The following is a 57,671-nucleotide window of genomic DNA, read 5'->3' as shown; positions in this document are numbered from 1 at the left end:
CCGTAACGGCTGATCCCGCGCCCGATCACCCCACCCGCGGGATCGGTCAGGGTGAGGGTGGCGCCACGGATAAAGTCCCCCTCCACCGCGCAGATCCCCTTGGCCAGTAGGCTGGAGCCGGACTGACACAACGCCTTCACCGCACCGGGATCCAGTCGCAAGGTGCCGCATGGTGGCGGGCCCGCTAAGATCCAGCGTTTACGGCTATCCAGCGCATCGCCCTGGGGTAAAAAGCGCGTCCCGAGCGCCTCACCGCGGCAGACGCGTTCGATCACGCCTTCGGTCTGACCTGAGGTGACCACCACCTCGATGCCAGCGCGCATGGCCACATCGGCAGCCTGCAGCTTGGTGGCCATGCCACCGGTGCCCAGAGTGGAGCCGCTACCGCCGGCCAGCGCCCGCAGAGAGTCGTCGATCAGGGCCACTTGCGGGATAAGTTGCGCGTCCGGGTTATTGCGCGGATCGGCGCTGTACAACCCCTGCTGATCGGTCAGCAACAGCAAGCTATCGGCCTGTGCCAACAGCGCGGCTAGGGCAGACAAGTTATCATTGTCTCCCACCTTGATCTCGGCGATCGCCACCGCATCATTTTCATTGATCACCGGGATAATGCGGTGATCCAGCAACGCCTGCAGGGTATCGCGCGCATTGAGATAGCGTTCACGATCGTCCAGATCGGCCCGGGTCAGCAAGATCTGCCCCACATGCAAACCGTAGAGATTAAACAGCTGCTCCCACACCTGGATCAGTTGACTCTGGCCCACCGCCGCCAACATCTGCTTGCTGGCCATCGAATCGGCCAGGGTAGGAAAGCCCAAGTGCTCACGCCCCGCGGCGATCGCGCCCGAGGTCACCAGGATGATCTCCACCCCAGCTTGGTGCAATCGGGCCATCTGCCGGACCAGCTCCACCATGTGGCTGCGATCCAACTTAGGACTGCCACAGGTGAGCACACTGGTTCCCAGTTTGACCACGACCCGTTTCGGCAGATCTTTATCCATAACAACACGCTCTTTGACTTGAATGGCCTAAAGTTACCCGCAACGCCCCAAAAAGCATAGGGCAATGCGCTGAAAATGGCCGAAGATCGCCATAACCATTCATTCTCATACCCGCTCAAAAGCGGATGATGCTGCGAGTCGATACGCCAAACCCAAAGAAAAACGCCGTAGCGCAAAGCGCTACGGCGTTATAAGCAAAAATCAACGCTTTACCTGGCGGGCTCAGCCCTTACAGGAAGGCAAACTTAAGGACAAACAGCACCGCCAGAACCGCCACAGGCAGGCTCACTTCCTTATAGCGGCCGCTGAGCAACTTCACCGCCGCAAAGGTAATAAAGCCAATGGCAATACCGTGGGCGATGGAGAACGTCAGCGGCATCATGATCGCGGTCAACACCACAGGCGCCGCCTCGGTCAGATCGTCCCATTCGACGTGCACCAGCCCCGACATCATCAGGATAGCGACATACACCAGCGCCCCCGTGGTGGCGTAAGCCGGCACCATGCCCGCCAGCGGCGAGATAAACAGACAGCCCAAGAACAGCAGCCCGACCACCACAGCGGTCAGACCGGTTCGACCGCCGGCAGACACACCCGCAGTGCTCTCCACATAGCTGGTGGTGGTAGAGGTGCCCATCATCGCCCCCGCCAGCGTCGCGCTCGAATCCGCCAACATGGCACGATTGGCGCGGGGCAGACGGCCCTGCTCATCCAGCAAACCGCCTCGCTGAGCCACGGCGACCATGGTGCCAGAGGTATCAAACAGATCGACAAACAAGAAGGCGAAGATCACCGCGACCATCGACACCTCAAGCGCGCCCATGATATCCAGCGCGGCAAAGGTCGGCGCCACCGATGGCGGCATGGAGACTAGGCCGTTGTAGTCGATCTGACCGAACAGCAGCGACAGGGCGGTGATCGCCAAGATAGAGAGCATTACCGCACCACGGCGACCGAAGCTCACCAGCGCGATGATCAAGACAAACCCTAAGGCGGCCATCACGGCAGAGAAGGTGGTGACGTCACCCAGCCCTACCAAGGTGGCTTGGTTGGCCACGATGATCCCAGCGTTCTTCAGGCCGATCAGCGCCAGAAACAGACCGATACCGGCGGCGATCCCCAAACGCAAAGACATCGGGATGGCGTTCATCAGCCACTCGCGCACCTTAAACACCGACAGCAACAGGAACAGGATCCCGGACAGGAATACCGCCCCCAGAGCCGTTTCCCAACTGTGCTGCATGTCCAGCACCACGGTGTAGGTGAAGAAGGCATTCAGCCCCATGCCTGGGGCCAGGGCGATCGGGTAATTGGCGACTAGGCCCATCACCATACAACCAATAAACGCGGCAACACAGGTGGCGACAAACACGGCGCCGTGATCCATCCCGGCGTCCGCCAGCATCGCTGGGTTGACGAAGATGATGTACGCCATGGTCAAAAAGGTGGTTACGCCGGCGATCACTTCCTGTCGGACGCTGGAGCGGTTCTCGGTGAGCTGAAACAGCTTCTCTAGCATTTTGAGACCTATCAAATCGGGGAGGTTAAGAGAGTTTTGGGCTCTGTTGGCGCTTGAGTAAGAACGGACAAGCGAATTTGCGCGGCATTATGCGTTGTTTACTCCAACCAAGCCAGCAACCACCTCGAATAGAGCAAAAACACTTTGGTTATGTGACAGAACAATGGCAACCCATTGTTAAAATGAAGTTTTATCGAATTTAAGACAAAAAAAACGCCGGCAAAAAGCCAGCGTAAGGAAGAGAATATTGTCTCAAATGGGACAACCAATTCGGTTTATCCCAAAGGTTGATAGCGCAATTTACGACTTCGCCTTTAAAGCAAACATCCCGCCAGTGGTCCAAGAGGAGCAATACCAAGTGTTATAAAGGGTTACGTCGTAGGAAAACGGATAATTCATGCGTCACTCCAGAAAAAGGTAATTAATGACAAGATCCGAAGGTGCGGTTCCCTGGCGCAAACTCGGTTCCGTGGAGTCATCGATACTCAGTTCCTTGGAGAAGCAACGTCTTCCTGACAAGCACAGCATCGGCAGCGGGTTAACCGCCGACGGTCACTAATGTACCAAAATGTAGTTTTATTACAAGCCGGATTGACGAAAATTTGCATAATTGCCACTTATACCGCCATATCCTCACGACATATTGTAGTTTTATTACAGTCAGGCGCATTACAACCAAACATCCAAGTGACTGATTGTGAATGCAATTTACTTCATCATACCGAGCCAGAGGCTCGACGGCCGAGCGGCAACCCATCCACCCGGCCCCCAGCATCAGTGATCGAGCAATTGCGCCAACAGGGTCGCCACCGGCACCGCCGTCGGCTTACCATACAGCGGATCTCGCTGCTCAACCGCCGCACCGGCGATATCCAGATGCAGATAGGCGATCGGCTTATCACTGCCCAACTGGTGCTGATCTAAACCGCCCGCCTGCAACAGAAACGCCATCGGGAACTGATGGCCCCGCGCGATCGCCACCGAGGGACCGTTATTGGATGACAACAGATCCTCCGACGGGCTGCGCGGCGCCACCTGAGCCAGATCCTCCCGCCGTAAACGGGACAACTCAAACGGTTCGCCCCACTGCTCCGAGATCGCCTGTAACTCACCGCCCAATGCCTGTGCCCGAGCCACGGAGTTCTCCACCACCGCGCTGTAGGGCCCATAGCTGCGCACCACGTGCCCGGTCAGGGTGGCGACGGAAAACATCACCGGCTCCTCCGTGAGCACGGCACGCTCACGCAGATGAGAGAGCAAGTCTGCCAGCACCAAGCGCCCTTCGGCGTCGGTATTGCCGATCCGCACCCGCTTGCCCGAATGGCCGGTGATGATCTCATCCGGTACGATCGCCTCTTTCCCCAGGCTGTTGCGCACCAGCCCCAGCTCAGCCACCACCCGCACGCCTTTGGGCTGCAACTGCGCCAGCGCCACCATCAAACCGGCCACCGCCGCCGCACCGCCTTTATCCCGGCTCATCCCCGCCATGGCGCCGCCGATCTTCAGATCGGCCCCACCGGTATCGAAGGTTACGCCCTTGCCCGCTAAGAACCAGTTGCGGCCGATCACCCCGGCACCAACGTACTCCAGCCGCACCACGCGCGGCTCATGCCGCTCGACCCCAAAAGAGGCGCGCGCCACGCCCGACAGCAAGGGATAATCCCGCTCTAAGGTGGCGCGATCGCTCAGCACCTCAACCGACACCGCACTGCCCTCAAACAGGCTCTGACAATACTCGGCAAACGCCGGCGGTGCCATCTGCTCCGGATCGCCACCACACAGATCCCGCGCCGCGATCCGCCCCAGCTCCAGCGCGTTGGCGCGCTGGCTCTGCTCCAATCCCAGCACACCCAAGATCACGTCCAGTCCCGGCGCATCGAAGGGCCGATACAGCTCATGGCCCGCCCCCATCATCGCCACCGCCATCGCCTCGCTGTAGCGCAGCGCCGCCGTGGGCTCATCGATCAACAGCAGCGGGCGACGCGCACCGGCCCGGATCGCTAAGCCCACCCCGCTTTGCGCCGCTTCGGCAAAGCGGCGCACATCCTCATAATCGCCCTCCAGCGAGCCAGTAGGCGCCAACACCAATCGGCCGCCCGCCAAGCCCGGCGCCAGCAACATGGCCGGCTCCTGCCCCAGACGCAGATCCACCGCCTTGGCGTGCTGGATCAGATGACTGATCGCTGGGTACTGCGCCAACTCAAATCGGTCGCTGATCACCACCACGGCATCCCAATCGCCCAGCCCCAATACCGCATCCGGCTCTGCCACCGCTTGCCACACTAACTTGCCCATCGCCACGCTCCCTGCCCTACATTTTGGTTGATAACTCACCATAACAGCTTCATCACCCCCTTGCGTACACTCAAGGACAACCAGCTTGTATTCAAACGGTTACAACTTGCTTCCATTGGACAGTGTGGCCTAACCGGCTCAGCCAATGGGCTGTGCTACACTGGCGCGCACATATTCGCGCACCGCAAAAGGAGCCTGCTATGGCGTCGTTACACTCCCTGTCTCCTCAGGGCCTCTGGAGCTGGTTTGAGACCATCTGCTCCATTCCACACCCATCCAAACGTGAACTGGCCCTGCGTGACCACATTCAGCAGTGGGCCGAGCAGCAGAGTATCGACCACCGGCTTGACCGCGTCGGCAACCTGATCCTCAGCAAGCCCGCCAGCCCCGGCATGGCCGATCGCAAAGGCGTGATCCTACAAGCCCACCTGGACATGGTGCCGCAAAAGAACGCCGGAACCGCGCACCGATTCGATCGGGATCCCATTCGCCCCTATATCGTCAGCGAGGCGGACGGCGACTGGGTCACGGCCACCGATACCACCTTGGGCGCCGACAATGGCATCGGTATGGCATCGGCACTGGCGGTGCTGGCCGACAACACCATCGAGCATGGCCCGTTGGAGGTGTTGCTGACCATCGATGAGGAAGCCGGCATGACCGGCGCCTTCGGCTTGGAGGCTGGCCTGCTGCAAGGGGAGATCCTGATCAACACCGACTCGGAGGAGGAGGGCGAGATCTACATGGGCTGTGCCGGGGGGATCGACGTGCAACTGGAGCTGCCCGTCACGCGCGAGGCGCTCCCTGCGGGTTATCAAACCGTCGAGCTGGCGCTGACCGGCCTGAAAGGGGGCCACTCAGGTGTCGATATCCACACCGGCCGGGGCAATGCCAACAAACTGCTGGCCCGTTTCCTGTTTGGTCACGCCTTTGAGCTGGGCCTGCGCCTGATCCACCTCAAGGGCGGCTCATTACGCAACGCCATCACCCGTGAAGCCTACGCCACGGTTGCCGTCGCCCCAGAGCAGCGGGCCGAGCTGGAACGTCTGGTGAGCCATTACCAAGGGTTGCTGCGAGGCGAACTGGCCGCCATTGAAACCGAGCTGTGCTTCACCCTGAGTGACGTTGCAGCGGCAGAGCAGGTGTTTGAGGCTGAGGCGCAACGCCGCCTGCTGGCGCTGCTGCACGCGGCGCCGCACGGCGTGATCCGCATGAGCGATGCCTTCCCCGGTGTGGTGGAAACCTCGCTCAATATGGGCGTGGTCAAGACGGGATCCGACAGCGTTCAAGTGCTGTGCCTGATCCGCTCCACAGTCGATTCCGGCCGCGCCATGGTGGTCAATATGCTGCAGGCGCTGGCACAACTCGCCGGTGCCCACTGCAGCGACTCCGGCGCCTATCCGGGCTGGAACCCAGATCCCAGCTCGCCGATCATGGCCGTCGTACGGGAAACCTACCAAGGGCTGTTTGGCTCCCTGCCCAGCATTCAGGTGATCCACGCGGGTCTGGAGTGCGGCCTGTTCAAGGAGCCCTATCCGGCTCTGGATATGGTGTCCATCGGGCCCACTATCCGCTTCCCCCATTCACCGGATGAGAAGGTGCACATCGACTCGGTGGCCAAATACTGGCAATTGCTGCTGGCCGTTCTCAAGGCGATCCCTGCCCGATAATCGGCCCCAACACGGCGGTCCAGACGGGCCGCCCCTCCCCGGGCTCTGTAACAGACTCACTCAGCTCGATACTCGTACAACAGGTAGCTGCCCGAACGATCCTGCAATTGGGTTCGACATGCCATCCCCGCCTTTTCCAACATACGGCAACTGGCACCATGACCGGGCTCGACCGTGGAGATCACCCGGCGGCAACCGTGCCCCACCAATGCCAACTCCAGCAAGCGCCGAACGGCCTCGGTGCCATAACCCTGCCCCCACATCTCAGGCGTGAGCACCAGCCCAAGCTCGGCTTCACTGCCCGGACTCAGGTGGCGCAGATAGCCGTGGCCGATGGCACGTCCATCGGGCCCCAGCAACAAGCCCGCGGCCATCTGTCCCCGCTCGGCCAAGAGCCGATCAAATAGGGCATGGGCCTGCGCTTGGGGTTTGGCCCCCTCGAGCCACGCCATGGCTTGCGGCGACGCCATCAGCGCAACAAAAAAGGCCCGGTCATCGGGCCGGTAGGAGCGTAACCGGATCACTCTCTATCCCAAACAGACACTAATACAGGTTTGATCCTAAGTCACTTCCAATACAGTTTCAGTAACTTAATCAACCATCACTCAGATTACTGAGCCAGACACACTGATAAGGGGCCAACTCGATCTGGCCCTGGTGATCCTCATACGACTGATCGCTGAGCAGATCAGTCCAAGGATCCAGTGCGGCCAGATTCAGCGAGGATAACGCCAGCGCCTGCGGCTGCGCCGTCAGATTGTGCAAGGCAAAGATACTCTGACGCCGGCACAGACTCTGACGCCAAAAGCCCACCACCGCATCCCCCAACTGCAAGGTGTACTGGGTGGCGTTGGGATGAAACGCCCGTTGCCGGCGCCGAATGGCCAAGCGCAACTTCATCGCTGCCAACACTTGATGGTGATGACTGCCGTCGTCCTGTAATAAGGCCTGGAGCTGCGGATAGTCCCACTTATGCCGATTGATGTGGCGATTGTGATTGCTGTGCGCCACCCGCGCATGGTCATTGCCCGTTGCCAACAGCGAATGGATATAGAGCGCCGGGATCCCCTCTATTCCCAACATCAAGGTATGGGCACACAAAAACCGCGCCAACTGCCAATGATCCTCACCGGCTAGGGTGCCCTTCATCGCCTCCCACAGGGCAATGTTGATCTCGTACGCCGCGCGACTGCCGTCGGGCTTATCGCGCCAGGAGATCCGCCCACCAAACCGCTCCATTGCCCCGATCAGCCGATCCGTCTCGGCGCGATCCAGGATCCCCTCGACCGGGCGCAGCCCGATCCCATCGTGTGAGGCGATAAAGTTGAAATAGGCGGTGCCACTGCGCGCCGGCGGCAGGGTCATCAACCAATTGCGCAGATGGCGGCCGTTGCCGGTGAGCAGCGCGTTGAGCAACAACGGTGGCAGGGCAAAGTTGTAGATCGCGTGCGCCTCATTGCCATTGCCAAAATAGGCCAGGTTTTCCTGGTTAGGAATATTGGTCTCAGTGATGATGATCGCATCCGGGCGCTGATGCTCGATCAGCAGCCGCAGCAGCCGAACCAAGGTGTGGGTCTGGGCCAGATTGATGCACGAAGTGCCGGGGATCTTCCACACGAACGCCACCGCATCCAAGCGAAACACCCTTATCCCCTGCTCCAGATAGAACCGCAAAATGGCGACAAATTCGCACAACACCTCAGGGTTGGAAAAGTCGAGATCGACCTGATCGGCGCTAAAGGTACACCAGACATGGCGCTCACCATCGAGCGTCTGCACCTTGGTCAACAGTGGCGAGGTGCGCGGCCGCACCACCTGGCTCAGATCAGCCTGCGGATCCCCTTCAAAGAAGTAGCCCTTGCCCGGCGACTTGCCCTGCCGGTAGTTCTCAAACCAGCCGCTGCGACTGGAGCAGTGGTTGATCACCACATCGGCCATCAGATCAAACTGCGCCGCGATCTCACGGATCTGCGGCCAGTCCCCCACGCTCTGATTGACCTGATAGTAATCGATCACCGCAAAGCCATCGTCTGAGCTATAGGGAAAGAAGGGCAGGATATGAACACCGCTGATCGACTCGGCCAGATAGTGACCGAGAAAGTGTTGCAGATTCTCCAGCGGCAGGTGGGTCTCGCTCAGCAGGCTGTCAGCGTAGCTGATCACATAGACGTCCCCCTCATCCCAGTGGTTGCAGTAGGGCTCCGGCTCCGGCCCGCCCGGGATGATCCGCATAATCGTGCACAAGCGTTGCGCCAGCGCAGCACTCTCCGACTGCGGATACAACGCCGCTAGATGACCGCAAAGAGTCTCAAGTAATACCGTCATGCGCCCAGCTCCTGATGATCCGCCTCCACCGCAGCGACCAGCTGCTCAAACACATCCGGGATCGCCGCCAACACCCGGTTCCAGCTCGGCACAAAGGGGGTTTCCATTGGGTTATCGAGGAAGTGGTTGCCGGCTTTAATGATGTTTTCGGCAAACAGTTCGACCGCTTCCTCCTCGCGGTGAATGTCTAAGGTCAAACCATTGATCATCGCGTCGTTGCGGTAGGTATCGATAAAATCCAGCGCAATGCGGTAGTAGGTAGCCTTGATGGTGCGCAACACGCCGGGACTGAACACCACCCCCTGCGTCGCCAGCTTGCGGATCATCGCTTTGGTGATATCGATGGACATGCGCGATAACCCGGTCGTCGCGTCGTCCGCAGACAACGCCTGATGCTTGTGATCGTAGACATCGGCAATGTCGACCTGACACAAGCGGTTGGTGGCATAGTTGCGCTGCATCTCCGCCAGCACCCCGATCTCCAAGCCCCAGTCGCTGGGTATACGCAGATCCTTTAACACGTCGAGCCGAAACGAGAACTCCCCGGCCAACGGGTAACGAAAACTATCAAGAAAGGCCAGATAATCCGATCCCGGCACCACCTTCTTAAGAGCCCGGATCAGCGGCGTCACCAATAACCGGGTCACCCGACCGTTCAGCGTGCCCCCCGCCACCCGAGCGTAGTACCCCTTCGCGAATTCGTAGCTAAATCGGGGATTGGCCACCGGGTAGATCAAACGCGCTAACAGGCTGCGATCATAGGTCAGGATGTCGCAATCATGCAGCGCCACGGCCTCCACCCGGCGGGTCGCCTGCACATAACCAAAACAGTACCAGACGTTGCGCCCCTTGCCGGGCTGATCCGGCGCCAGCCCCTTGGCTTGCAGTTGCGCATCCAGTGCCCGCAGCCTCGGCCCGTCATGCCACAGCACCCGATGCGGCTGCGGCAATTGATCGAAGAACTTCAGCGCCTGGACGTATTCGTCCCGATCGGCCCGATCCAACCCCACGACGATCTGGGACAGGTAGGGCACCTGAACCAGCTCCTCGATGATCTTAGGCAGAGCATCGATCTGCAGCTCAGAATAGAGCGACGGCAACACCAAGCCTAAGGGCCGGTGTTGACTGAATTGCAGCAGTTCACGCTCCAACTCGGCCACCGGTCGGTTGGACAGGTTGTGCAAAGTGGTGATGATCCCGTTCTGATAATAGTCCGCCATGCTTACGCTCCTAATGTGCCGCTGCTGGCTGTGGATCCAACAGGCTCAACAGGGCTTGCGCCCAACCTGCCGGGCCACACAGCTCGGTTTGGATCACCCGCTTGGCCGCGGGCTTGGGCGGGAAGGGATGTACCGGCGAGCGGATCTGAACCGCGACGTCGGCCGCCGCGAGCATGGCGCTGTCATTGTGCCCATCCCCCAAGGCGATGATCTGCACCGGCTGACCCGACCGCGTGTGATAGTGCTGGCGCAGCCAAGTGGTGGCCCGCCCCTTGTCGGTCTGGCCCAACAGATGAAAGAAGCGCCCGCCTTTGAGCAAGGTAAAGCCCTGCGCCCGGGCCGATGCCTGAAATGTCAGGAACGCATGCTCCGTGTCCTGCCATAACAGCGGCTCAGAGTATTCTCGCTGCTGCGCCAGCTCGGCCTGAGCCAGACTGAGACCGGTGTGCGCCGCTAGCTCGGCAACAGACCAATCGGAGAAACCTTGCACACTGAAACCGGCGCGTTGCCGCTCCCGCTGGAGCCACGCCACCAGTTGCTGTCGCGGCTGCCCCAGGATCACGGCGCGCGGCTCGCCCTCCAGCGGCTCAGGCAGATGAATGGCTGAACCATTCTCCACCACCATGGGCCAATGCAGCGACAGGGCCGACGCCAACGCCTGGCTCTCGGCCAAGGTTTTGCTGGTGTTAAAGATCAGCGGGATCCGACGCTGTCGGCACAGCGCTAGTGCGGCCTGCGCCGCATCGTATTGGTAGGTGTGGTGATCCAGTAAGGTGCCGTCCAGATCGGTGACGACGAGGGTGCCAACTGCGCTCATGGGCTTATCACTCCTTGGTTGTCTACTTCTACAGCAAGGAGCGGGCCAACACCGATCTGTCATTGCCAGCGACGCCGGCGCGGCGACTCGCGCCGCCAGCGCACCAACGGCAGGCCCCCATATGGCGCATTGCACCAATAAGGGGCATACTCAGGGCTCTTCGCCGGGAGCCGATGGTGGAGTCGGGTTAAATCAGTCCCTTCTGCTTGATCCGTTCACGGTTATATTCCAACACCACTTGCTCAACCGACAGCTCCTCAGCCCCCGCACAACGCTCGATGATATGCGCCCGCCGGGCTTTCTCGCAGGTACTGACCATGTCCCTGCCCTTCTCCTTGCCAAACCGCCACATTAGGTAGTCCATGGCATTGTTGTCGGCATAGGACACCAGTCGGGCCAGTTTCGCTTCATCGTTGGCATAGTGGTTGATGGTGCGGCAGTAGGTTTTTTCACCGCTGTAATTATCAAAATAATCCACGTCCCTTAGGGGTTGTGCCTGGGTAAACATCCCTCCCAACACAAACAAGACGGCGCCAACCAATATCAACATACCACTGGCGGTGATGATCTGACGGTAACGGCTTCGGATCCTCATAACGGCCTCCTCAACGAAGGTTTCCGATGTGAATGGGCCACGTTTTCGCACCCACGCTTTCAGCCTAGAAGGATCCGCCCCAGGCCGGCTTGATGGGGATCAACTAGTGAGTTATTACCCCGCACGACTGAACGCTTATCGCCTCGAAATGGGCTTATAACAGGCTCAACTGAGGACTGCTGTGCGATGCCAAGGTCACGCTGATCCCCACCAGTCGCACCCCCTTGCCCTCCCCACGCAGGTAGCCGGTATGCAACAAGGCAGCCAGCTGTGACGGTGCCAGCTCATTGCCCTGACAGGCCACCGTGGTCTGCTGGAAATCGCTAAATTTCAATTTGACGTTCAACCCCTTAAACGGCTTTTCCCCCAATCGGCGGGCCAATTCCGGCAACAGGCTCATCAGTTTATCCAGGCACGCCTGCTCGCTGCGCAGATCCTCGGCCACCGTGGTTTCAACCCCAACAGATTTGCGCTCCCGATGGGGTTGCACCTCACGCGGATCGATCCCCTGAGCCCTCTGATACAACACAGGCCCAAACTTGCCCAACCACTCGTGCAGGCGCTCCGGGCTGTGCTTGAGCACATCCGCGCCGTTTTGCAGGCCATGCTCGGCCAGACGCTCTGCGGTGCGGGGGCCGACTCCTGGGATCTTACGCAGCGGCAGCGCCGCAGCAAACGCCGCGCATTGCTCAGGCAGCACCACGCACTGACCATTGGGCTTATTCTCGTCCGAGGCGATCTTGGCGATGAACTTATTGGGCGCGATCCCGGCGGAGGCGGTCAGGCCGGTTTCGGCCTGGATCTCGGCGCGGATCCGCTGGGCGATCAGGGTCGCGCTACCACGGCACTGGTGACAGTCAGTGACATCCAAATAGGCTTCATCGAGTGACAAGGGCTCGATCAGTTCGGTATAGCGCGCAAAGATCGCCCGGATCTGCTGGCTGACCGCTTTATAGACCGACATCCGGCCCGGCACCAGGATCAAGCCGGGACAGCGGCGCAGCGCCTCGCTGCTGGGCATGGCGCTGCGCACCCCATACTGGCGGGCCTCATAGTTGCAGGTGGAGATCACCCCGCGGCTGTTGGCCGGGCCGCCGACCGCGATCGGTTTGTCCCGCAACTCGGGAAAATCCCGCATCTCCACGGCAGCAAAGAAGCAATCCATATCCACATGGATGATCTTGCGCTGTCTGATCGGCTCAACCATAAGTCAGGATCTCACTGCAACCGATGGCCTTGTGCACCATCAAACTGTATAAACATACAGTTATCATATCACAGTCTTATCGGCGCTCAATCCCTGTGGCAGCAAATGGCCCCACAGGGCCGTTGCCGGTTGTTGCTTTCGGTGGGTTTGGCACAGAGCTGGCGGCGCTGCGAAACGATCATAACAACGTGATTGCGCCGCTGAGGCCATGCCCAACGGCGGACAGACTCAGAACTTAATCTGAGCGGCATCACACCTTAAACCGACTGAGCTGCCGCTCGATGCCGTCACTGGCTTGCGACACATTGCCGATACTGTGCGCCAGCGAACGCGAGCGCTGACCGGTTTCCTGGATCAGCTCCTGCACGGCCACCACCTTCTCATCGATATCCCCCGCGGCCGTCGCCTGCTGGCTGATCGCCGTGCTGATCGACTGGATCTCGCTTTGGATCCCCTGCACCGCATCCTGCGCCTGAGCCAGTGCCGCGCGCAGCTGCTCAGAGACCGCCGCCGACGCCGCCGCTTCCTCACAGCTTTGGACCATGACCTGCTGCGCGGTCTCGCTGCTTTGTTGCAGCTGCTCAATGATCCGCTGGATGTTGGCGGTGGAGTCTTGCGTTCGCGACGCCAGGGTGCGCACCTCGTCGGCCACCACGGCAAAGCCGCGGCCCTGCTCGCCAGCCCGGGCGGCCTCGATGGCGGCATTGAGTGCCAGCAGATTGGTTTGCTCGGCGATGGTTCGGATCACCTCCAGTACCTCGCCGATCTGCGACGCGTTATTCCCCAGCACCGCCACCACACTGGCGGCCTCTTGCACCTTGCCGTTGAGCAATCCGAGGCGGTCCTCCGCCTGGACCACCACCTCATTGGCCTGGCCAACCTGGCTCTGCGCCGCATTGGCGTGACCGAAGACATGCTGCGCCCGATCGGCCATCTCCTGACTGGTCTGCGCCATCTCCGTGGTCGCCGTACTGATCTGCTCGATCCGCCCCTGCTGGTGTTCGATCGCCGCCAGCGTGTCGGTGCAGGCCACCTGCGCCTGTTCGCTGGCCTCCTTCACCTCGCAGGTCATGGCCGACGAACGGCTAATCAAGCCATGCACCTTCTCCGCAAACCGGTTAAAGGCGCGGGCCAGCTTGCCCATCTCGTCGATGCGATTGATGTCAATACGACGTCGCAGATCCGCATCGCCATCGCCGATCTCCTCCATCGCCGCCAGCAGCCGCTTCAATTGACGGCGCAGCGGCAGTAACAACGCCCACACCAGCAAGGAGATCAGCAAGGTAAATCCAACCCCCTTGACCGTGGTATCCAAACGAACGGACAGGATCTGTTCAGTCAGGTAAGCCTTGGGGATCATCAGACCGAGGCGCCAATTGACCTGCGGGTAGTCGCTGTGGATCGGCTGCCAACGCACCACCATGGTCTCGCCCTGATACTCAACCTCGCTGTGGCCCTGCTCTTGGCGCTCCATCGCCGTTTGCAGTTGAGCAAAGTGCGCGTAGTTATCGTCTCCGTCCAATTGGCCGATCCGATCCCCCGGCTTAAACTGCTCATCAAACGCCGGGAAGAACACCGCCTTGCCCTCATCGGTCAGCATGAACGCCTGACCCTGGCCTTCGTATTGCACCTGAGACAGCAGTTGCTCACCGATGGTGCTGACCAGGATATCCATCCCGCCGATCCCGAGAAATCGCCCGGACAGATCATACACGGTGCGCTTGATCGTGGCTGACACCGAGCCGTCGTTGGCATCCACCGCCGGATCCGACACATAGAGGCGATCCTTGCCCTTAGCTTCGCCCCACCAAGGCCGCTTGCTGGTGTAGTAGTTGGGATCGCCCTCATAGCGCCCTTCGAGATCGAAATACTCGTGGGTATTTTCCGAGCCAAAGAAGACCGACTTGATGGCCGGATCCTGCGCAGAGAAAAAGCGGAAATACTGCACCAGATCGGCGTAGTCGGGATCGCCGCTGAGCGTTCCGCCGCGTCGGTCGTACTCGGCGAAGAAACGTTGCACCTGCGGGCTGGCAAACACACTGTGGATCACCTGTCCCCTGGCCTCGAAGAAACCGGTGATCTGAGCACTCTTGAAGCTCAATAAGCGGTCAATGCCGATATCAAGCTGGGCTCGGGCGACATTGGCCGTCTTATTCACCAGCAGTACACTACCGAACAATAGAATGATAAAGACGGATCCGGCAATGGCGGCCACCAACTGCCGAGTAATAGAGCGACGCAAGAAATCCATTTCTCTCCCCTTGTGCGATCTTGACCGACAAGCCTGTCAGCCTTGTTGTTATTGGTTTGCTGTCTCAATATACAGCTATTTACAACATACGCATTAAGAAGAAAAACGCAATGGAATGATTTAAAACAAAAAAACGGCCTGTACAGGCCGCTTTTCATTATAGGATCCGGTCGCGATCCAATCGCTGACGCCGGGCCTCTTCGGCCATCTTGGCCTTACGTTTATCGCATGGCTCGGGGCAATCGCAGGCTTTATCGATCCCAATGGCGCCGAGCCCGCCGCAGGACCCACTGAGCGTGCGCCGTTTGATCAAATAGCCTACGGACATCAGCCCGATCACCATCAACATAATGACAAAGGTCGCCAGAAATGTGCTCATGGTTACTTCTCCATCAGATAGGGTTGATACGCGCTGGAATAGCGTACCTCAAAATCGCCGTTGGCGTGCTTCTCGATCAGCATCACCGCCAGATCCTCGCGCTCGGCCAAAGCCAGCGACGCCTCCGCCCCCAGCACGATCATCGCCATCGCTAATCCGTCCGCGGTCATCGCCGAGGGATCCAACACGGTGGCCGACGCCACCCGACTGGTGGCCGGACGACCGCTGCGCGGATCGATGATGTGAGAAAAGCGCTCGCCGTTCTCCTCAAAGAAGATCCGGTAATCCCCTGACGTCGCCACCGCCATATCGCCGGGCTCGATGATCTGGGCGATCTCCCGGCCATAACTGTCTGGCTGCTCGACCGCGATCCGCCAGCGCGCGCCGTCGGGCTTCACCCCCTTCACCCGTAATTCCCCACCGATCTCAACCAGATAGTTATCCAAGCCGCGCAGCTCCAATAACTCAGCCACCACATCCACGCCGTAGCCCTTGGCCACCGAAGAGAGATTGAGGGTCAAGCCGGGCAGCGTCTTGGTCAGGTTCAGACCTTCAAACTGCAGATGATCCAAGCCGGTGAGCGCCCGCGCCGCGGCGATGGCCTCGTCATTCGGTGCGGTCTCGATCCGGCCATCCGGACCAAAGCCCCACAGATCCACCAGCGGCGACACCGTGATATCGAGCGTACCCTGGGTCAGCGCATGCAAGCGAACCGATTCGCGGATCACCGCCATAAAATCCGCATCCACCAACAGCGGCGTATCGGCAGGCTGCCGGTTAAACTGGCTGATCAGCGACTCTTGGCGCCAATTCGACATGGAGTCGTTCACCTGCTCTAGCCGGTGATCGATCGCCGCCTGGATCTGACTGGTCGACTCGCTGGTCGGCTGAGCGACCCAGGAGATGTGATACGTGGTGCCCATGGTGTGACCCGTGATGCTTTCGATCACCGGCGCACGACCACAGCCAGAGAGAAGAAGGGCCAGCCCCAATGGGGCCAGCCACTTGATAACGTTAGGATACGACATAAACGCTCTTTGTTCGTGGGGACGGCTTAACCGCCGAAATCATCCAACAGAATGTTCTCGTCTTCAACCCCTAGATCTTTCAGCATATTGATCACCGCAGAGTTCATCATTGGTGGTCCACACATGTAGAACTCACAATCTTCCGGCGCCTCATGATCCTTGAGATAATTCTCATACAGCACGTTGTGGATGAAGCCAGTGTAACCGTCCCAGTTGTCCTCCGGCTGCGGGTCGGACAAGGCCACGTGCCAGGCAAAGTTATCATTGCCATCGGCCAAGCCGTCGAAATCGTCCTCATAGAACATCTCACGCTTCGACCGTGCACCATACCAGAAGCTGATCTTACGCTTGGAATTTAAGCGCTTGAGCTGATCGAAGATATGGGAGCGCATCGGTGCCATGCCCGCACCACCGCCAATAAACACCATCTCAGCCGCGGTATCCTTGGCAAAGAACTCACCAAACGGCCCGGAGATGGTGACCTTATCACCGGCTTTCAGACTCCAGATATAGGAAGACATCTTGCCGGCGGGCAGCGACAGGTTATTGGGTGGCGGCGAGGCGATCCGCACGTTAAGCATGATGATCCCATGCTCTTCCGGGTAGTTCGCCATGGAGTACGCACGGATGGTTTCTTCATCCACCTTCGACTCAATATCGAAGAAACCAAAACGTTCCCAGTCGGCGCGATACTCCTCTGGAATATCGAAATCCTTATATTTGACGTGGTGGGCCGGGGCTTCGATCTGAATGTAACCGCCCGCCCGGAAGGGCACCGACTCACCGTCAGGGATAGCCAGTTTCAGCTCCTTAATGAAGGTGGCCTTATTGTCATTGGAAACCACCGTGCATTCCCACTTTTTGACCCCGAACACCTCTTCCGGCAGTTCGATATCCATGTCGCTCTTCACCGCAACCTGACAGGCCAAACGGCAGCCCTCTTTCGCTTCCAGCTTATTGATGTGACTCTGCTCGGTCGGCAGGATCTCGCCGCCGCCGGACTTCACATTCACCCGGCACTGACCGCAAGAGCCGCCACCGCCGCAGGCGGAGGAGATGAAGATCCCCTCGCCCGCCAGCGCGCCCAGTAACTTGTCGCCGGGTGTGGTGGTGATCGCCTTATCGGGATCGCCGTTAATACTGATGATGATGTCACCGCTGGCCACCAGTTTGGACTTGGCAAACAAGATCACCAGCACCAATGCGGTCACAATCGCCGTAAACATCGCAACGCCGAGTACAATTTCCATCGACTATTCCTTTAACTTCCTATGCCAGCGCCGCTTACAGCGACACCCCGGAGAAGGACATAAAGCCCAACGCCATCAAACCGACGGTAATGAAGGTGATCCCCAAGCCCCGCAACCCGTGCGGCACATCGGCGTACTTCATTTTTTCACGCAACCCGGCCAACAGAACAATGGCGATCGCCCAGCCCGTACCCGCACCGAGGCCATACACCACGGACTCAGCAAAGTTGTAATCCTTCTGCACCATGAACGAGACCGCACCGAAAATGGCGCAGTTCACCGTAATGAGCGGCAAGAAGATCCCCAGCGCGTTGTACAACGGCGGGAAATACTTATCGAGGATCATCTCCAAGATCTGCACCAACGCGGCGATCACGCCGATAAAGGTGATGAACTGCAAAAAGCTTAAGTCCGCACTGGGCATCCCCGCCCACGCCAGCGCGCCCGGCGCGAGGATATTGGTGTAGATCAGCTGGTTCACCGGCACCGCCAGGGTCAGCACCACCACCACGGCCACGCCCAGGCCAAACGAGGTCGCCACCTTCTTCGACACCGCGAGAAAGGTACACATTCCCAAGAAGAAGGAGAGCGCCATGTTTTCGATAAAGACCGCCCGAACAAACAGGCTCAGATAATGTTCCATGTGGTTTCCTTACTCCTTCGGCTCAACTTGATCCGGCTTCCAGGTGCGCAGCGCCCAGATAATAAAGCCGATCAGGAAGAAGGCACTGGGTGCCAGCAGCATCATGCCATTGGGCTGATACCAGCCCCCTTCGGAGATCTTCGGCAGGATCTCGAAGCCGAACAGGGTGCCGCTGCCCAGCAGCTCACGGAAGAAGCCAACCGTCAGCAAGATAAAGCCGTAACCCAAGCCATTGCCGATCCCATCGAGAAAGCTTGGCAGTGGCGCACTCTTCATCGCGTACGCCTCAGCTCGCCCCATCACGATGCAGTTGGTGATGATCAACCCGACAAACACGGTCAGCTGCTTGGCGATGTCGTAGGCGTAGGCCTTGAGGATCTGATCCACCAGGATCACCAAAGAGGCGATCACCGTCATCTGCACAATAATGCGCACGCTGTTCGGAATGTGATGGCGCATCAAAGAGATGAACAGGTTGGAAAACGCCGTGACAAACATCAAAGCTAGGGTCATCACCACCGCCGTCTGCATGGTGGTGGTCACAGCCAGAGCCGAGCACACCCCCAACACCTGTAAAGCAATGGGGTTATTGGCAAAGATGGGTCCGGTTAGGACCTGCTTAAGTGATTGTTCAGCCATTATTGAGCTCTCCTTGGCGGATCTTATCGATGAAGGCGGCAAAGCCCTCTTCACCCAGCCAGTATTCCAGACTGTTGTTCACCCCATTGCTGGTCAGGGTCGCACCAGACAAGCCATCGACACCATGGATATCCCCGGCAGGCGCACCGCCTTTGACCACAGAGATCGCCAGCTCACCGGTCTCATCAAACAGCTTCTTGCCCGCCCATTGCGCCTTCCAGCGCGGATTGACCACTTCTGCCCCCAGACCTGGGGTTTCGCCCTGATCGTAATAGACCAAAGACTTGATGGTGTTCATATCTGGCGCCAACGCTAAAAACGCGTACATGGTCGACCACAGGCCATAGCCATGAACCGGTAAGATCACCGTATCCAGCTCACCGGCCTCGTTGTTGACCAAATACACCACGCCGTAATGGGCGCGACGACCGATCGAAGCGACATCATTGACGGGTTTCGCCGAGCTGGCGGGATCCCGCGCCACCATCGCCAGATCGTAACTGCGGGGATCGATCTGAGGGAGAAAATCCCCGGTGTCATACTCGACCACACGGGCATCGATATAACGCTCGAACGTGGCCGGCACATCGCCGTTGGCTTGGTCCAGTAGGCCCGCCGCTTCCAACACATAGCGCTGAGTATCCCGCTCTTTATTGAGCTTTTGCAGTGGCTTTAGCGATACCGCCGCACCGGACACCACCAGCGAGCAAACCAGACACAGGCCAATGACCACACCCAGGGTCTTGCCCATCGTATCGTTAGACTTAGACATTACGTGCCATCCTCCGCTTGATGTTGGCTTGCGCGGTGAGGTGATCGAAGATCGGCGCCCACAAGTTGGCAAACAGGATCGCCAGCATCATCCCTTCCGGGAAGGCCGGGTTGGCCACCCGGATCAGCACCACCATCACGCCGATCAACGCGCCATAGGCCCACTTGCCTTGATTGGTAAAGGAGGCAGACACGGGATCGGTCGCCATAAAGAACATGCCGATGGCAAAGCCGCCGGTCACCAGATGCCAGGTCCACGGCACATGGAACATCGCATTGGTGTCGGAGCCGATCAGGTTAAACAGCGACGCCGCCGCGATCATCCCCGCCATCACGCCGGCGACAATGCGCCAAGAAGCGATGCGGGTATAGATAATGATCAACCCCCCTAGGGTCAAAGCCAGCACGCTGGTTTCACCGACCGAGCCGGCGACAAAGCCCAGGAAGGCATCCTGCCAGGCCGGATCGGAGAACGCGGCATACCAAGCGTAATCGGCAAACTCCAGGGTGCCCGCCGCCGCCTGACTCAACAAGGTCGCACCGGAGAAGCCGTCCGCCGCGACCCAGACCAGATCGCCAGAGATCTCGGCAGGGTAAGCAAAGAACAGGAAGGCACGCCCGGCCAATGCCGGGTTGAGGAAATTACGCCCGGTGCCACCAAACAGCTCTTTTGCCACCACGACGCCAAAGCTGATCCCGATGGCCACTTGCCACAAGGGGATGGTCGCAGGCAGGATCAGGGCAAACAGGATGGAGGTAACGAAGAAGCCTTCATTGATCTCATGCTTGCGCACGCTGGCAAACAGCACCTCCCAAAATCCCCCCACCGCAAAGGTCACGGCGTAGATCGGCAGGAAGAAACAGGCCCCATACAACATCAGGCCGCCGATCCCGGTGTCGGCGGTCAGGCTGCCACCGAGCAGCTCAAACAGCCCCACCTGCCAGAGATCCGGCACGGCGAACCCGCCCGCTAACGCGCTTTGTGCCTGCCAACCCACGTTGTACATGCCAAAGAACAGTGCAGGAAACAGGCACAACCAAACGGTGATCATCATCCGCTTCAGATCGATGTTGTCGCGCACATGGGTGCGCCCCTTCGTGGTGTGTCCCGGGGTATACAAGATGGTGTATGCCGCTTCAAACAGGGCGTACCACTTCTCGTATTTCCCGCCCTTCTCAAACTGAGGCTCAATGCGCTCAAAAAACTGTTTCAGACTCATTAGCCTTCCCTCTCGATGATCTCAAGGCAAGCGCGCAGCTCTTGGCCATAATCGTATTTGCCGGGACACACGAAGGTGCACAGCGCCAGATCTTCCTCATCCAGCTCCAACGCGCCCAACAACTGCGCGTTATCCGTATCCCGGGCGATCAGATCGCGCAGCAACAGCGTCGGCAAGATATCCAGCGGCAACACCCGCTCATAGTTGCCGATCGGCACCATGGCCCGATCCGAACCGCCAGTAGTGGTCGTCATATTAAACAGCCGGCTCGGGCTGAAATGAGACAGGAAGGTGCGGGTGATGGAATACTTATTGGCACCGGGCAAAACCCAGCCCAATAACTCTTTTTCATCCCCTTCGGCCAGTACGCTGATCTGCAGATGGTAGCGCCCGAGGAAGCTGTGAACGTCACTGGCGGCACGGCCATTGAGCACCGAGCCAGAGATCACCCGGACATGCTTCTCGCTCAATTCACCCGCGGTCAGTTGGGACAGATCGGCCCCGAGACAGGTCTTGATCAAGCGGGGACGCACCACCATAGGGCCCGCCAGCGAGATCACCCGCTGACAATCCAGACGTCCCTCGACGAACAGGGTCCCGATGGCGATCACATCCTGATAATTGATGCTCCAAACGGTTCGCTTCGCGCTGGCTGGCATCAAGGTATGGATATGGGTGCCGGTCAGACCGGCGGGGTGCGGTCCCTTGAATTGATGCGCGCTGATCGGTGCCAATTCGGCCCCAGGTAACGGCTCCCCCTCATCCTGGCAGAGGTACAGCTTGCCGTCACTAAGCTGCGACAACACCATCAAACCATGACGGAAGGCATCGGCCTGGGCGGCGATCACCACCCGAGGATCCGCGGCCAACGGGTTGGTGTCGATCGCGGTGACAAACAATCCTGCCGGACGGCTGTTTAAGGCGGGCACCCTGCTAAATGGCCGGGTCCGCAGCGCGGTCCACAAACCGCTGCTGACCAGATTATCTTGGATCGCGGCCGGGTCTAACTGCGCCAACTGCTCCGGCGCAGTTTGGGCAAACGTGACTTCGTCATCACCGTCGATCTCGATCACCACCGACTGAAGAACCCGCTGAGCCCCTCGGTTGATCTCACTGATGGTGCCACTGGCGGTAGCCGTAAAGCGCACACCCGGGTTCTTTTTGTCTTCAAAGATCGTTTGACCTTTTTTAACCCGATCACCGAGCCGCACCTGCATGGTCGGCCGCATGCCCACATATTCTTCACCTAAGATCGCAACGCGAGACACAGCGGCGCCATCTTGGATGACTTGCTCTGGTCCACCGGCTAACGGCAGATCCAATCCTTGCTTTATTGTAATCATACTCACATGCACTGCTTTGCTGGGAAGTCCATCTGTGCCGCCGCCTTACATCCAAAGCAGCGGCCCAACTGATACCACTCTCAATTCCACCACCTTTGCAAAAGAGCGCAAACTTTGCTGGGTTTTGCGACCTGCATCACGGCGGCTCGAGCGCATCATACCGCAAAGGTCAAAATCCATCTATGAAAAATGGCATTACCTTTGTCCAATCACAGGTTTGAGACGCAAACTCCGCCCAAGCCGGTCAATTTGGCAGCAATAGTGGAGAGTTTGTTCCAGTCAGCGGCGCCTTTATCTGAACCGCATCCATATATTTGGCTTGTTTTTAAAAAGCTTGCTGTGTCAGCAGCGGAAGTTACCCCGTCATCAGCCTCTTCCTTATTAAGGATCGAAAAAGGGCAGCTAATCGCTGCCCTTTACTGCCAGAGCAACAGCTTAGAAGTCGAACTGATAGCCTAAGATCGCGCTGCGTGGCTTGCCGGTTTGAATGCCACCGTGTACCCGGGTCGCGATGTAGGTCTCATCCAACACATTGTCCACCGTGATGGAGATCTTCTGCCGGTCATCAATGCGGTAGTGGGCGGAGAGATCCATGACCCAGCGCGACGGGATCAGCTCCCCAGTCGGGATACTGCCCACACCCGCTTGCGTGCGAATATCGGACTGATAGCGTCCCAGCAGGTTCAGATCCCAGTGGTCGCCTTCCACCCCGGCGGTCAGCTGCAGCTGGTGCTCCGGCACGTAAGGCATCTCATCCCCCACCTCGACGTCGCCCCAGATCTCGGACACATACGCGTTTTGAAACTCCGTCTGCGACAGGGTGTAGCGCACACCCATCGGCCAGATCAAGCCCGCCAACTCCGGCCGCAGATCGGCGGAGAGCTCCAGGCCTTGCACCTCGAATTCGCCGGCGTTCTCCTGATCACCGATCTTATCCTCATCACAGCCCTGCGCCGCGGTGCAGTTGCCGTGCAGATTGTCGTAATCGGATATAAAGCCAATCAACTCCGCACTGAGCAAGCCATTATCAAAGCGGACGCCGGCCTCGTAGTTCCAGCTCTCCTCTTCCTCAGCCTCGTTATTGCCCGGCGATGGCGGCGCAAAGCCTTTTTGCACGCCCGCCAGCACCACCCACTCATCGCCCAGCAGATAGGTAAAGCCCAGCGCCGGCATCACCCCGTCGGTGGTATTTTCCCGCAACGCCGGATCGCCGCTACGGCTGGGATCTTCCTTGCCCCAGTCCTCACGCAGGGTCTCGACATGCTCGTAGCGCACGCCCGCATCCACCTGCAGCGCACCAAATACCAGCTCGGCAGCAATAAAGCCCGACCAGGCATCGGCGGACTCGATCCGGTTGGAATCGGTACCGGGGATCCCCGCTTCGATCAAGCGCATACGCTGATCGGCTCCCAGCTCGTACGTGTCCACCCATTGGAAGCGATCCATCTCATCTTCGTGATAGCGCACCCCAAACGTCAGCGCATGGTCGCCCAGCTGCTGACGGGCTTGCGTCTGGATCCCCCAGGCGGTGTAATCGCGGTTATTGGCTTTGACAGCAACCTCCATCGGCGTACTGCCAGCAGGATCCTTATCAAACGCGGCGGCCTCATCGACCAAACCGCCACTGGTCTTGTACCAATTGCGAGAAAACTCGTTGTAGTAGATCGCCGAGTTCCATTCCAGGCTATCGCTCAACCGGGCGTAGTGATTGAGCTGGTAGCCATAACGCTCGGTGTCCATATTGTCTTTCTGGCTGGCGCTGTAACGCTGGTAGGGATCGGCACGGTAATCCGCATCGGTCAGGCCCAAATAGGTCTCGTCCGAGTCTTCATTGGCGTAATGGAACTTAAATTCGGTCTCCTGATAGATCGCCGCACCGGGCAGGCTCTGGCTCTTGAGCTTAAGCATCACGTCGTCTTTCTTAAAACCCGCTTCATCATTGATGCCATTCACGGTCTTAAAACCATCCGCCTGATAATGGAACCACTCCACCAGACCGGATAACTGCTCACTGCCGCCCCCGGCCCAGCCGTGTGCCTTAAGGTAATCATCACTGCCATAAGCCAAGTTGACGCTGGCGGCATTCTCTTTGGGGATCCGGCGCGACACCATATTCAGCACACCGCCCGTGGTCCGCGGCCCATAACGCACCGCCGAGGTCCCCTTAAACACCTCCACCGCCTCCATCCGACCTATGGTTGGGAAGTAATACGCCGCTGGTGATGCATAAGGTGCCGGTGCCACCAGGATCCCATCCTCCATCACGGTGATCTTCTCATTGCGGCTGGCCGGCGCGCCGCGCATGCCAATATTGGGACGCAGTCCATAACCCTCTTCCTCGGAAACGTACACGCCCGGCACCTGAGTCAGCACCCGCATCACATCGGTGTAATCGAACTTTTCCAGCGTTTCCGGACCGATAAAGCTGGCCGAGCCTGCCGTGGTTTTGATCGCATCCGCATCACCAAAGATGGTGATGATCTCCAGACCGCGATCGCTATCGGCTTGCTCCGCCAAGGCATTGAAACTGGCCAATACCGCAATAGCTGCGGCAGCAAGAGGGAAAACGGTGTGACGCATGGTGATCTCCTAGCTACTTACTAATGGCTCTAATAACCATTCTCATTTCCATTTCGCGAAGTAAATCACACCACACACCGTTCCGCAACCAACGCAAAACATTATTTTTACACCGGCACTCGATGGCAGGAGCGGGCATCGACCTCCTGCCGCCCCAAAACGCAAAAAAGGCGCCGAACGGCGCCTTTGACTGCTCAACCACAATCGGGCTATAGACGGCTGAGCTGGGCCTCACTGAGCGCCAACTCGTCGTTCTTGTTCACGCCGATCCCGCGCGCAAGGATCCCTGAGGCGATCGCCTGCGCCTCCTCCAGCGAATGCATCTCATAGGTGCCGCACTGGTACTCATTCAACTCCGGGATCGCCGACTGGGTTTTGACCGCCAGCACATCCTCCATGCTGGCACGCCAGGCAGACGCCACGTCGGTCTCAGAGGGTGTGCCGATCAGGCTCATATAGAAGCCGGTACGACAGCCCATGGGCGAGATATCGATGATCTCCTGCTCACCCTGATTCAGGTGATCCCGCATAAACCCGGCAAACAGGTGCTCCAAGGTGTGGATCCCACGCTCGCTTAGGATCTCCGCATTGGGCAGACAGAAACGCAGATCAAACACCGTGATGGTATCCCCTTTCGGAGTCACCATACTCTTGGCCACCCGCACGGCCGGTGCCTGCATCTGAGTATGATCAACGGTAAAACTGTCTAACAGTGGCATAAAGATCCCCTTCTATACGTCTAGCCATCCAATGGCCAAACCTTAACCTTAGGCTCGAGCAAGATCAACGCCTGCGTTATTCCGGCTGCATCAGCCGACTGTAAGCGTCCTCACTGATGCTGTGATACCGCCCGACCCCCTGCTGAAACTGACGATAGTGCTCCCACACCTTAGCCAAGGCGGGATCCTTGGCCGCTTCTTCCGCCATCACCTGCTCGGTGGTCTGTTGTAACTGCTGTAACACCGCATCCGGCCAGGCGCGCAGCTCGATACCGTGCTCGTTGATCAAGGCATCCAGAGCGACAATATTGCGACTGGTGTACTCATCGAGCATGTCCTGATTCACCGCTTGGGCCGCGGTTTCCACGATCGCACGCAGATCATCGGGCAGCGCATCGAGCGCCGCTTCATTCACCAAAAACTCTAGGGTGGTTCCCGGCTCATGCCAGCCCGGATAGTAGTAATACTTGGCCGCTTTATGCAGACCAAAAGCCAGATCATTATAGGGCCCCACCCACTCGGTGGCATCGATCGCGCCGGTCTGCAGCGCCGTAAACAGCTCCCGTCCCGGTAAGGTCACCGGCACACCGCCCAACCGGGCCAGCACCTCACCGCCCAACCCCGGCAAGCGCATCTTCAATCCTTTCAGATCTTCCAGCGAATGGATCTCCTTATTAAACCAACCGCCCATCTGCACGCCGGTATTGCCGCCCGCAAGCGGCACGATCCCAAACGGCGCGTACACCTCACGCCATAACGCCATGCCACCGCCGTAATTGAGCCAGCCGTTCATCTGCTGCGCGTTCATACCAAAGGGAATGGAAGCAAACAGTTGCGCCGCCGGGGCCTTGCCCTTCCAGTAATACGCCGCGCTGTGCCCCATCTCAGCCGTGCCCTGACTGACCGCATCAAACACCTCGAACGCCGGCACCAGATCGCCAGCACCGAATACGGTGATGCTCAGCCGGCCCGCCGACATCTGAGTCACCATCTCGGCAAAGCGCTCAGGCGCCATTCCCAAGCCGGGAAAATTCTTGGGCCAAGAGGTCACCAACTTCCATTCGATCGGCGCCGCCACCTCCGCGCCACGCTCTTCCCCACCCGGCTGAGGGGCTGGCTGACAGCCCATCATGGTGAGTGCCAACACCGCACCGGCCCACAATCCGCGCGCTTTCCGTTTTATCATGTCTCGCTCCTCTGTCTCTTGGTTGCGCCTACGAGCCGTAGATCTGCTGCGGCAACCAGGTGGCCAAAGCGGGCCACAGCGCCAACAAACCCATCATCAATAGCTGAATGGCAATAAACGGGATCACCCCCCGGTACAGCGTGGCACTGTTGAGGCTCGGTGGCGCCACGCCCCGCAAATAAAACAGGGCAAAACCAAACGGTGGGGTCAAAAAGGAGGTCTGCAGATTCAAGCCAAGCATGATCCCCAGCCAGATAGGATCCAGCCCCAGCATCAACAGCGTCGGGGCAACCAAAGGCACCACCACAAAGGTGATCTCGATAAAATCCAGGATAAAGCCCAACAGGAAGATCACCGCCATCACCACCAGAGTCGCCCCCACCACGCCACCGGGCAGATCGGTCAGCAACTGGTGGATCAGCGCCTCGCCGCCTAGGCCTCGAAACACCAAAGAGAACAGGGCGGCGCCAAACAGGATCATAAACACCATGCTGGTGATCTTAACCGTCTCCTCCAGCGCGCCAAGCAGCGCTCTAGCAGACAATTGCCGGCGGATCAGCGCCAGCAGTAGGGCACCGAATGCACCCACCCCGGCGGCTTCTGTCGGCGTCGCCAAGCCCATCAATATCGAGCCCAGTACCAGTAAGATCAGTGCGATCGGCGGCACCAGGGCGACCATCAATCGAGCCAATAAGGCCCGATCGAGCGGCACCGCCTCCGCCGGCGCAAAATAGTGGGGCCGGCGCCAAGCCAGCAGCAAGGTGTAGAGCATATACAAGCCCACCAGCACCAGACCTGGCAGCAAGGCACCGGCAAACAGATCCCCCACCGACACCGTGCGGGGGGAGAAGATCCCCATCTGTAACTGCGCCTGTTGATAGGCGGAAGAGAGCACATCGCCCAACAGCACCAGGGCGATGGAGGGGGGGATGATCTGGCCGAGTGTGCCGGTGGCGCAGATCGCCCCGGCGGCATAGCCGGGATCATAGCCGCGCTTCATCATCGCCGGCAGCGACATCAACCCCATGGTCACCACCGTGGCCCCGACGATCCCCGTACTGGCCGCCAGCAACATGCCAACCACCATCACAGACAGAGCCAGCCCAGCCCGGATCCCCCCGAACAGCGCCCCCATGGCGTCCAGCAACTGCTCCGCCAGTTTCGAGCGCTCCAGCGTCACCCCCATCATCACAAACAGCGGCACCGCCATCAGGGTTTGGTTGTTGAGGATCCCATACAAACGGTTGGGTAAGGCACTCAGGTAGGCGTCGTCCAACGTACCGGTGAGCAGGCCGATCCCGGCAAACCACAACGCGGTGCCGGCCAAGGCAAACGCCACCGGGAATCCGCTGAGCAGCACCAGACACACAGAGACAAACAGCAGCAGGGCCATCATCGCGCTCCCTCCCGCAGTCGCTGCAGGTTACGGCATAGCTCAGCCAGCGCTTGTAGGCCCAGTGTCAGCACCAACGCCAGGATCAGCGACTTTTGCAGATACACCAACGCCAGGCCACCGGCCTCGGCCGATCCCTCCAACCGACTCCAGGCATTGAACACATAACGCCAGCTTTGCCAGGCGACAAAGCCAAGAAAGGGCAACAGCAGCAACACGGTACCGAGCAGATCAACCCAGGCTTGGCGCCGCGCTGACCAGCGCCGATAGAAGATATCGACGCGGACATGGCCCTGCTGTCTCAGGGTAAAGCCGGCGCCCAAGGTAAACAGGCACCCGTGCAGATAGAGCACACTCTCCTGCAACGCGATGGAGCCCCGGTCCAATCCATAGCGCAGCACCACCACCGCGATCGCCAACAGCAGCATCAATAGCATCAAGCCAGCACACAGCTTGCCCAGCCAGCCGCTGAGTCGGTCGATCGGGCCGATCACGCTCTTCGTGAGTTTCATGCAAACCTGTCACCGCAAAGCTTCGTAACCTTTTGATAACAAAGTTTCGCTCAAGATCCTAATTCGCTCGTGCATAAATGCCGAACAAACGGCGATGCGATCGGCTGGATGGGAGGAAGGGAGTCGTGCTGGGCGACGAACTCGGGCCGCCCGTACGGGAGTTAACTGACGCAGCTGGGCGTACGGGGCGCGCTGCCCTGCTCCGCCCACTCCTGCGGGGTATAGGTGTGCAGCGCCAAGGCATGCAGCTCGCCCGCCAGCTCCTGCGCCAAAATGGCATTCACGCGACGATGACGCGCCAACAGCCGCTCGCCCTCAAACAGCGCACTGACCACGATCAGTTTAAAATGACTGTCACTGGCCGGCCCGCGGTGCATATGACTTTCGTTGATCACTTCGATATGGGTCGGGCTGAGCGCCTGTCCGATCTTTTGCTCGATAATGGCCTGCATCTGATCTCCTTAACAGTGATGGCATTGCCTACCGGCTCGGTTATACCCTGTCAGCGCGAGCGATAAAAGCCCGGGATCACCCGGCGAAAGGTCAAACTGGTGCGCGGCGCCTGAGCTCGACGTGACGCCGGCAGACAGTGCCACACGCCGGGCGCTAACCACAGCACGCTACCCGGCGCCAGCTCAATGGCCTGGCTGTCCTTCGGTGTCCAGCGCAGTCGCAGCCGCCGACGCGCACCAAAAGAGACAATAGCCAGCGGCGGCGACGGCCCCAGCTCCGGCTCATTGTCTCGATGCCAGCCCATCCTCTCGCCGCCATCGCGATAGGTGTTGGCCAGCACCGAATTGAATCCGGCCTGACTTTGCCGATTCAGCCACTGCATCAAGTCCGCCACCTCACGCGGCAGCGGCTCGGGAGTGAGCAGCGTGCCACTGTAGCGGTATTCACAACCGGGTAAGGCCAAATAACATTGGCGCCGCGGGATGGGGTGGCGCCGGCCAAAGACCGTCACCTCCGGCTGACGCCACGGCAAGCGCGCCAGCACCCGCTCCATCGCGACTTGCTGCGGCGCTGGCACACATTCGGGCCAATAACGTGCCAACAATCGGCCAGTTTGATCGGTTAACCGCTGTTGCTCCTGTTCAAGTCGTGCCATCTTTGAGAAAATTCCTCTTTTCGCCAGTGTAAGCACCGACATGACCGAGTTTATCGTCAACGAGACCCCATTGCGCCTTGAGCGCTTTCCGCCCACGCCGCACGATACCCTGCAAGCGTGGGACGCCGCCGATGAACTGATGGTCGCAGCCCATCAGCTGCCCGACGGCCCGATCTGGATCTTCAATGACCAGTTTGGCGCCATTGCCGCCGCCATGGCCAGCACCGAACCACAACGCCCCCAACACTGGCTCAATGACTCCTTCGTCAGCCATCAAGGCTTGACGCAAAACCTGGAGCTGAATGAACTGGCGTGCGTGCCGCACACCTATCGTGAGGTGGCGGAGTTGGCCGATGCGCCAGTCCCGGCAGGCGTGCTGATCAAACTGCCCCGTAGCCTGCGCCTGCTGACCCAGCAGCTGGACTGGCTTAATCGTCACCTCCCGTCCGGCACGCCGGTGGTGCTGGCGGCGCGCCAAAAAGACATGCCCTCCAGCTTACCCGAGTTAACCCGCTCGCTGCTGGATGAGGTGCACCCCTCTCGCGCCGTGAAAAAAGCGCGGCTGATCTACGGTCAACTGTCCGGTCGCGACAGTGGCATCGCCCCGGTGCTGGAATGGCATTGCGACGAGATCGATCAGGCCCTGAGCAACCACCCCAACACCTATGGCAGCCAACGGCTGGATCTCGGTGCCCGCCTATTGCTGCAGCACCTACCGGCTCAGCCTGGCCAGATCGTGGATCTTGGCTGTGGCAACGGCGTGCTCTCCGTCGCCGCCCTTAAGGCCGATCCTGACTGCCATGTTCTGGCGGTGGACGAATCCTGGCATGGACTGATGGCCTGTCGCGACAATACGGCCCAGTTCGGCGATCGGATCGAAACCCTGTGGAACGACTGCCTGTCCGATGTCGAAGGTGGCAGCGCCGATCTGGTGATCTGCAACCCCCCGTTCCATCAGCAACAAGCGGTTACCGATCACATCGCCTGGCAGATGTTCCGGGACGCCCGTCGTGTACTAAAAATGGGCGGTAAACTGCTCCTCGTCGGCAACCGCCACCTGGGCTACCACATCAAACTGACCCGCCTGTTTGGTGGCTGCCAAACCTTGGCCTCCAACGCTAAATTCGTTGTATTAGAAGCGCAAAAGCGCTAAAACTGCCAATCACGACGAATGGAATTCCCGGCCGTGGCCAGCTACGCCACGGCCCAACCAATGATCCCCTGTCCCGCATGAAAAAAATAACCTTGGCCGCTTTGGCCCTGTTGGCCGGATGTGCCAACCAACCGCAATCCCTGATCCTCGCGCCATTAGAGCCCCACTCGGCCGCTTCCGCTGCCCAACCGCGCAGCATCGCCCTTTCCAGCCTGGATCTGCGCAGCGAAACCTATCTGGCACGCATCGAGCGCGACGGCGAAGCCGCCACCCTGCTCAGTGCCAGCACCAACCCGCGCCAGCTGTTTGAGCAAGGCTTGGCCGATGGCCTCACACAGATGGGCTACCGCATCGGCAGCGACGGTGAGATCCGCATGGAGCTCAACCTGGAAACCCTGCGCATGGATGTCCAGCAAGACCTGTTTGCGCACAACGCCAACAGCACTTTAGTTGCCCGTCTGAACATCACCCAGGGCCAGCGTGAGCTGGTCAAACGCTACCAAGCCCGGGGCGAGTTCAGCGGACTCCTACAAGCCGATGCCGCCCGACTCGAGCGTGAGATCAATGACCGATTACAGCAACTGCTCAATGCCATCTTGGATGATCCTGAGCTGCATCGGTTTATTCAATAAGGAGCCTGACCATGACACGGATGTGGTTTTTGATCGCCCTGCTACTGACGCCCTGCGCCTGGGCCGAGCCCGACCCTCGGATCCAACCGGATAACCTGTTTCCTGTGGTCGAGATGGACACCAGCCTCGGTCAGATCGTGGTTGAGCTGGATCGCAGCCGGGCGCGCCGCACCATCGATAACTTTCTGACCTATGTGGTTAACGGCCACTACGACGACAGCCTGTTTCATCGGGTGGTGCCGGGGTTTGTGGTGCAAGGCGGTGGCTTTGGCAATGGCTATGAGCCGTTACCGTCTGGCGAGCCCATTATCAACGAGTCCGGTAACGGCTTGCGCAACCAAGTGGGCACCATCGCCATGGCGCGCGGTCGGGATCCCCACAGCGCCACCGATCAGTTCTACTTTAACCTCAACGACAACGAGAGCTTGGATCCCGGTCGCCGCTGGGGCTACGCCGTGTTCGGCGAGATCACCGAAGGGCTAGCGGTGCTCGAGCAGATGGGCGCGGTCGCCACCGACTGGCACGACGCCGTCGGCGCTGAAACCGTCCCTATCGCCCCGCTCCGCTTGATCAGCGTCCGCCTGCGGCCGGAGTGATCCCAAGCCAACACCACAGGGCGGCGCGCGGCAACCGTGCCTCGCCCTGTCGTTTCAAGTTTCTCCGGCGTGACTCCGTCTTAACCTATTAGGATCAGATCGCATCCTACTCCCTCCGACGGTCCTGATGCTTGTTTGCCCCCCACAGGCCCTCTAAGCTGGAGCCATACCCTAGAGCCAAACGGTGATCCCCTGTTTATGTCCAACACCCCAGCCTTTCGTCAACGCCTCGGTGCCCTCAAAGTTTACGCCCACAAGCGGGTGCTGACCCTACTGGCACTGGGCTTCTCCTCTGGCCTGCCGTTGGCACTGGTGTTTGGCACATTATCATTCTGGCTGCGTGAAGCCGGGATCGAACGCGCCACCATCGGTTTTTTAAGTTGGGTCGCCTTAGCGTACAGCGTCAAGTTCCTCTGGGCCCCGCTGGTGGATCGCTTGCCCATCCCTATCCTGACCCGCACCCTAGGCCGCCGCCGCAGTTGGCTGTTACTGTCACAACTGGTCTTGATGCTCGGCCTGGCCGCCATGGCCTACAGCGATCCGCTGAGCAATCTGCAAACCTTGGTGCTCCTTGCCCTGGTGGTGGCGTTCGCCTCCGCCACCCAGGACATCGCCGTGGACGCGTTTCGCATCGAAGCGGCGCCGGAAAACATGCAAGCAGCATTGGCCGCTGCCTACCAGATGGGCTATCGGCTGGCGATGATCTTCTCCGGCGCCGGCGCCCTGGCGATCGCCGCGTGGGCCGATCCGGATCCCAGCCAATATCGGATCGAAGCCTGGCACGCCGCCTATCTGGCGATGGCCATCACCATGCTGATCGGGCTCAGCGCCACCTTGCTGGCCCGCGAGCCAAACGTGGACAGAGCCTGTGCCGATCTGGTGCAGCGCGACCAACTGGCGCGCTTTGCCCACCTGCCCCGCCCCCTCGCCGTATTTGTGGCCTGGGGCTACAGTGCCGTTATTGCCCCCTTTGCCGACTTCTTCGGCCGCTATGGCAAACAGGCCCTGCTGATCCTCGCCCTCATCGCCTGCTATCGGATCTCGGACATCGTAATGGGGGTCATGGCCAACGTCTTTTACGTCGACATGGGGTTCTCGAAAGAGGAGATCGCCGCCATCTCCAAGATCTACGGGGTGATCATGACCCTAGCGGGCGCCGCCGCCGGGGGGATCCTGGTCTTTCGCTACGGCACCATGAGGATCCTGTTCGTCGGCGCCATCTTAGTCGCCGTCACCAATCTGCTGTTCGCCGTTCAGGCCCAAATGGGTTACAACCTGTGGATGTTGACCATAGCGATCTCCGCCGACAATTTCGCCGCAGGGATCGCCACCTCCGCCTTCATCGCGTACCTATCAAGCCTGACCAATCTGGCCTACTCCGCCACCCAGTACGCATTGCTCTCCTCCATGATGTTGCTGTTCCCCAAGTTTGTCGCCGGATTCTCTGGGCTGATGGTCGATAGCTGGGGCTACACCCACTTCTTTATCGCTGCCAGTGCCATGGGCCTGCCGGTATTGGTGCTCATCGTGCTGGTGCAACGCCAAGGGGAGCTCACTCCACAGCCCTGCACCAACAACAAGAGCTCCACAGGGCCTCAGTAACAGGCATTACAGCTGACGGTTAATTAAGTGAGCCCGCGCACAACAATCAAATCGAAGAACGGCGGGCACCCAAACCCGGGTGCCGCCATCCCAAATGAGCTCGAATGCAAAAATAGTTCAGAGGGATCTGCGCATAGCCACATCCAGGCCTACGCCAAATAAAAAACTCACCTCAACTAAATCTGACTGCACTCAAAATCCGCCCGTACGAGACATCATTAGGTCTCGTCGGGTACAAACCTTCATTTATCTCGCCTCGCAAAGCAAGACCGCAACACAAACGCAAGTCGAACGGCACTTATCAGTCCCATTTGCTGAGTAAAGTAGTCTGAAAGACACCCGTTCTGATACCATTCCCCCATAGACACGAACAGGGATTGATAACATGGCAAAGGTTATTGCTAACCCAAGAAAAACAAACATGCTCAACCAGGCAAGCAGTTTGATAACAGACTTCGGCGTGACGAAATTCAAATTTACAGAAGTCGCAAAACGGGCGCACTGCTCTTACGCAACCCTTTATGATGAATTCCCATCTAAAGAAGAGCTTATTGCAGAGATATCCATCAAGAACATATCGGCTTCATTGTTGGCCATCAAGTACATAGATGGATCTACAGAGCTTGACCCCATTGATAAGCTTATCTGCCTTTACTACTCAGACCTGGTCCGAACACACCACTTTCCAGAAGAGTTAATTTGGTTGAACTTCATTGTCAATCAAACATCATTTCTAGAAAACATCAGTGACTTTCAAGAGCGTGCGCTTAGCATGCAGTTCCAAGAGTTGCGAGAGTTTTTTATTTCAACTTGGAAAGTATGTTTGTCCGGCTCCTCAGATGTCACCAGTGACGACATCATCCTGCAGAAACACAAAAAACTCAGTGCACTCCAGCGCGGGATTATCCTGTTAAGCTCAAACGGAAGAGTTAAACGTAATGGCCTTCACTTCTCAGACCAAGACTCCTTTACCTTTATCGTCGATGAAATCATCAACAGTTGCCATCTCAAAAAAAACAAAATAAAAACCCAAGAGCAATACACTCAAATAATACTCGACATACAGAATGAAGTGGCAAAACAATTTTCATAACTGCAGATTAACAATGGGCGCTGCCCTAGCCCTCAATGCCATATTTTAGTTAGGGCGCATCAAGATGCGCCCTAACCATTGAGTTCAACACTAAAAGCGCAGGGTATAATCTAAGGTAAACTTATTAAATGTCATGTCTTCAAAGAGATACAGGTTGCTGACCTTGCCATCTCGATAACCGTTATCTTGCCCATTAACCCGATGATTATGGATCCAGTAGGTTAACCTAAGTCCCTTCAGGGCAGGCATCCACTGACCAAAATCTTGTGAAACCTGACTCACCACTTCCCAGCGCTTGTAATCATCAAACCCTTTTGCATTTTCACTCCACATCCCTTGAACGTAACCGGATAAACCCGGCCACAATACCTGACTGAAATCCTGATGCAGATTAACGTAGTAGGCCCGTTCATCTTCAAATAAGGGCACTTCACCCGCCAAGATCGTATGGTGCATCATCACCCGAGCTGTTGAGCCAACCTGACCGGTAAATTGATACATATCGCCACCATAGAGTTGATAGGCGGACATCTTCAGCTTGGTTGTCGCACTGAGCTCTGTCTGAGTGGTGATGGCCACATAGCCTGAGTCCACATTATCTAAGGTAAACTTATCCCCGGCACCGAAGACATTGACCCCCGTCAGCTGAACGTTGCTTGATAGTGCTGGGACATCATAACCCAACGAAAAGTAACTCCGCTGTAAGAAGTCTAAAGCGTTCGAGTATTCGAATTGGTAATCCAGATCTTTAAACTGACCTTTAGTGCCCAGCAATGCCAGTAGCGAGATCTTGGTACCATCGTGCCCATACATATCATTCAGGTAATCTCCAGTAGCCAATGCCTGAAACTTATCCATGAACATTCCATAATAATGGGTCGAACCAACTTGGTAATCAAAGTCAATCGCTCGGCCAGCCGTGTTTACAATTCGAATCGGATCCTCATTATAGAGCTTATAGAATCGCCGGTTTTTACCAGCACCAAGACGTAGTTTACCATTTCCCAGATCAAACTGGCTTTTCAGATAGAACACGCCAATGTTCGAGATGGTTTCACCATCACCTCCCACATTGTTACCCACATAGCCTCTGTCATCATCTTGGCTACTCAAGCCTTTGGCGAGCCCTGTGGTGTAAGCATGGAAATCCAGCCCCAACCAGTCATCGTACATCTTTGAGCGGTATTGGAACTCTAGATTATAGGGGGCCTCTCTAAAATTGCGCGATTTGCTATAGCTATAATCATAATACTGCGCGCGAGTTTTTAGAGCAGCCACTCCCTCTGAGGTATTTCCTTCAAGGGGGACACCAAGCAATACAAACAAGCAACATGGTAAAACTCGCCTAACCATCAAAAACTCCAGAACATTATTATTTTAAAGTCAAACTTAAAATCTGCAAAGTTAAATTGCGTCAACCCACAATTAGTCTTCGCTATACTGCCACTAAGGCACTAATATTATCCCTACAAATATCCAAGGATAAAATTAGATGCCTTTCATCTACATTTAAGACAAAGGCAACCTTAATTAGATTGCCTTGTTAGGTCACCGTGACTCGGACTCAATTAATTATTTAAAACTGAATGGTGTAATCGAGTGTGATCCTGTTGTACTTCAAGTCTTCGAAGAACAAAAGATTACTGACTTTTCCATCACGATATCCATTATCTTCACCATCAACATACAGATATTGACGGAAGTAGTTTAATCGCAACCCTTTAAGCGCAGGGACCAACTTACCGAAATCTTGAGATATCTGGCTCACAACCTCACGGCGTTTATAATCATCGAACCCTTCAGCATTCTCACTCCACATACCTTGTATCCAAGCTGACAAGCCGGGCCAAGCGATATTGCTGAAGTCTTGATTGATGTATGCATAATACGCTCTCTCATCTTCATACATCGGGATCTCGCCGCCCAAGACTGTATGATGCAACATCACCCGAGAACTCGAACCTGGTCGGGCATGGAACTGATACATATCGCCCCCATAGACTTGGTAGGCTGAGAATTTCAATTTCGTTCCCGTATCAAACTTTGTCAAACTCGTTAAAGCGACATAGCCTGAATCGTAATTTTCCAGGTCAAAGTGTTTGCCAGCACCAAATATATTAACGCCCGTGAGTTTGATGTTGGTATCAATTGCCGATACATCGTGATCGAGTGAGTAGAAGCTGCGCTGCAAGAATTCATAGGAGTTCGTATATTCGAAGGCGTAATTCAATCCCCCGAGTTTCCCTTTTGTACCCAACAACCCTAAGAATTTGAGTTCTTCGCCATCAAGACCATAAAAGTGACCTAAGTAATCATTGGATGATTTTTCCTGAAACCTATCGACTATCATGCCGTAGTAGTTGGCATCACCCACTTTATAGTCAAAGTCAACTCCGCGAGTAGAACTATTCGTAATACGAATAACCTGCTCATTATAGAGGTTATACCAACGCCGGTTTTTACCGGCTCCGACACGTAATTTACCGTCGCCCACATCAAACTGGGTTTTCAGATAGAAAACACCAATATTTGATGTCGTTTCACCATCCGACCGCATGCTACCACCGGTATAACCACGGTCATCATCCTTGTTACTTATCCCTTTTACCATAGAGGTGGTATAGGCATGAAAATCGAGACCTAGCCAGTCATCATACAGACCTGAGCGGTATTGAAATTCAAGGTTTAATGGCGCCTCTCTAAAATCTCTACTTTTCGAGTAGCCATAATCGTAATACTGGAACCGGGTTTTCAGCGCAGCGCTGCCCTCGGTCGCCGTCACTGTTACCGGCGAAAGCGCAAGTAACACGGCAGGTAAAGCCAATCCATAGCGAAACATACAACACCCCAACATGTGCAAATCGGGGTGCGTTACACCCCGTTACCCTATTTTAATGTTTACACTTTACATTTAACCCTTAAGGTGCCGGAGCAACCGTGATGAAGATCACACCATAATTCAGGTAAAGGGATTACAAACAAGCTGTGACCCAGCCACCCTTAATGGCGTTAAAGAAACAAATTTTGTCAAAAACACTCACTGTCATATGCACTCCTTTCATTTTTCTATGCGCTTCATGAGAGCCGGCATGATCCGTTTCGCCGGTGATGAAAGGTATTTAGTACGACATTCATTAATATTGAGGCCCATCACATCAGCCTGGCAATGCATTTTCAGCAACATCATTCACGGGCTGGTTCACAATCCCAATATATAGTTTAACGCCAAGCAAATACGTCCTTGAAATATTTGCATTGGTCAATTTTGTCGGTTCGTACCGAAGATTGAGCCTTCGTTGAGGTTGTAAAGCAGTACGGCTATCCCCGTTGACTTAGGAGCCCTATTTCAATCATTAGAAACCAACGGATGAGGTAGTGATGAAAAAAGTATTTTGGGCGGCGCAGTCTGTCTGTGCTTGAGTTTAAGTGCCATATCCCAAGCCGAAGCCGCGGGTTTCCCATTTGCTCCGTCACCTGGCGAGCTTGGCTATGTTCAGGTCAATCCCTATGGCAATGCCCCATCAAGTGCTTTGATCGATCTCAGCAGCAAGCGCATCTCAGACATTCGCGTCAAAGTGATTGGTAATGGCCGCAAAGGCGTTGATATCGAATACCCTGTCGGGCCACAAGTCCTCAACCGACACCATGGTCCCCCATCTTTGGCTTATACGCAGCCCATGCCAATAAGGTAGAAGTGAGCGACCTATTGGACGGCAAGAAGAAGTACGAAACCTATAAGATCGTTACCGGCCCGCTCAACAACAAATACATCGACAGCCGCAACGTATCAAACCTGCAGGAAGTTAAGGTGACCAAGGTAACCAAAGGGTTTGAAGACCGCCTTTATCTTGTCAACAGTCTCGATAACAATGCGCTCGGCTCTGACATGAGCTGGGTACAGCCCAAAGCAGGTCGGGGCTGTGGGAGGGGCAAAAAGCCATCGTCTCTGTGGCGTTTGATGGTCCCCCCATCACCGACATTGTCGATCCCCAAGGAGAATACCCTTGGTGGCTCGAGCAGACGCCACCCACGAAGGGAACAGCCATGACGTCGAAGCGGGGCTACTTCATGGGGTTCATCCCCACTGACGACGGCCACCTGACCTTCATACAGGACCAGATCTTTGGGTTCTTTAATTTGATGGGCCGAGTCAATCAGATCGATCTGCCTCGCGGCTACCTAGTACCCATGAAATGAAACCCATGGCTAACGGCAACTCCTTGGTATGCGCGGCGAAATGTAACGACAAGAATCCCGAAGGCGACGTGATCCACGCGGTTCATGATCACATTTTGGAAGTCACCGCCAAAGGGGATCGGGTTGATGTGTGGGATCTCAATAAGATCTTAGATCCCTACCGCGATGCCAAACTCAAAGCACTCGATATTGGGGCCGTCTGTATCAATGTCGATATGGATCCCATGGGGCAAACCATCGACAGCTTTGCTACCAACGCAGAATATGGCGACGTCCCCGGCGTTGGGGCCGAAACTGAGCTCACCTGAATTCCATCTCGCACGATCCCAGCGATGACAGCATCATTCTGTCTTTGCGTCACCAGGGCAACGCGAAGATCACGCGTGATAAAAAGGTCAAGTGGATCCTGGCTCCTCAAGCTGCTTGGCGTGGCGAGTTGGCAGACAAGGTTGTGACGCCCAAGGACAACAAAGGGCGTCAGATCAAGTGTAGGGAGTTGGGCAAGTGTGAAGGCGATTTCGACTTTACCTACACCCAGCACACCACCAGGTTAAGCCCGAAAGGCACCATCACTTCGCTGGACAATGGCGATGGCCGTTGGTATACACAGCCCGCCATGCCCAACATGAAATACACCCGCTTCGTTGGGTACAAGGTCGATGAAGACAACATGACGTGAACAGCTTTGGGAGTCCGGCAAAGAGCGAGGCTGCGACTGGTATAGTCCAACCACCTCAAACGTCGAATATCGCGACACCATGTTTGGCTTCGGTGGCTCAACCTTCCTAAGCGAGCCTGGCGCACTGTCCATTGGCCGCATCAACGAGATCGATTACAAGACCAAAGAGGTGATGGTTGAAATTGACGTATGTCAGCGAAACCGAACACACCTCACTGCCGCGCAGTACTTATCGATCCTGAGCAAATGTTCGGATCCTAATGCCAAGCGGCATAAATACGCGTAACGCACATCAGAGCAGATCGTTGGGAGACGATCTGCTCTGCGAGCCATCTCGCGTGTCTACCCTTCGATAAAGTCCAGTAGATCTTGCTCATACAGGCCACTCGACATGCAACGACCAAAATATTGGAAGAAACCAACATCCCAATTCTCTGGCGCTGTGACTTGGAATTCCCCATCCATGCTCGCGGTGACATGCACTTCGCCCGGCTCGAGCATATTCAGATCGAGATTTAACGTTCCAAATTTTTGCATCGAGGATTTCCCCAAATAGCCTGGTGTCTCGTAGTAGCCACAATCCAGCGCCTCGGCTTGTTGCAGCTCAGCGAACCTCAGCTCTATTTGTGCGCCAGACTGCTCAAACTCAAAGCCATTCTGCGCTGCCCACTGCTGCGAACGTTGCACAACTACCTGCTTTGATAGCCTGTAGTCACGTTTGTACTCCGCAGTCTGATCTGAAGCCGTGTTCGGCATCGACTGACAACCGGACAAAATCAGGGTTGCTAACATTGTTGTACATAACGGTTTTAACATTTGGCGTCTCCTCATATGAAGTTTTCGATCAAAGAGTCACCCCGACACAGATAGATACACCTACGCATGTGACCTACCTCAACCCTCGATGAGAATCACGCTCAAAGCAAGCGAGATCTCGCCTCTTTTTTATCTTTGAACGATCAACCCAAAAGCAAACCCGCAAGCGGCGCACAAATCGCAGCGATCACCCATCAGGCAGAGTAAGCCACCACCAAAAGCAAGGTTGGCCATATTTGTAACTTCAGCCTTTCAATGTCCGTTCGACCAGGAACCCCAATCGACACAAAGTGAACCCAACTCGGCAAAGTCAGCTCATTGCAATGAACCCGCCTCAGCAAGACAGAGACAGGTTCCCGCTCGCAACTTTATTTTCTCTGCCGTTGATACAGCCCACCGCCCATGAAGGTTTATTTACTTTAGACGCAGCAACACGTGACCCGAGTCGCGTATGTACAGTAGGGTAATTACGCTACTTTGGAGTGGATCCAAGATCACACCGAGATAGCGTTGATCTTCCTATTCTGCTCGTGAAGAACACAGTATTTACGACGCAATAAGGATGTTTAAAACCATGAAAAAAACCACCATTGCTCTGATCACAGCTGCCTTAATTGGCACCATTCCAGTTGTCGCCACGGCTTCCATTAAAGGAATGAAGCACAGCGGCAAACAGATCCCCGGCAACCCTCTTGGCCATATTAAATATAACCCTTACAAAAATACGCCTCTGACCGCCGTCATTACCTTGGGACCGAAATCCGTTCAAGGCCAAGTGGTCTCCGCCACCGTCTCCATTAAAGCCAAAGAGGGCGGTGTGCCTCTGAGCTACGATGTCAGCGAAGCGACCTTGCAAAATCATGGCGGCATTCCTGTGTTCGGTCTGTACCCAAACTACATGAATACCGTAGAGGTCGAGTGGTCTGATAAAAACGGCAACAAAGGCAACTTTGATTACAAGCTCATGACCCCAGCTATGGACATGGGCTTTGGCCAGAATATGTGGGCGAGCCATCCACAGATGACGGTTGAAAAAGTCGACGACGACTTTAAAGATCGCCTCTACTTTGTCAGTTGGAGTGGTCCAACGACCGGCAACGAGGCCCTGATGAACCACAACACGCCGGATGGACACGGTTCCTTTTCCTGGGATGCGACTCCCGGCTACTTCATCATCGATACCGCCGGTGATATCCGTTGGTATCTCAACCCCTACACCACTCACGACTCCAAACAGTACGACAAAGCCGGTAACGCCATGGGGATGAACGTTACCACCGACGGCAATATGATCTGGGTGCAGGGCCAGGGCTGGAAGCACATGAACATCATGGGCCAGATGATCGGCGAGCATAACCTGCCTGGCGACTTTATCGATGCCTCACACGAAGGGCTGCAAGGCAAGAACGGCAACGTCTTTATTCGCGCCGCCCGCAAGAACTACCCGCTAGCGGACGGAACGCTAGTTAACACCGTTCGGGATCACCTGCTGGAAGTCGATATGAATGGCCAGTTGGTCGACTTTTGGGATCTCAATGAGATCCTTGACCCGATGCGCGATGCCGCCCTGCTGTCGCTCGATTCCGGTGCCGTGTGCCTGAACATCGACATCGACAAGGCCGGCGTACAACACGATGCCGAATACTTAGCAAAACAACAGCGTGGCGATGTTCACGGTGTTGAGACCGGGCGCAACTGGGCCCACGTCAACTCCGTGGATTACGATCCCGTTGATGACAGCATCATCGTCAGCTCTCGTCACCAATCCGCTGCAATCAAGATCGGCCGCGACAAGGAAGTGAAGTGGATCATCTCCCCCCGCGCAGGCTGGAAAGGCGAGCTGGCCGATAAAGTACTGACCCCAGTCGATGCCAAGGGCAAACCGCTCAAGTGTACCGACAATGGCAAGTGCGAAAACACCGACTTCGATTTTGTCTATACTCCGCATACCGCGTACAAGGTACATGAGAAGAACACCTACACCGTATTTGATAACGGTGATGGCCGCTTCCTGGAGCAACCCGCCTTCCCCACCGACAAATACTCCCGCTCTGTTGAGTACAAGGTCGACGAGAAGAAAATGACCGTTCAGCAGGTTTGGGAATACGGCAAGGAGTTGGGCTACGAGTACTACTCACCAGTCACCTCCATCACCAAGTACCAGCCCGACCGCGACTCCATGCTCAGCTACTTCGCCTCTGCCAACCTGTTTGGCATGGGTGGTGGCTATGGCAACGTTAAATTTGACGAAACTACGGGCAAAGTGAAGTCGCTGTTAACCGAGCACCGCTATGGTGAGCAGGAACCCGCCGTTAAGATCCAGATCGATGGCCACCGATTGTTTGCGTCAGGCTACCGCGCGCAGACCATCGACATTAACCAGATGATCCGCTAAGCATTTGACCCTATCCAGCCCTCACCCTCCTAAGTGAGGGCTGCTTTCTCGGAGACATTGGCGTCGAAGACTGCCCATTATTCTAAAGGGGCGAAGACTCTGCAGGCACCCTGCAACAGCACGGCTCGTCCATGGCGTTCAAGCCATTTCCCCCAAACATCAAACATTCTGGCCACTTAGATCCCCCGCTAGCAACCTATGCTATTGACACCTCTCCAGCACATGAGATGCTTGTACCACTGACTTGAAGGCTATTTCGTGCAGCTCCAAACGAACTCAAAACATTTGCGTGTAACAAGCTCCTGCCCGACAAGACCAAGCCTAAGGTAGAAAGACCCGAGGTTGAAAAGTAGGGCTACAACGGGATAGTCGGAATATCACTGCATATGAGCATTAGGGAAGGCGGCACGGATGGCCTATTACGAAGACAAAGCAAGCGTTGAAGAGTATCTGCGCCAATGCCTGGATTACGATGGCGCGGCGTTGTACCCCCTGCTGGCGCCAAGACTCGGTGGCACCCCTCGCTTGCTGGAGTTAGGCAGTGGCCCGGGCAATGATCTCACATTCTTACAGCAGCATTGTGATGTGACCGCCTCCGATCTCTCCGACGCGTTTCTGCAGCGATTGGCTCGACAATATCCTGCCGTACCTCGGCTGAAGCTCAATGCCCATACCCTAGATCACGCAGAGCAATATGACTGGCTTTTTTCCAACAAGGTCCTGCACCATCTCAACGAAGAGCAGCTCAAAGAGTCACTGACAAGACAGAAGGCGCTGTTGTCCCCCGGCGGCCGGATCGCCCATACCTTCTGGCAGGGCAAGGGCGGGTTTATCCATGATGATCTGACCATCCGGTTCTACCAACCCGACCAGCTCAAGGCGCTGTTCGAACAGGCATTTAATTCGGTGGAGATCTTCCCCTACGCCGACGTCGACGCAGAGGATTCACTGCTGGTACTGGCCCAGCTTTAATGCCGCTCAGTCGCGGAAGTTTTCAAACTGGACAGGCTGCTCCAGATCCGCACCACGTAGCATCGCCATTGCGGCTTGCAGATCATCCCGCTTCTTACCGGTTACCCGCAGCTTTTCACCTTGAATGGACGCCTGAACCTTAAGCTTTTCCTCTTTGATCATTTTCACGATCTTCTTGGCCAACGGCTGCTCAATCCCCTGCTTAAACTTGGCATTTTGCGTCACGGTCTTGCCGACAAACTCCGCCTTGCTGCTCAGATCCATCGAGCTGGCTTCCACATTGCGCTTGGCTAAAGCACCGCGCAGCATCGTTTCCATCTGCTGAATGCGAAACTCCGAATCTGCCTTAATGGACACCAGCATATCTTTAGCCGAGAAACTGAAACTGGCTTCTACGCCGCGAAAATCAAAGCGGGTGTCCAGCTCACGATTGGCATTGTCCACCGCGTTCTTAACTTCTACGGCATCCACTTCAGAGACGATATCAAATGACGGCATTGGGCCCTCCGAACAATAAAAAAACTGCGCTAAGTGTACCTTATCGAACGACAAAAAGGGTGACAGCGCCGCGCACACTTTTTACTATGCTCACATGCTTGATTTTATTATGACCCCCAATGTTACCCAGCGCCGCATTGGCCGGAGTTTGCTGGTACTTGGGTTACTCGTCGTCTCTTATCTGGTGTTTTCCCAACCCGGATATGGCCAACCCTTTCCTCACTTTGACAAGGTCGGTCACTTTGGTGCCTTCTTCGGCCTCGCCGCCCTGCTGCAGTGGGCAACCAACTCCCACATTGGCCTGCAGCTCATCGGATTACTGGGCTACGGCATCTTAATCGAGCTGATCCAGACCCAGCTTCCCTATCGCCACGGCAACGTCGCCGATGTCATCGCCGATATGGCTGGGGCCGTCAGTTTCTACCTGCTGCTTTGGATCTTCCGAAAATGGCAGCAGCGGTAGGGGTCCTCGGCGCGGGGGCCATGGGTCAATTGCTGGCAATGCAGCTGGCCCATCAACACGTGCCAACCTGTCTACTTAAACGACCCAACACCGGCCAGCAACCGCGGCAGCATACATTAATAAACCGCAACGGCCAGCCGCTTTGCCGCTCACTACAGCATCATCCCAGCGATCAGCCCTTGCCCTTGCAGGCGCTGCTGGTACTGACCAAAGCCCAGGATTGTGAAGCGGCCCTGAGCCCACTGCTGAGTTGGCTCGATCCCGCCATCCCCATTGTCCTGCTACATAACGGCCAGGGTCCGCAGCAGCGCTTACTGGCGCGCTATCCAAAGCATAATTGGTGGTGGGGCACACTCAGTGACGGCGCCCAGCGTATCGGCGCCTGTGAGATCCACCACACCGGAAGCGGTCTACGTGTGGCTGGGCCCGCGCCCACTTGTCCATGGCCTGGGTCATCACTGCCCAAGGCATTACATCGCTTAGGGTTTACCCTTCATCAGGATATCAATACCGCCCTATGGCAAAAGCTCACCGTTAATGCGGTGATCAATCCCCTCGCCGCACGAGATAGGATCACTAACGGCACCTTACTCTCTCCCATCTACCAAGGTGAGATCGGGCAACTCTGTGAAGAGCTCGCTCTACTGGGCCAGCACCTCACACACACGGACAGCGCTAACCAGATCCATCGACGGGTGCTGGCCGTAGCGAAAGCGACAGCCAGCAACCGATGTTCGACCTTACAAGATATCGACGCCGAACGTGAGACCGAGTTGGCCTGCATCACTGGATGTGTCCTGACCTTGGCCAAGCAACAAGGGCTGACGCTGTCGAATCACAAGGCCTTACTCGATAGTCTAAAGCCCCAAACAGTCGATGCACTTGTGCATAGCGTCACCAGAGTGTCATAAACAGTTCGCATAATCCGCCGTCAAATAGTGCAGAGCCAGTCGGATCTGCTTCTTTGCGTTTAGGATCCCTGCATGCGAGCTATCCTCTTAGCCTTGTTGGCCGCCATGATTTTTTGGCTGCTCAGCACCTACCAACCCCAAAAAGCCGAAGTCACCCTATCAATTGGTGGCCCTTTTGAGTTCACCAGCCAAGATCTGGCTAAAGACGGTTACATATATACCCGCATGCAAGTCGCAGAAACCCTAGTTTCTGTTGGGAGCGACGGTACGCTCCTGCCGATGCTGGCAGAGCAATGGCAGGTAAGTGATGACGGCCTGAGCTGGCGCTTTATGCTTCGCCCCCAAGTGCGTTTTCACGATAACAGTTTGCTCAGTATTGAAGATGCTCTTCACAGCCTCAATGTCGCCTTAGGTAAGCCAGGTCCGCTAGCTCATGTGCCGCTAAACACCTTGTCCATTGATGGCAACTCACTGGTATTCAATCTCAGCCGCCCCTATCGCCCTTTAGCGGCGATCCTTGCTCATTACTCCACCGCCATCCTGGCGCCCGCCTCATTCGATGAGCAAGGTCAGGTTAAAAACCTTATCGCTACCGGCCCCTATCAAACACAACTACTGGCACCGCCGCACAAACTGGAAACCCGACGGTTCAACAATTACTGGGGCCATATTGGTGAGATCGAATATGCACACTATCTTACCGGACACCGCGCAGAGAGCCGGGCGCTGCAAGCGCAGACTGGCGATGCGGATCTGATCTACACCCTGGATCCTGCCAGTCTGAACCTACTGGACCAAAGCCCGCACCTTAGCGTCCAGTCGGAGTCGCTCCCCCGTACTCTCATGCTCAAACTCAACAATGCCCATCCCTATCTGGATCACCCAGACGTGCGCCAAGCCATTAGCCTGGCTCTGGATCGAACCGGCATCGCCGAACAGGTGATCCGCGTCCCTGGGTCAGAAGCCAACCAACTCTTCCCTCCTTCATTGGTCGGATGGCACCACACCGAGTTGCCCCCATTGACCCGGGATCTGGATCGCGCCCGTGAACTGTTGGCAAGACAAGGTTGGGAATTGGGCCCCATGGGGGTCTTGGAGCGCGGCTGGGATCGTTTTGGTGTTCGCCTGATCACCTACGCCGATCGGCCGGAGTTAACCGTGGTCGCTACCGCCATCCAGGCCCAACTTCGAGAGATCGGCATCGCCGTATTCATCTCGGTCGACAACGCCAGTGCCGTACCTGCCGGTCACCACGACGGCTCACTGGAGATGGCCCTTATTGCTCGAAACTACGGTATGGTGGCCGATCCACTGGCTTTACTGCTGGAGGACACCGCCAGCTTCCACGGCAGCGACTGGGGCCATATGTACTGGGGCTCAGAAACGCTGAATGAGCTGCTCGCTGAGATGAGTGCCGTCCAACAAAGCGAGCCGTACAATGCTCTGGCCGGCCAAGTATCATCCCTGCTTGCCAAGCAGTTACCGCTGATCCCGATCACCTTCTACACCCAGCAGGTGTCCGTCAACGAGCGGGTTCAAGGCTTCCAATTTGATCCCTTTGAACTCAACTATCGCATCAATCAAATGCAGCTGACACCGGACGGCAACCGATGATCGCCTTACTCAAGCGGCGTTTGCTACAGGCCATGTTAGTGGCCTGGTCGGTCGGCACCCTTACCTTCGTGCTAATGCACCTACTGCCGGGCGACTTTGCCTACCGCATTGCCGCCGGTCGATACGGCTACGATCAAGTCAACAAACTGGCTGCCGATGCGGTGCATGTTGAGCTCGGGTTGGCTGATCCAGCCTGGCTGCAGTATCTGAGTTGGCTTTGGGATCTGCTGCGTTTTGATCTAGGCAACTCGCTGATCAGCGGCGCCCCCGTGCTGCAAGAGATCCAACATCAGCTCGGCCATTCACTGCAACTTGCGTTGTTTGCCACCGTGTTTTCTCTGCTCATTGCGGTGCCGATTGGCGTCTACTGCGGCAAGCGTGCCAAAGGCCCTGCCGATCAACTCTGCTTGATGATCTCGACGTTACTGCGAGCCCAACCCGTGTTTGTCATTGGCTTGGTGCTGGTGCTGATCTTCGCCCTGCAGTTGGGCTGGTTTCCCGTTGCCGGCTTTGGCGGCAGCCAATACCTTATTCTGCCTGCCATCAGTCTGGCCCTCACCATGGCGGCACTATCGAACCGCATCATCCGCAATAACACCGCCAGCGTCATGGGCTCCCCTTATATGCAGTTTGCCCGGCTCAAGGGACTCAATGCCGAGCAGGCATTTGCCCGTCATGCCGCACCCAACATCGCCCTCCCGGTGATCGCCTTTGTCGGGGTGCAAGCCATCGCCTTGATTGAAGGCATTGTGATGATCGAGTCGCTGTTCTCCTGGCCGGGCATTGGTCATGCGTTGGCCCACGCCATCTTTGGCCGAGATGTGCCAATGATCCAGGCCAGCGCACTCCTTATGGGACTGCTATTTGTGTTGATCAACACCGTCGTTGATCTGCTCGGTTATTGGTTGGATCCACGCCAACAGCCTCAACCAAAAAAACGAGGTGCCCAATGATGCCACGCCTGTTACCCCTGTTAGGCTTGGTCCTACTCGCGGCCTTACTGTCGCTGGTGGCCATTGATCTATTGTATTTTGGCCGAGATCCCGCACTGCAACAATTGCAACAGGTGTTTCTCCACCCAAGCCCGGATCACCCACTAGGCACCGACCAGTTCGGTCGTTGTAATCTGGCCCGTCTCAGCGCCGCGATTCAAAATTCCCTGCTGATGAGTCTACTCTGCGTTGCCACCGCGGCACTGCTGGGGACTGGCGCCGGCTTAGCCGCCGCCTGGTATCAAGGCTGGGTCGATCGTTGCCTATCATTCATAATCAATGTTCTGATGGCCTTGCCCGGTCTGGTGTTGGTGCTCCTGTTTGCCGCACTGATCCCCGGCTCCTTCGTCATGCTTTACTTGGCTATCTCTGCCGTTCTCTGGGTTGAGTACTTTCGCTTGGTGCGCAGCGCGACACTCTCCTTGCGACATGCTCCAGAAGTCGAGGCATCCATGCTTTATGGCTTCGGCAAAGGCTATATCCTACGCCGCCACCTGCTGCCCAAATTGCTCCCCGACCTACTGAGCCTGGCCTGCTTTGGTGCCGCCAGCGCCATCTTGGCATTGGCCTCAATCGGTTTCGTCTATGTTGGCCTGAAACCGCCAGAAGCAGAGCTCGGTTTAATGATGGTTGAGCTGCTTCCCTACTACAGCGATGCACCCTGGGTGCTGGCCCAGCCACTGCTTACCGTATTTGTGCTGATCCTCAGCTTTAACCTCATCGCCTCTGGAGTTCGCCATGACATTGGCCGTTGAAGTCACCCAGCTCTCCATCTATGCCGACGAGCAATGTCTGGTCGATAGACTCTCGCTGCAGATCCGGCTGGGCCAGCCGGTGACCATCCTCGGCGAAACCGGATCTGGCAAAAGCTTGTTGGCCCATGCCATCGCCGGGATCCTACCAAGCGGCTTACGCCAAGAAGGCCACGTTACTCTGTTTGGCCGCTCTCAAGATGCGCTCAGCCAAAGCGAGTTAGAGGCCATGTGGGGCAAGGCATTGGCGGTACTGCCACAAGAGCCTTGGTTGGCACTCAACCCAATTCGTGCCATCGATGGCCAGATCAGCGAGGTCGGCGAATGCGTGCTGCAGGAACCCAGCACGCACAGCCAAGGCAACGCTCAACGGCAATTAGATCGGTTGGGGCTGGGTGAAGACGGGAATAAGATCCCGGCTTGGCTGTCTGGCGGCATGGCCCAACGCGCCGCATATGCCGCCGCCACCTATGCCGGAGCCCCGTTGCTGATCGCCGATGAACCCAGCAAGGGGCTGGATGAAGCCCGCCGGGATCAGATCGGGGCGTTGCTGGTCCAACATGCGCAATGCCACGCCCTGCTGACCATTACCCATGATATTGAACTGGCTCGGCAGATCGGCGGTGAAATCATTGTGATGCGTCAGGGCCAGATCCTCGAGCGAGGCGACGCCGAACAGATCTTAAATCAGCCGCGCTCTGACTACGCTAAGGCGCTCATCGCCGCGCATCCGAGTCAGTGGCCACAAGCCACCAAGCACCGCCAAACGACCCCAGTACTGAGTGCAAACGCCCTGTCTCACCGACGGGGAGGAAGGCTTCTATTCAATCAACTGGATATCCAACTGCATCAAGGTGAGATCGTCGGACTCAGCGGCGACAGTGGCAGCGGTAAAAGTACCTTGGCCGACATCCTGCTCGGTCTGCTATCGCCCGACTCCGGTAAAATAGCCAACCCATTGCCACGAGGACAGGCGCTCAAGCTCTATCAAGATCCCCCCGCGGCATTTGCCCAGCATGTCAGCATGGGCGCCCTGCTGCAGGATCTGATCAGGTTGCACAAGTTAGATGCCAACCAAATCCCAGCTCTGATGAACCAACTCAATCTCGCGCCAGCGCTGTTACAGCGACCTGCTCGAGCGATCTCCGGCGGCGAATTGCAGCGCTTTGCGTTGTTGCGCGCCCTGCTCATGAAACCGCGTTTCTTAGTCGCGGATGAGCCTACCTCTCGATTGGATCCGATCACCGCAGCACAGATCACCCAGCTACTGGTAAAGTATGCCCGGGAGCATGACGCTGCTCTGCTGTTCATCAGCCATGAGCGAACGGCTCTGGAAAGGATCTGCGACCGCATCATTTCGCTTTAGCTCAGCCGAACTTGTCACGTACCACTGGCGACTAAGCTCCCCCAAGCTCACCGGGGGAGTTCCCCCCCCCCCCCTTTGTCATCTCACCGACGCTAAACAGACACAATTATGTCATTGAAAAATAAAGGTCTGCCTGAGAGGGGAATACTATAAGTGATCAATGTCTCCTCCCTGTTCATGCATACCTTCCTGACACAGTTCTGCACCAAAACTGTCATTTACTTCGCCAACAATGCCGCCAACTAAAGCAATGACCGATCCATACGGCAGTGATACACGGCAGATCCCATCACTAGGGAGAGTGCCAACACCGTTGTAGTAAGCGGGCAATAAAGATCCGCACCAATCCTTATGGAGTGACAGATGAACAACCCTTTCAGTAAGCCCCTACTGCTAGCCGTTGCCGTTGCCAGCAGCTTTGCTGCACCAGTAGCCCTTGCTCAAACAACCTCCGGTGAGATCACGGCGGACATCGAACGCATTGCCGTCAAAGGTTACCGCGACAGCCTGGCCAACTCTCTGCGCGAAAAGCAGGAAGCCAACCAATTCAAAGACGTGGTGACCGCCGAAGATATCGGGTTGCTGCCAGAGAACAACATCACTGAATCCTTGCAGCGCATTTCCGGTGTCTCCATCGAGCGCTCCAATGGCGAGGGCCAACAGGTCTCCATCCGAGGACTCGCACCGAACTTCACCAAGGTGGAAGTCAACGGTCGTGGCTCAATGATCACCTCCGACAGCTCGGATCCCGGCCGAGGTGCCTCCCTATCCGCGCTCTCTTCTGAGATGTTCCAAGAATTAGAGGTTATCAAGTCTCCCACCGCAAAAGATGCCGAAGGGGGGATTGGTGGGATCGTTCGCCTTAACACGGCGAAGCCGCTTGAGCATGAAGGCCGCAAAGTCGGTGCCTCAGTCCAAGTGATGAGCAACGAGGTAAAAGATGACCTCGAGCCATCCGGCACCTTCTTCTATCAAGAGAACTTCGACGAGAAGTTCGGTGTGCTGTTCTCTGCCAGTCATAAACGCGTGGATAACTCCATCGACAAGTTTGCCGCAAACAATGAGTTTGACGAAGACGACGGATCCGGTGCCATGGTCATGACCCGTGGTCGCGACGAGGTACGCAGCGGTGAGGGTGAAAAGACCAACCTCAACTTAATCCTACAGGCCAAACCAACCGAAAACGCCAACGTCTGGACCGATCTTTTCTATGCGCGTGACACACGTGATGACCTGATCCAACGAGTTGACATGCGTTTTGACAACAAAGCCAGCATCTTGGATCGCGATTCCATCCTGATTAGCAACGGCACCATCGTCAAAGCCGACTACGAAGCCGTGCGCACCGATCTCAAAGTGTTTGAGCGTGATACCGTTGTGGACTCCTTCGGCGCTTCCATTGGTGGTGATTGGTACGTCGGCGACTGGGTCATCGACGGCCAAATCGGCTTCTCCCAATCCAAAGAGGATCGCTTTGAAGCCGCAATCGAAAGCCGCTTCGACCAAGCCCAAGGCGGCTATGACATCCGCGATACCAACAACCCCAGCTTCTGGAACTCTGTCGATGGCCTAAGCCCAGACCAGTTAGACGTTGATGAGTTGTCCTGGGAACACCGAGTGATCGAGACCGATTCCCTATTCGGTAAGATGGACTTCAAACGCTTTGTCGATCTCGGCGCCATTGAATCCATCTCATTTGGTTACCATAAGGAGATCACCACCTTTAATCGCTCCAAAGCAGAGCGTTTTGCCAACGTCCCAGGCTATAGCGACGATTTTGCCAGCCCTTGGGATACCCTGACCTTCGCCGGTGCTCCGGGCAACGTCAGTGACTGGCGCGATGTCAGTCCAGCGGCCTACCTCAATAGCTTAGGCGTTTCCCGCAATGGCATGGTGATCGGTCATACTGGCTGGAGCGATGACTACCACTTTGAGGACGTCACCGACCGCCACCGCTATGACATCGAAGAGGATACCGATGCCTTCTACATCATGGCCGATCTCTACGGTGAGCTGTTTGGCCTGACGACTCGGGGTAACTTCGGCGGCCGCTACACCCACACCACCACCACAGGCAACGGTGCCGTGCGAGTGCAAGGGGAGGTGCTCGATGAGAACCTATTCCAGTCCAACGTCGAACGCAGTGACGGCCACTTCCTGCCCTCTGCCAACATCGCCTTGGTTCAGGAGCTTGGCCATGACCAGCTGATCTACCGCGCCTCTTTCAGCCGCGCCCTTACCCGTCCCAATGTGGACGAACTATCCCCAGTGATGGTATTTGAGTACGACGATCCAAACTCTGATGGTAAGTACGAAGACAATGAGATCGAAATGGGCAATCCAGATCTCGATCCTTTTTTAGCTTGGCAGTATGACCTCGGAATGGAGTACTACTTTGGCGAAGATGGCAGCTCTGTGTTCGGGGTTGGCTTATTTTATAAAGACGTTGAAAACTTCACCCTGTCGGAGAAGCGTGACGTACTGTTGACCGATCTCGACCTCCCAAGCGACATTTTGGGCATGATGCCTGACGATGGCCGCAGCTATGAACTCAAGACCTACCGCAACGGCGGCAGCGCCACCATCAAGGGCGCGGAAGTAAACTTCCAGACTCCATTTACCTTCCTGCCACAAGGCTGGGACGGCTTCGGTGTCAACATGAACTACACCTACACCGATTCCCAGTACGAGGATCTGGATGGCAATGCGCGTCCGTTCCCGGGCTCTTCCAAGAACACCGCCAACGCCACTGTGTACTACGAGCAGGACAAGTTCAGTACCCGATTCTCCTACAACTACCGGGATGACTACCTGCTGGATGCGGACGAGCAGAAATACGGTGCCGGTGGCGGTCGCCTGGACTTCGCCCTGCGTTACTACCTGGACAATGGCCTGCGCCTGACCTTCGACGTGATGAACATCACCGGCGAAAAGGAATCGCACTACTACAACAACGCCACCCAGTTTGCCCAGTTGGATAACGAAGGTCGGATCTACTCCGTCTCCGCCTCCTTCCAGTTTTAAACGCGCCTAGCCAAGTGCACCGCCGGTTCCAGTTCACCCTGGGCCGGCGGTGTCTTGCATCTGGAGTTTATGATAATGAAATGCTTCACCCTTGTGTCACTTTTGCTACCGCTCAGCCTGATGGCACTCGCCCCTGCCGCAGCCCATCCTGGGCACGGCCAGAGCCAGGTTGCGCTGTGGCAGCAAGCCAGCCCTTGGCCGGATCGCATCGTCCTCAACCCGGGGGCCGATCCCAGCCGCAGCTTCAGCCTGACCTGGCGCACCGACGCCAGCGTGGGCCGAACCGTGGCCGAGCTGGTGGAAGCCAGCGAGGATACCCGCTTCGACCAGTTCGCCCAGAGCTTCGAAGCCGATACCCAGCGGCTGGATCTGGAAGTGATGCCGACAGAGAACGGCCCCCACGAAGGCCTGTTCAACCACGGTTTAGGCAAGGTGCACTACCACAGCATCACCTTTGACGCGCTCAAGCCCGATACCCTATACGCCTACCGGGTGCGTGGCGATCGCGGTCATTGGAGTGAGTGGTTCCAAACCCGCACCCCAGCCGCCGAAGGCCCATTGGAATTCGTCTACTTCGGCGATGCGCAAAACGGCATTCGTTCCCACTGGAGCCGAGTGATCCGCATGGCCTACCAGACAGTGCCGAATGCGGATTTCTTCCTCCACGCGGGAGATCTAGTAGACAAGAGCGATTCCGATCAGGAGTGGGCCGAATGGTTCGCCGCCGGCAGTTTTATTCACTCTGTTATTCCCTCCGTGCCGGTGCGCGGCAACCACGAGAACATCACGGTAGTCTCACCTGAAGGGAAACGTCAGCGCGTCCCCACCCCCATGTGGCGTCCCCAGTTCACCCTGCCGGTGGAGCAAGCGCTACCCGAAACACTGCACGAGTCCAACTATCAGTTGAACTACGGCGATCGCCTGCACGTGTTTGTGGTGGACTCCGCCCGCAAACACTTCGAGGACACTGCTGCTTGGTTGGATCAGGCCTTGGCCGAAAGCAACGCCACCTGGAAGCTGGTGACCATGCATCACCCCTATTTTGTGCCGGACCACCTGGCCCGCAATAAGACGGATCTGCGTCGCAAAGCAGCACTCGGTGCGGTGATCGACAAGCACGAAGTGGACTTGGTGCTGACCGGCCATATCCACACCTACCTCCGCGGCTCCGCCCATTGGGATGAAGACCACATGGCCCGCACCCTGACCGGCGAGCCCCAGTCGGTAAAGACCGTTTATGCCATCTCCGCCGCCGGCGCCAAAAACAGCGTGTTCCCGGATGAGACCCCAACGGTGTTCTACCACGGCGACAACGGCGACGGCCAACAGGGGCCGCGACTGGAACGCTATGCCGACAACACCCCCATGTTCCAGCACATCGCCATCGATGGCGAGCGCATCGAATACAAGGCCTACACGGCCATCGGCACCGTCTACGACGCCTTCTCCCTAGAGAAAGGTGAGGACGGCCGCAAGACCCTGATCAATGGCGAAGCGAGCTTTGGCGATCTGCGCCTGTTCGACAACACCGCCCCCTATTCCAACGCTTACGACCTGCAGTAAGTCAAAGAGTATAAAGAGAAAAGAATGAAAACGACCCTGCAAAACCTGTCCAAGCTGGCCGCGTCTCTGGCCGCTTCTCTGTTGTTAGTGGGCCAGCTGGCCGCCCACCCTAACCACGCCGCTCAGCCGCCGTGGCAAGCGCCAACGAAATGGCCGGATCGCATCGTCGCTACCGTGACCGAGGAGCCCACCACCAGCTTCTCCGTCAGCTGGCGTACCGCCCAGACCGTAGGCGTAGCCATTGCCGAGATCGTCGAAGCCAGCCCAGACGTGCGCTTTGATCTTGGCGCGCAAGCCAAGAAGGCTGACAGCCAACTGCTGCTCCTAGATCAGATGGAATCCCCCAACGACGGCACCATTCATTTCGTCGAAAACCAAGGGTTGGAGCCAGTGATCCATCATCAGGTGACTTTTGACGATCTCAAGCCAGATACGCTGTACGCCTACCGGGTACGCGGCGCTCGCGGCCACTGGAGCGCCTGGTACCAGCTCAAGACCGCCCCGGCGGAAGGCCCGATCCAGTTCGTCTTCTTCGGTGACGCCCAGACCAGCATTCGCTCCCACATCTCCCGCACCGTCGCCGCCGCCTACAAGGCTGCGCCGCATGCCCAGTTCTACATGCACGGCGGCGATCTGGTGAACACCGCCGAGTACGACATGGAGTGGGCCGAATGGTTTGAGGCCGGTGGCCGCAGCTACCGCATGGTGCCGAACCTGATGGTGCCGGGCAACCACGACTACATCAACTTCTCCAGCCGTCGCGGCGAAGCGCGCCAGGAAACCGGCAAGCTGTTTGCTGCCGAGAAGATCGTTACCCCGTGGTGGAATGCTCAGTTCCGCCTGCCAACCAACAACGATCTGCACGACGATCTGGCGGGCACCGCCTACGACGTACGCTACAACGAGCAGCTGCATATCTTCGCCATCGACTCCAACGGCGTCGACTTTGAAGGCCAGATGGCCTGGCTCGACAAGCAGCTCAAAGCCTCCGACGCCAAATGGCGGGTCGTCACCATGCACCACCCGCTGTTCTCCTTTATCGGCGGCAATGAGCACTGGGCCGCCGCCGAGCGCCGCGTGCAATTGCTGGAAACCCTGGAAGCTAACGACGTGGATCTGGTGATCACTGGCCACCGCCACACCTACCAGCGCGCCCGTTCCAGCGACTACGACAACCGCCGCTACAACGTCGGTGAAGACCACAAAGTCGATACCGTATTCGTGGTGACCGCCAGCTCAACCAAAGCCGGTAACACCAAAAAAGAGGGCTGGGACCGTTACAGCGATCAAACCGATGGCCGCTATACCTTGTCTCGTTACGGCAACCAATCGCCCATCTTCACCATCATCGACATCGATGGCGACACCATGAGCTTCAGCTCGCAGAACCCGGTGGGTGAGGTGTACGACAGCTTTACCCTAACCAAGCAGGATGCGGACAATAAGATCCTGTCCGACGGTGCGGAAGCCCACGGCATTACCCGTGACGGTGAGCAAATGGGACCGTACAAGAAATGGGATGATCTGCGCTGATCATCGACACAGCGAAATGAGATAGGGACGTTTCGGGTTCAGCGTTTTAGGAGGATCACACGGACGTGAACCCTAAAACCGGCAAAGCCCTCCCCGTTGATACCAACCGGCGGAGGGCTTTTCTGTTTCTGCTCAAAAAGAGCAGACCGCTACTGGCCGCAGCGCACCTGCATGGTCAAGCGCTGCCGACCGTCATCCAACCGTTGCGGCAGGCCCTGAGTGTCAAACGCGGCATCCACATACATGCCGTCGCAATTCATGTAATTGCCCGCCACCCGAGCCTGCTGCCGGGCATAACGCTGCAGGGTCTGCGTCGACGCACTGGCATCCATTATCACCGCCACTTCCGCCTGATAGTTCGCCTTATCGAAGGTAAACCCCGCCTCAGGTTTCACCGCACTGGCACAGCCGCCCAGCACCAGCAGGGTAACAAGGGATACAACAGGTTTGATGGCATTCATGGGCAGCTCCTTAGCGCGCTAATGTCTCGTTTTTATTACAAAAACAATACTATAGGATGTCGATTTAATGAAAAGGGGGCTGGCGCGCAATTCATTAAAGCTTCACGGGAACATAAGAAAAGTGACACAGTCGATGGTGGGTTTGTTGATGTGTTGGCGCACGGCTTAGGTGGACACCTGCGGCGTGCTGCTTTCTGTGGGGCACCCCAATTCCTAGTCGCGCTGGCGTAACCGTTCACCAGAGTGGAGTTGACGCGCTATGCAGAAGCCAATCCGAAGACATCAGGGTACGGCTGCTGTGACATCACAGCAGAGATGATTTGGCTAACGGTCTTCATCGGCAAGAGGCCCCGCTTCTTGCGGGTTTCCACTAATGACAGCAATCGTGACCGAAATTTCTCACCTTGATCGGATGTCGTGCCAAAGCAGATTTTTCGCATGATAACGCTGCCGCGCAGGCATCGTTCAGCCTCATTGTTCGTCAAGGGAGTGCCAAGGTATTTGAGGAAGATCCATAAACCTTGCTCGTATTTCATGATGAACTTACACCGTCCGGCATAAGTAACCGTTCACCCGCGCGCTGTTGACAGCGAGATCAGCGATCGATTGATGATCGACAAATTTTGCTCAATTTAGGCTTGAACGATCTCGCAATACCGTCAATCTGATGGCATGAAAACAAACAAGC

General features: G+C 56.9%; 52 protein-coding genes and 2 pseudogenes (1 of these 54 running past the window's edge). 23 read left to right on the top strand and 31 right to left on the bottom strand.

Annotation, left to right across the window (positions count from 1 at the left end; genetic code table 11):
* The 3 genes from proB to ABEA08_RS04980 all read right to left on the bottom strand — a co-directional run.
* Positions 1–1,001: the 5' portion of a glutamate 5-kinase gene (gene proB / locus ABEA08_RS04990; protein WP_345333898.1), read on the bottom strand. It extends 112 nt beyond the left edge of the window; only the first 1,001 of its 1,113 coding nucleotides appear in the window; its start codon is at positions 999–1,001; its stop codon lies off the left edge, out of view.
* 229 nt (positions 1,002–1,230) lie between these two features.
* On the bottom strand, positions 1,231–2,520 hold the full coding sequence (locus tag ABEA08_RS04985; protein WP_345333896.1) for an NCS2 family permease: 1,290 nt from the start codon (positions 2,518–2,520) through the stop codon (positions 1,231–1,233).
* Between the two features lie 774 nt (positions 2,521–3,294).
* A complete protein-coding gene (locus ABEA08_RS04980; protein ID WP_345333894.1) occupies positions 3,295–4,815 on the bottom strand; it encodes a M17 family metallopeptidase in 1,521 nt (506 codons plus the stop codon).
* 200 nt (positions 4,816–5,015) lie between these two features.
* On the opposite strand from ABEA08_RS04980, the gene ABEA08_RS04975 reads away from it, so the two are divergent.
* Complete coding sequence (locus tag ABEA08_RS04975; RefSeq protein WP_345333892.1) at positions 5,016–6,485, top strand: aminoacyl-histidine dipeptidase; 1,470 nt, start codon at positions 5,016–5,018, stop codon at positions 6,483–6,485.
* A 56-nt stretch (positions 6,486–6,541) separates the two neighbouring features.
* On the opposite strand, the gene ABEA08_RS04970 is transcribed toward ABEA08_RS04975, so the two are convergent.
* The 22 genes from ABEA08_RS04970 to ABEA08_RS04865 all read right to left on the bottom strand — a co-directional run bounded on the left by ABEA08_RS04970 (position 6,542) and on the right by ABEA08_RS04865 (position 29,671).
* Positions 6,542–7,009, bottom strand: a complete 468-nt coding sequence (locus tag ABEA08_RS04970; protein WP_345333890.1) for a GNAT family N-acetyltransferase — start codon at positions 7,007–7,009, stop codon at positions 6,542–6,544.
* Positions 7,010–7,079: 70 nt separating this feature from the next.
* Positions 7,080–8,810, bottom strand: coding sequence for a sugar phosphorylase (locus tag ABEA08_RS04965; protein ID WP_345333888.1), 1,731 nt, complete (start codon positions 8,808–8,810; stop codon positions 7,080–7,082).
* Positions 8,807–10,030, bottom strand: coding sequence for a glycosyltransferase family protein (locus tag ABEA08_RS04960; RefSeq protein ID WP_345333886.1), 1,224 nt, complete (start codon positions 10,028–10,030; stop codon positions 8,807–8,809). The genes ABEA08_RS04965 and ABEA08_RS04960 overlap by 4 nt, the downstream gene beginning before the upstream one ends.
* 10 nt (positions 10,031–10,040) lie before the next feature.
* A complete protein-coding gene (locus ABEA08_RS04955) occupies positions 10,041–10,847 on the bottom strand; it encodes an HAD-IIB family hydrolase (protein ID WP_345333884.1) in 807 nt (268 codons plus the stop codon).
* Positions 10,848–11,034: 187 nt separating this feature from the next.
* Positions 11,035–11,442: a hypothetical protein gene (locus ABEA08_RS04950; protein ID WP_345333882.1), complete on the bottom strand. Its 408-nt coding sequence runs from the start codon at positions 11,440–11,442 to the stop codon at positions 11,035–11,037.
* 154 nt (positions 11,443–11,596) lie between these two features.
* The gene (gene dinB / locus ABEA08_RS04945) at positions 11,597–12,649 is read right to left on the bottom strand and encodes a DNA polymerase IV (protein ID WP_345333880.1); all 1,053 of its coding nucleotides are present in this window, start codon (positions 12,647–12,649) and stop codon (positions 11,597–11,599) included.
* Between the two features lie 250 nt (positions 12,650–12,899).
* The gene (locus tag ABEA08_RS04940) at positions 12,900–14,900 is read right to left on the bottom strand and encodes a methyl-accepting chemotaxis protein (RefSeq protein WP_345333878.1); all 2,001 of its coding nucleotides are present in this window, start codon (positions 14,898–14,900) and stop codon (positions 12,900–12,902) included.
* Positions 14,901–15,057: 157 nt separating this feature from the next.
* Positions 15,058–15,279 carry a (Na+)-NQR maturation NqrM gene (gene nqrM / locus ABEA08_RS04935; RefSeq protein WP_345333876.1) on the bottom strand — a complete coding sequence of 74 codons (222 nt, stop codon included), beginning with the start codon at positions 15,277–15,279 and terminating at the stop codon, positions 15,058–15,060.
* Positions 15,280–15,281: 2 nt separating this feature from the next.
* Positions 15,282–16,307 carry an FAD:protein FMN transferase gene (locus ABEA08_RS04930; RefSeq protein ID WP_345333874.1) on the bottom strand — a complete coding sequence of 342 codons (1,026 nt, stop codon included), beginning with the start codon at positions 16,305–16,307 and terminating at the stop codon, positions 15,282–15,284.
* A gap of 26 nt (positions 16,308–16,333) precedes the next feature.
* Positions 16,334–17,557, bottom strand: coding sequence for an NADH:ubiquinone reductase (Na(+)-transporting) subunit F (gene nqrF / locus ABEA08_RS04925; RefSeq protein WP_345333873.1), 1,224 nt, complete (start codon positions 17,555–17,557; stop codon positions 16,334–16,336).
* A 34-nt stretch (positions 17,558–17,591) separates the two neighbouring features.
* Entirely contained in the window at positions 17,592–18,200 is a 609-nt protein-coding gene (gene nqrE / locus ABEA08_RS04920) for an NADH:ubiquinone reductase (Na(+)-transporting) subunit E (RefSeq protein WP_345333872.1), read from the bottom strand.
* Positions 18,201–18,209: 9 nt separating this feature from the next.
* Positions 18,210–18,839 (bottom strand): NADH:ubiquinone reductase (Na(+)-transporting) subunit D, encoded by a 630-nt coding sequence (locus ABEA08_RS04915; RefSeq protein WP_345333870.1) that lies wholly within the window; start codon positions 18,837–18,839, stop codon positions 18,210–18,212.
* A complete protein-coding gene (locus tag ABEA08_RS04910; RefSeq protein ID WP_345333868.1) occupies positions 18,832–19,611 on the bottom strand; it encodes a Na(+)-translocating NADH-quinone reductase subunit C in 780 nt (259 codons plus the stop codon). Before ABEA08_RS04910 ends, ABEA08_RS04915 begins: the two co-directional genes overlap by 8 nt.
* Complete coding sequence (locus ABEA08_RS04905; RefSeq protein ID WP_345333866.1) at positions 19,604–20,830, bottom strand: NADH:ubiquinone reductase (Na(+)-transporting) subunit B; 1,227 nt, start codon at positions 20,828–20,830, stop codon at positions 19,604–19,606. The genes ABEA08_RS04910 and ABEA08_RS04905 overlap by 8 nt, the downstream gene beginning before the upstream one ends.
* Entirely contained in the window at positions 20,830–22,173 is a 1,344-nt protein-coding gene (locus tag ABEA08_RS04900) for a Na(+)-translocating NADH-quinone reductase subunit A (protein WP_345334006.1), read from the bottom strand. The genes ABEA08_RS04905 and ABEA08_RS04900 overlap by 1 nt, the downstream gene beginning before the upstream one ends.
* A 435-nt stretch (positions 22,174–22,608) precedes the next feature.
* The gene (locus tag ABEA08_RS04895; RefSeq protein WP_345333864.1) at positions 22,609–24,753 is read right to left on the bottom strand and encodes a TonB-dependent receptor family protein; all 2,145 of its coding nucleotides are present in this window, start codon (positions 24,751–24,753) and stop codon (positions 22,609–22,611) included.
* A gap of 209 nt (positions 24,754–24,962) precedes the next feature.
* Positions 24,963–25,472, bottom strand: a complete 510-nt coding sequence (luxS, locus tag ABEA08_RS04890; RefSeq protein ID WP_345333862.1) for an S-ribosylhomocysteine lyase — start codon at positions 25,470–25,472, stop codon at positions 24,963–24,965.
* A gap of 76 nt (positions 25,473–25,548) precedes the next feature.
* Positions 25,549–26,658, bottom strand: coding sequence for a TRAP transporter substrate-binding protein (locus ABEA08_RS04885; RefSeq protein ID WP_345333860.1), 1,110 nt, complete (start codon positions 26,656–26,658; stop codon positions 25,549–25,551).
* 28 nt (positions 26,659–26,686) lie between these two features.
* Positions 26,687–28,051, bottom strand: coding sequence for a TRAP transporter large permease (locus ABEA08_RS04880; RefSeq protein ID WP_345333858.1), 1,365 nt, complete (start codon positions 28,049–28,051; stop codon positions 26,687–26,689).
* Complete coding sequence (locus ABEA08_RS04875; RefSeq protein ID WP_345333857.1) at positions 28,051–28,563, bottom strand: TRAP transporter small permease subunit; 513 nt, start codon at positions 28,561–28,563, stop codon at positions 28,051–28,053. The genes ABEA08_RS04880 and ABEA08_RS04875 overlap by 1 nt, the downstream gene beginning before the upstream one ends.
* A 161-nt stretch (positions 28,564–28,724) precedes the next feature.
* Positions 28,725–29,015 carry a BolA family protein gene (locus ABEA08_RS04870; RefSeq protein WP_345333855.1) on the bottom strand — a complete coding sequence of 97 codons (291 nt, stop codon included), beginning with the start codon at positions 29,013–29,015 and terminating at the stop codon, positions 28,725–28,727.
* Between the two features lie 50 nt (positions 29,016–29,065).
* Positions 29,066–29,671 (bottom strand): alpha-ketoglutarate-dependent dioxygenase AlkB family protein, encoded by a 606-nt coding sequence (locus ABEA08_RS04865; protein ID WP_345333853.1) that lies wholly within the window; start codon positions 29,669–29,671, stop codon positions 29,066–29,068.
* Positions 29,672–29,711: 40 nt separating this feature from the next.
* On the opposite strand from ABEA08_RS04865, the gene ABEA08_RS04860 reads away from it, so the two are divergent.
* The 5 genes from ABEA08_RS04860 to ABEA08_RS04840 all read left to right on the top strand — a co-directional run bounded on the left by ABEA08_RS04860 (position 29,712) and on the right by ABEA08_RS04840 (position 34,747).
* A complete protein-coding gene (locus tag ABEA08_RS04860) occupies positions 29,712–30,824 on the top strand; it encodes a methyltransferase (protein WP_345333851.1) in 1,113 nt (370 codons plus the stop codon).
* A 77-nt stretch (positions 30,825–30,901) separates the two neighbouring features.
* Positions 30,902–31,456 (top strand): YajG family lipoprotein, encoded by a 555-nt coding sequence (locus ABEA08_RS04855; protein WP_345333849.1) that lies wholly within the window; start codon positions 30,902–30,904, stop codon positions 31,454–31,456.
* Between the two features lie 20 nt (positions 31,457–31,476).
* On the top strand, positions 31,477–32,052 hold the full coding sequence (locus ABEA08_RS04850) for a peptidylprolyl isomerase (RefSeq protein WP_345334004.1): 576 nt from the start codon (positions 31,477–31,479) through the stop codon (positions 32,050–32,052).
* Positions 32,053–32,250: 198 nt separating this feature from the next.
* Positions 32,251–33,654, top strand: a complete 1,404-nt coding sequence (locus ABEA08_RS04845) for an AmpG family muropeptide MFS transporter (protein ID WP_345333847.1) — start codon at positions 32,251–32,253, stop codon at positions 33,652–33,654.
* Positions 33,655–34,039: 385 nt separating this feature from the next.
* Complete coding sequence (locus ABEA08_RS04840; protein WP_345333845.1) at positions 34,040–34,747, top strand: TetR/AcrR family transcriptional regulator; 708 nt, start codon at positions 34,040–34,042, stop codon at positions 34,745–34,747.
* 90 nt (positions 34,748–34,837) lie between these two features.
* Here the strand turns inward: ABEA08_RS04840 and ABEA08_RS04835 are convergent, their stop codons facing one another.
* Positions 34,838–36,100, bottom strand: a complete 1,263-nt coding sequence (locus ABEA08_RS04835; RefSeq protein ID WP_345333843.1) for a hypothetical protein — start codon at positions 36,098–36,100, stop codon at positions 34,838–34,840.
* A gap of 223 nt (positions 36,101–36,323) precedes the next feature.
* Complete coding sequence (locus tag ABEA08_RS04830; RefSeq protein ID WP_345333841.1) at positions 36,324–37,586, bottom strand: hypothetical protein; 1,263 nt, start codon at positions 37,584–37,586, stop codon at positions 36,324–36,326.
* 553 nt (positions 37,587–38,139) lie between these two features.
* On the opposite strand from ABEA08_RS04830, the gene ABEA08_RS04825 reads away from it, so the two are divergent.
* The 6 genes and pseudogenes from ABEA08_RS04825 to ABEA08_RS04800 form a co-directional block, all read left to right on the top strand.
* Positions 38,140–38,439, top strand: a complete 300-nt coding sequence (locus ABEA08_RS04825) for an aryl-sulfate sulfotransferase N-terminal domain-containing protein (RefSeq protein ID WP_345333839.1) — start codon at positions 38,140–38,142, stop codon at positions 38,437–38,439.
* A gap of 14 nt (positions 38,440–38,453) precedes the next feature.
* Positions 38,454–38,795, top strand: coding sequence for a hypothetical protein (locus ABEA08_RS04820; RefSeq protein WP_345334007.1), 342 nt, complete (start codon positions 38,454–38,456; stop codon positions 38,793–38,795).
* A complete protein-coding gene (locus ABEA08_RS04815; protein WP_345333837.1) occupies positions 38,696–38,944 on the top strand; it encodes an aryl-sulfate sulfotransferase in 249 nt (82 codons plus the stop codon). Before ABEA08_RS04820 ends, ABEA08_RS04815 begins: the two co-directional genes overlap by 100 nt.
* Before the next feature lie 5 nt (positions 38,945–38,949).
* Positions 38,950–39,252: an aryl-sulfate sulfotransferase gene (locus tag ABEA08_RS04810; RefSeq protein WP_345333835.1), complete on the top strand. Its 303-nt coding sequence runs from the start codon at positions 38,950–38,952 to the stop codon at positions 39,250–39,252.
* Between the two features lie 44 nt (positions 39,253–39,296).
* On the top strand, positions 39,297–39,623 hold the full coding sequence (locus ABEA08_RS04805; protein ID WP_345333833.1) for an aryl-sulfate sulfotransferase: 327 nt from the start codon (positions 39,297–39,299) through the stop codon (positions 39,621–39,623).
* Positions 39,624–39,681: 58 nt separating this feature from the next.
* Positions 39,682–39,909: pseudogene (locus ABEA08_RS04800) on the top strand (hypothetical protein); the annotation flags it as partial.
* A 56-nt stretch (positions 39,910–39,965) separates the two neighbouring features.
* Here the strand turns inward: ABEA08_RS04800 and ABEA08_RS04795 are convergent.
* Complete coding sequence (locus ABEA08_RS04795) at positions 39,966–40,439, bottom strand: hypothetical protein (protein WP_345333831.1); 474 nt, start codon at positions 40,437–40,439, stop codon at positions 39,966–39,968.
* Positions 40,440–41,013: 574 nt separating this feature from the next.
* On the opposite strand from ABEA08_RS04795, the gene ABEA08_RS04790 reads away from it, so the two are divergent.
* Both ABEA08_RS04790 and ABEA08_RS04785 read left to right on the top strand, forming a co-directional pair.
* Positions 41,014–42,834, top strand: a complete 1,821-nt coding sequence (locus ABEA08_RS04790; RefSeq protein WP_345333829.1) for an aryl-sulfate sulfotransferase — start codon at positions 41,014–41,016, stop codon at positions 42,832–42,834.
* Between the two features lie 411 nt (positions 42,835–43,245).
* Positions 43,246–43,806, top strand: a complete 561-nt coding sequence (locus tag ABEA08_RS04785) for a class I SAM-dependent methyltransferase (protein WP_345333827.1) — start codon at positions 43,246–43,248, stop codon at positions 43,804–43,806.
* A 6-nt stretch (positions 43,807–43,812) separates the two neighbouring features.
* On the opposite strand, the gene ABEA08_RS04780 is transcribed toward ABEA08_RS04785, so the two are convergent.
* On the bottom strand, positions 43,813–44,304 hold the full coding sequence (locus ABEA08_RS04780; RefSeq protein WP_345333825.1) for a YajQ family cyclic di-GMP-binding protein: 492 nt from the start codon (positions 44,302–44,304) through the stop codon (positions 43,813–43,815).
* A 109-nt stretch (positions 44,305–44,413) separates the two neighbouring features.
* On the opposite strand from ABEA08_RS04780, the gene ABEA08_RS04775 reads away from it, so the two are divergent.
* The 9 genes from ABEA08_RS04775 (at position 44,414) to ABEA08_RS04735 (ending at position 56,522) form a co-directional block, all read left to right on the top strand.
* Positions 44,414–44,767, top strand: coding sequence for a VanZ family protein (locus ABEA08_RS04775; RefSeq protein WP_345333823.1), 354 nt, complete (start codon positions 44,414–44,416; stop codon positions 44,765–44,767).
* On the top strand, positions 44,752–45,678 hold the full coding sequence (locus ABEA08_RS04770) for a ketopantoate reductase family protein (protein ID WP_345333821.1): 927 nt from the start codon (positions 44,752–44,754) through the stop codon (positions 45,676–45,678). Before ABEA08_RS04775 ends, ABEA08_RS04770 begins: the two co-directional genes overlap by 16 nt.
* Before the next feature lie 72 nt (positions 45,679–45,750).
* A complete protein-coding gene (locus tag ABEA08_RS04765) occupies positions 45,751–47,292 on the top strand; it encodes an ABC transporter substrate-binding protein (protein WP_345333819.1) in 1,542 nt (513 codons plus the stop codon).
* Positions 47,289–48,245 carry an ABC transporter permease gene (locus tag ABEA08_RS04760; RefSeq protein ID WP_345333817.1) on the top strand — a complete coding sequence of 319 codons (957 nt, stop codon included), beginning with the start codon at positions 47,289–47,291 and terminating at the stop codon, positions 48,243–48,245. Before ABEA08_RS04765 ends, ABEA08_RS04760 begins: the two co-directional genes overlap by 4 nt.
* Positions 48,242–49,039, top strand: a complete 798-nt coding sequence (locus ABEA08_RS04755) for an ABC transporter permease (RefSeq protein WP_345333814.1) — start codon at positions 48,242–48,244, stop codon at positions 49,037–49,039. Before ABEA08_RS04760 ends, ABEA08_RS04755 begins: the two co-directional genes overlap by 4 nt.
* Positions 49,023–50,402, top strand: a complete 1,380-nt coding sequence (locus tag ABEA08_RS04750) for an ABC transporter ATP-binding protein (protein WP_345333812.1) — start codon at positions 49,023–49,025, stop codon at positions 50,400–50,402. Before ABEA08_RS04755 ends, ABEA08_RS04750 begins: the two co-directional genes overlap by 17 nt.
* 363 nt (positions 50,403–50,765) lie before the next feature.
* Positions 50,766–53,426 (top strand): TonB-dependent receptor, encoded by a 2,661-nt coding sequence (locus ABEA08_RS04745; RefSeq protein ID WP_345333810.1) that lies wholly within the window; start codon positions 50,766–50,768, stop codon positions 53,424–53,426.
* Positions 53,427–53,501: 75 nt separating this feature from the next.
* Complete coding sequence (locus ABEA08_RS04740; protein ID WP_345333808.1) at positions 53,502–54,989, top strand: purple acid phosphatase family protein; 1,488 nt, start codon at positions 53,502–53,504, stop codon at positions 54,987–54,989.
* A gap of 24 nt (positions 54,990–55,013) precedes the next feature.
* Positions 55,014–56,522 carry a purple acid phosphatase family protein gene (locus ABEA08_RS04735; RefSeq protein ID WP_345333806.1) on the top strand — a complete coding sequence of 503 codons (1,509 nt, stop codon included), beginning with the start codon at positions 55,014–55,016 and terminating at the stop codon, positions 56,520–56,522.
* 149 nt (positions 56,523–56,671) lie between these two features.
* Here ABEA08_RS04735 and ABEA08_RS04730 read toward each other — a convergent pair whose 3' ends face one another.
* Both ABEA08_RS04730 and ABEA08_RS04725 read right to left on the bottom strand, forming a co-directional pair.
* Positions 56,672–56,983: a hypothetical protein gene (locus ABEA08_RS04730; protein WP_345333804.1), complete on the bottom strand. Its 312-nt coding sequence runs from the start codon at positions 56,981–56,983 to the stop codon at positions 56,672–56,674.
* Positions 56,984–57,240: 257 nt separating this feature from the next.
* Positions 57,241–57,543, bottom strand: a pseudogene (locus ABEA08_RS04725) (IS66 family transposase); the annotation flags it as partial.
* Positions 57,544–57,671 lie beyond the last annotated feature (128 nt).

This window comes from Ferrimonas pelagia (assembly GCF_039543565.1).
Classification (GTDB): Bacteria; Pseudomonadota; Gammaproteobacteria; order Enterobacterales; family Shewanellaceae; genus Ferrimonas; species Ferrimonas pelagia.
The sequence above is the reverse complement of the archived record's forward strand: the minus strand, read 5'-3'. Positions and strand labels throughout refer to the sequence as shown.

Excerpts from the sequence above, each read along its gene's own strand:
- ABEA08_RS04985 (WP_345333896.1), bottom strand. The coding sequence starts at position 2,520 with ATGCTAGAGAAGCTGTTTCAGCTCACCGAGAACCGCTCCAGCGTCCGA.
- ABEA08_RS04980 (WP_345333894.1), bottom strand. The coding sequence starts at position 4,815 with ATGGGCAAGTTAGTGTGGCAAGCGGTGGCAGAGCCGGATGCGGTATTG.
- ABEA08_RS04975 (WP_345333892.1), top strand. The coding sequence starts at position 5,016 with ATGGCGTCGTTACACTCCCTGTCTCCTCAGGGCCTCTGGAGCTGGTTT.
- ABEA08_RS04965 (WP_345333888.1), bottom strand. The coding sequence starts at position 8,810 with ATGACGGTATTACTTGAGACTCTTTGCGGTCATCTAGCGGCGTTGTAT.
- ABEA08_RS04960 (WP_345333886.1), bottom strand. The coding sequence starts at position 10,030 with ATGGCGGACTATTATCAGAACGGGATCATCACCACTTTGCACAACCTG.
- ABEA08_RS04955 (WP_345333884.1), bottom strand. The coding sequence starts at position 10,847 with ATGAGCGCAGTTGGCACCCTCGTCGTCACCGATCTGGACGGCACCTTA.
- ABEA08_RS04950 (WP_345333882.1), bottom strand. The coding sequence starts at position 11,442 with ATGAGGATCCGAAGCCGTTACCGTCAGATCATCACCGCCAGTGGTATG.
- dinB (WP_345333880.1), bottom strand. The coding sequence starts at position 12,649 with ATGGTTGAGCCGATCAGACAGCGCAAGATCATCCATGTGGATATGGAT.
- ABEA08_RS04940 (WP_345333878.1), bottom strand. The coding sequence starts at position 14,900 with ATGGATTTCTTGCGTCGCTCTATTACTCGGCAGTTGGTGGCCGCCATT.
- nqrM (WP_345333876.1), bottom strand. The coding sequence starts at position 15,279 with ATGAGCACATTTCTGGCGACCTTTGTCATTATGTTGATGGTGATCGGG.
- ABEA08_RS04930 (WP_345333874.1), bottom strand. The coding sequence starts at position 16,307 with ATGTCGTATCCTAACGTTATCAAGTGGCTGGCCCCATTGGGGCTGGCC.
- nqrF (WP_345333873.1), bottom strand. The coding sequence starts at position 17,557 with ATGGAAATTGTACTCGGCGTTGCGATGTTTACGGCGATTGTGACCGCA.
- nqrE (WP_345333872.1), bottom strand. The coding sequence starts at position 18,200 with ATGGAACATTATCTGAGCCTGTTTGTTCGGGCGGTCTTTATCGAAAAC.
- ABEA08_RS04915 (WP_345333870.1), bottom strand. The coding sequence starts at position 18,839 with ATGGCTGAACAATCACTTAAGCAGGTCCTAACCGGACCCATCTTTGCC.
- ABEA08_RS04910 (WP_345333868.1), bottom strand. The coding sequence starts at position 19,611 with ATGTCTAAGTCTAACGATACGATGGGCAAGACCCTGGGTGTGGTCATT.
- ABEA08_RS04905 (WP_345333866.1), bottom strand. The coding sequence starts at position 20,830 with ATGAGTCTGAAACAGTTTTTTGAGCGCATTGAGCCTCAGTTTGAGAAG.
- ABEA08_RS04900 (WP_345334006.1), bottom strand. The coding sequence starts at position 22,173 with ATGATTACAATAAAGCAAGGATTGGATCTGCCGTTAGCCGGTGGACCA.
- ABEA08_RS04895 (WP_345333864.1), bottom strand. The coding sequence starts at position 24,753 with ATGCGTCACACCGTTTTCCCTCTTGCTGCCGCAGCTATTGCGGTATTG.
- luxS (WP_345333862.1), bottom strand. The coding sequence starts at position 25,472 with ATGCCACTGTTAGACAGTTTTACCGTTGATCATACTCAGATGCAGGCA.
- ABEA08_RS04885 (WP_345333860.1), bottom strand. The coding sequence starts at position 26,658 with ATGATAAAACGGAAAGCGCGCGGATTGTGGGCCGGTGCGGTGTTGGCA.
- ABEA08_RS04880 (WP_345333858.1), bottom strand. The coding sequence starts at position 28,051 with ATGGCCCTGCTGCTGTTTGTCTCTGTGTGTCTGGTGCTGCTCAGCGGA.
- ABEA08_RS04875 (WP_345333857.1), bottom strand. The coding sequence starts at position 28,563 with ATGAAACTCACGAAGAGCGTGATCGGCCCGATCGACCGACTCAGCGGC.
- ABEA08_RS04870 (WP_345333855.1), bottom strand. The coding sequence starts at position 29,015 with ATGCAGGCCATTATCGAGCAAAAGATCGGACAGGCGCTCAGCCCGACC.
- ABEA08_RS04865 (WP_345333853.1), bottom strand. The coding sequence starts at position 29,671 with ATGGCACGACTTGAACAGGAGCAACAGCGGTTAACCGATCAAACTGGC.
- ABEA08_RS04860 (WP_345333851.1), top strand. The coding sequence starts at position 29,712 with ATGACCGAGTTTATCGTCAACGAGACCCCATTGCGCCTTGAGCGCTTT.
- ABEA08_RS04855 (WP_345333849.1), top strand. The coding sequence starts at position 30,902 with ATGAAAAAAATAACCTTGGCCGCTTTGGCCCTGTTGGCCGGATGTGCC.
- ABEA08_RS04850 (WP_345334004.1), top strand. The coding sequence starts at position 31,477 with ATGTGGTTTTTGATCGCCCTGCTACTGACGCCCTGCGCCTGGGCCGAG.
- ABEA08_RS04845 (WP_345333847.1), top strand. The coding sequence starts at position 32,251 with ATGTCCAACACCCCAGCCTTTCGTCAACGCCTCGGTGCCCTCAAAGTT.
- ABEA08_RS04840 (WP_345333845.1), top strand. The coding sequence starts at position 34,040 with ATGGCAAAGGTTATTGCTAACCCAAGAAAAACAAACATGCTCAACCAG.
- ABEA08_RS04835 (WP_345333843.1), bottom strand. The coding sequence starts at position 36,100 with ATGGTTAGGCGAGTTTTACCATGTTGCTTGTTTGTATTGCTTGGTGTC.
- ABEA08_RS04830 (WP_345333841.1), bottom strand. The coding sequence starts at position 37,586 with ATGTTTCGCTATGGATTGGCTTTACCTGCCGTGTTACTTGCGCTTTCG.
- ABEA08_RS04810 (WP_345333835.1), top strand. The coding sequence starts at position 38,950 with ATGGCTAACGGCAACTCCTTGGTATGCGCGGCGAAATGTAACGACAAG.
- ABEA08_RS04795 (WP_345333831.1), bottom strand. The coding sequence starts at position 40,439 with ATGTTAAAACCGTTATGTACAACAATGTTAGCAACCCTGATTTTGTCC.
- ABEA08_RS04790 (WP_345333829.1), top strand. The coding sequence starts at position 41,014 with ATGAAAAAAACCACCATTGCTCTGATCACAGCTGCCTTAATTGGCACC.
- ABEA08_RS04785 (WP_345333827.1), top strand. The coding sequence starts at position 43,246 with ATGGCCTATTACGAAGACAAAGCAAGCGTTGAAGAGTATCTGCGCCAA.
- ABEA08_RS04780 (WP_345333825.1), bottom strand. The coding sequence starts at position 44,304 with ATGCCGTCATTTGATATCGTCTCTGAAGTGGATGCCGTAGAAGTTAAG.
- ABEA08_RS04775 (WP_345333823.1), top strand. The coding sequence starts at position 44,414 with ATGACCCCCAATGTTACCCAGCGCCGCATTGGCCGGAGTTTGCTGGTA.
- ABEA08_RS04770 (WP_345333821.1), top strand. The coding sequence starts at position 44,752 with ATGGCAGCAGCGGTAGGGGTCCTCGGCGCGGGGGCCATGGGTCAATTG.
- ABEA08_RS04765 (WP_345333819.1), top strand. The coding sequence starts at position 45,751 with ATGCGAGCTATCCTCTTAGCCTTGTTGGCCGCCATGATTTTTTGGCTG.
- ABEA08_RS04760 (WP_345333817.1), top strand. The coding sequence starts at position 47,289 with ATGATCGCCTTACTCAAGCGGCGTTTGCTACAGGCCATGTTAGTGGCC.
- ABEA08_RS04755 (WP_345333814.1), top strand. The coding sequence starts at position 48,242 with ATGATGCCACGCCTGTTACCCCTGTTAGGCTTGGTCCTACTCGCGGCC.
- ABEA08_RS04750 (WP_345333812.1), top strand. The coding sequence starts at position 49,023 with ATGACATTGGCCGTTGAAGTCACCCAGCTCTCCATCTATGCCGACGAG.
- ABEA08_RS04745 (WP_345333810.1), top strand. The coding sequence starts at position 50,766 with ATGAACAACCCTTTCAGTAAGCCCCTACTGCTAGCCGTTGCCGTTGCC.
- ABEA08_RS04740 (WP_345333808.1), top strand. The coding sequence starts at position 53,502 with ATGAAATGCTTCACCCTTGTGTCACTTTTGCTACCGCTCAGCCTGATG.
- ABEA08_RS04735 (WP_345333806.1), top strand. The coding sequence starts at position 55,014 with ATGAAAACGACCCTGCAAAACCTGTCCAAGCTGGCCGCGTCTCTGGCC.
- ABEA08_RS04730 (WP_345333804.1), bottom strand. The coding sequence starts at position 56,983 with ATGAATGCCATCAAACCTGTTGTATCCCTTGTTACCCTGCTGGTGCTG.